At 62.4% G+C, this 56,181-nt stretch carries 60 protein-coding genes (2 of these 60 only partly in view); 47 read left to right on the forward strand and 13 right to left on the reverse strand.

Annotated elements, in window-relative coordinates; translation table 11 throughout:
• The 8 genes from rpoB to ACSVIE_RS03305 form a co-directional block, all read left to right on the forward strand.
• On the forward strand, positions 1-2,689 hold the 3' portion of the coding sequence (gene rpoB / locus ACSVIE_RS03270) for a DNA-directed RNA polymerase subunit beta (RefSeq protein ID WP_442423003.1). Its footprint begins 818 nt before the window's first position; only the last 2,689 of its 3,507 coding nucleotides appear in the window; its start codon lies beyond the left edge, outside the window; its stop codon occupies positions 2,687-2,689.
• 104 nt (positions 2,690-2,793) lie between these two features.
• Positions 2,794-6,693, forward strand: a complete 3,900-nt coding sequence (locus tag ACSVIE_RS03275) for a DNA-directed RNA polymerase subunit beta' (RefSeq protein WP_442423004.1) — start codon at positions 2,794-2,796, stop codon at positions 6,691-6,693.
• Between the two features lie 424 nt (positions 6,694-7,117).
• The gene (gene rpsL, locus ACSVIE_RS03280; RefSeq protein ID WP_009358312.1) at positions 7,118-7,492 is read left to right on the forward strand and encodes a 30S ribosomal protein S12; all 375 of its coding nucleotides are present in this window, start codon (positions 7,118-7,120) and stop codon (positions 7,490-7,492) included.
• A 1-nt stretch (position 7,493) separates the two neighbouring features.
• On the forward strand, positions 7,494-7,964 hold the full coding sequence (gene rpsG, locus ACSVIE_RS03285) for a 30S ribosomal protein S7 (protein ID WP_021472399.1): 471 nt from the start codon (positions 7,494-7,496) through the stop codon (positions 7,962-7,964).
• 69 nt (positions 7,965-8,033) lie between these two features.
• Positions 8,034-10,148 (forward strand): elongation factor G, encoded by a 2,115-nt coding sequence (gene fusA / locus ACSVIE_RS03290; protein ID WP_166183604.1) that lies wholly within the window; start codon positions 8,034-8,036, stop codon positions 10,146-10,148.
• A 231-nt stretch (positions 10,149-10,379) separates the two neighbouring features.
• On the forward strand, positions 10,380-11,570 hold the full coding sequence (tuf, locus tag ACSVIE_RS03295; RefSeq protein WP_021472401.1) for an elongation factor Tu: 1,191 nt from the start codon (positions 10,380-10,382) through the stop codon (positions 11,568-11,570).
• Positions 11,571-11,726: 156 nt separating this feature from the next.
• The gene (locus ACSVIE_RS03300; protein ID WP_442423005.1) at positions 11,727-15,998 is read left to right on the forward strand and encodes a hypothetical protein; all 4,272 of its coding nucleotides are present in this window, start codon (positions 11,727-11,729) and stop codon (positions 15,996-15,998) included.
• A 24-nt stretch (positions 15,999-16,022) separates the two neighbouring features.
• On the forward strand, positions 16,023-16,148 hold the full coding sequence (locus tag ACSVIE_RS03305) for a hypothetical protein (RefSeq protein ID WP_426003644.1): 126 nt from the start codon (positions 16,023-16,025) through the stop codon (positions 16,146-16,148).
• A 24-nt stretch (positions 16,149-16,172) separates the two neighbouring features.
• Here the strand turns inward: ACSVIE_RS03305 and ACSVIE_RS03310 are convergent, their stop codons facing one another.
• On the reverse strand, positions 16,173-17,606 hold the full coding sequence (locus ACSVIE_RS03310; protein ID WP_442423006.1) for a GH1 family beta-glucosidase: 1,434 nt from the start codon (positions 17,604-17,606) through the stop codon (positions 16,173-16,175).
• Between the two features lie 383 nt (positions 17,607-17,989).
• On the opposite strand from ACSVIE_RS03310, the gene rpsJ reads away from it, so the two are divergent.
• The 28 genes from rpsJ to map all read left to right on the forward strand — a co-directional run bounded on the left by rpsJ (position 17,990) and on the right by map (position 36,532).
• Positions 17,990-18,298 carry a 30S ribosomal protein S10 gene (gene rpsJ / locus ACSVIE_RS03315; protein ID WP_003803825.1) on the forward strand — a complete coding sequence of 103 codons (309 nt, stop codon included), beginning with the start codon at positions 17,990-17,992 and terminating at the stop codon, positions 18,296-18,298.
• Between the two features lie 17 nt (positions 18,299-18,315).
• On the forward strand, positions 18,316-18,966 hold the full coding sequence (rplC, locus tag ACSVIE_RS03320) for a 50S ribosomal protein L3 (protein ID WP_426003641.1): 651 nt from the start codon (positions 18,316-18,318) through the stop codon (positions 18,964-18,966).
• Positions 18,967-18,970: 4 nt separating this feature from the next.
• A complete protein-coding gene (gene rplD / locus ACSVIE_RS03325) occupies positions 18,971-19,588 on the forward strand; it encodes a 50S ribosomal protein L4 (RefSeq protein ID WP_426003640.1) in 618 nt (205 codons plus the stop codon).
• A complete protein-coding gene (gene rplW, locus ACSVIE_RS03330) occupies positions 19,585-19,890 on the forward strand; it encodes a 50S ribosomal protein L23 (protein WP_021472408.1) in 306 nt (101 codons plus the stop codon). The genes rplD and rplW overlap by 4 nt, the downstream gene beginning before the upstream one ends.
• 29 nt (positions 19,891-19,919) lie before the next feature.
• Positions 19,920-20,759, forward strand: coding sequence for a 50S ribosomal protein L2 (rplB, locus tag ACSVIE_RS03335; RefSeq protein WP_021472409.1), 840 nt, complete (start codon positions 19,920-19,922; stop codon positions 20,757-20,759).
• A 12-nt stretch (positions 20,760-20,771) separates the two neighbouring features.
• Positions 20,772-21,053, forward strand: a complete 282-nt coding sequence (gene rpsS / locus ACSVIE_RS03340) for a 30S ribosomal protein S19 (RefSeq protein ID WP_003803803.1) — start codon at positions 20,772-20,774, stop codon at positions 21,051-21,053.
• A gap of 38 nt (positions 21,054-21,091) precedes the next feature.
• A complete protein-coding gene (gene rplV, locus ACSVIE_RS03345) occupies positions 21,092-21,457 on the forward strand; it encodes a 50S ribosomal protein L22 (protein ID WP_426003639.1) in 366 nt (121 codons plus the stop codon).
• On the forward strand, positions 21,458-22,279 hold the full coding sequence (gene rpsC, locus ACSVIE_RS03350) for a 30S ribosomal protein S3 (protein WP_387435059.1): 822 nt from the start codon (positions 21,458-21,460) through the stop codon (positions 22,277-22,279).
• Complete coding sequence (rplP, locus tag ACSVIE_RS03355; protein WP_021472412.1) at positions 22,280-22,696, forward strand: 50S ribosomal protein L16; 417 nt, start codon at positions 22,280-22,282, stop codon at positions 22,694-22,696.
• A gap of 2 nt (positions 22,697-22,698) precedes the next feature.
• Complete coding sequence (gene rpmC / locus ACSVIE_RS03360; RefSeq protein WP_021472413.1) at positions 22,699-23,019, forward strand: 50S ribosomal protein L29; 321 nt, start codon at positions 22,699-22,701, stop codon at positions 23,017-23,019.
• A complete protein-coding gene (gene rpsQ, locus ACSVIE_RS03365; protein ID WP_144659419.1) occupies positions 23,016-23,312 on the forward strand; it encodes a 30S ribosomal protein S17 in 297 nt (98 codons plus the stop codon). Before rpmC ends, rpsQ begins: the two co-directional genes overlap by 4 nt.
• Positions 23,313-23,664: 352 nt before the next feature.
• Positions 23,665-24,033, forward strand: a complete 369-nt coding sequence (gene rplN / locus ACSVIE_RS03370; RefSeq protein WP_003803789.1) for a 50S ribosomal protein L14 — start codon at positions 23,665-23,667, stop codon at positions 24,031-24,033.
• Positions 24,034-24,036: 3 nt separating this feature from the next.
• Positions 24,037-24,396 carry a 50S ribosomal protein L24 gene (gene rplX / locus ACSVIE_RS03375; protein WP_347108073.1) on the forward strand — a complete coding sequence of 120 codons (360 nt, stop codon included), beginning with the start codon at positions 24,037-24,039 and terminating at the stop codon, positions 24,394-24,396.
• Positions 24,396-24,974: a 50S ribosomal protein L5 gene (gene rplE / locus ACSVIE_RS03380; protein WP_426003637.1), complete on the forward strand. Its 579-nt coding sequence runs from the start codon at positions 24,396-24,398 to the stop codon at positions 24,972-24,974. The genes rplX and rplE overlap by 1 nt, the downstream gene beginning before the upstream one ends.
• A gap of 78 nt (positions 24,975-25,052) precedes the next feature.
• Positions 25,053-25,451 (forward strand): 30S ribosomal protein S8, encoded by a 399-nt coding sequence (rpsH, locus tag ACSVIE_RS03385; RefSeq protein WP_426003636.1) that lies wholly within the window; start codon positions 25,053-25,055, stop codon positions 25,449-25,451.
• An 18-nt stretch (positions 25,452-25,469) separates the two neighbouring features.
• On the forward strand, positions 25,470-26,006 hold the full coding sequence (gene rplF, locus ACSVIE_RS03390; RefSeq protein WP_426003635.1) for a 50S ribosomal protein L6: 537 nt from the start codon (positions 25,470-25,472) through the stop codon (positions 26,004-26,006).
• A 3-nt stretch (positions 26,007-26,009) separates the two neighbouring features.
• The gene (rplR, locus tag ACSVIE_RS03395; RefSeq protein ID WP_397325847.1) at positions 26,010-26,393 is read left to right on the forward strand and encodes a 50S ribosomal protein L18; all 384 of its coding nucleotides are present in this window, start codon (positions 26,010-26,012) and stop codon (positions 26,391-26,393) included.
• A 29-nt stretch (positions 26,394-26,422) separates the two neighbouring features.
• Complete coding sequence (gene rpsE, locus ACSVIE_RS03400) at positions 26,423-27,094, forward strand: 30S ribosomal protein S5 (protein WP_426003633.1); 672 nt, start codon at positions 26,423-26,425, stop codon at positions 27,092-27,094.
• Positions 27,095-27,096: 2 nt separating this feature from the next.
• A complete protein-coding gene (rpmD, locus tag ACSVIE_RS03405) occupies positions 27,097-27,303 on the forward strand; it encodes a 50S ribosomal protein L30 (RefSeq protein ID WP_115790334.1) in 207 nt (68 codons plus the stop codon).
• A complete protein-coding gene (gene rplO, locus ACSVIE_RS03410; RefSeq protein ID WP_426003632.1) occupies positions 27,303-27,773 on the forward strand; it encodes a 50S ribosomal protein L15 in 471 nt (156 codons plus the stop codon). The genes rpmD and rplO overlap by 1 nt, the downstream gene beginning before the upstream one ends.
• Positions 27,774-27,959: 186 nt before the next feature.
• Complete coding sequence (gene secY, locus ACSVIE_RS03415; RefSeq protein ID WP_426003631.1) at positions 27,960-29,270, forward strand: preprotein translocase subunit SecY; 1,311 nt, start codon at positions 27,960-27,962, stop codon at positions 29,268-29,270.
• A 5-nt stretch (positions 29,271-29,275) separates the two neighbouring features.
• Entirely contained in the window at positions 29,276-29,845 is a 570-nt protein-coding gene (locus tag ACSVIE_RS03420; RefSeq protein ID WP_426007591.1) for an adenylate kinase, read from the forward strand.
• A 107-nt stretch (positions 29,846-29,952) separates the two neighbouring features.
• Positions 29,953-31,005, forward strand: coding sequence for a 3-oxoacyl-ACP synthase III family protein (locus ACSVIE_RS03425; protein ID WP_442423007.1), 1,053 nt, complete (start codon positions 29,953-29,955; stop codon positions 31,003-31,005).
• The gene (locus ACSVIE_RS03430; RefSeq protein WP_442423008.1) at positions 31,002-31,799 is read left to right on the forward strand and encodes a glycosyltransferase; all 798 of its coding nucleotides are present in this window, start codon (positions 31,002-31,004) and stop codon (positions 31,797-31,799) included. Before ACSVIE_RS03425 ends, ACSVIE_RS03430 begins: the two co-directional genes overlap by 4 nt.
• Positions 31,796-32,971, forward strand: a complete 1,176-nt coding sequence (locus tag ACSVIE_RS03435) for a cytochrome P450 (RefSeq protein WP_442423009.1) — start codon at positions 31,796-31,798, stop codon at positions 32,969-32,971. The genes ACSVIE_RS03430 and ACSVIE_RS03435 overlap by 4 nt, the downstream gene beginning before the upstream one ends.
• A complete protein-coding gene (locus ACSVIE_RS03440) occupies positions 32,961-34,766 on the forward strand; it encodes an AMP-binding protein (RefSeq protein WP_442423010.1) in 1,806 nt (601 codons plus the stop codon). The genes ACSVIE_RS03435 and ACSVIE_RS03440 overlap by 11 nt, the downstream gene beginning before the upstream one ends.
• Positions 34,763-35,674 carry an NAD-dependent epimerase/dehydratase family protein gene (locus tag ACSVIE_RS03445; protein WP_442423011.1) on the forward strand — a complete coding sequence of 304 codons (912 nt, stop codon included), beginning with the start codon at positions 34,763-34,765 and terminating at the stop codon, positions 35,672-35,674. Before ACSVIE_RS03440 ends, ACSVIE_RS03445 begins: the two co-directional genes overlap by 4 nt.
• A gap of 30 nt (positions 35,675-35,704) precedes the next feature.
• A complete protein-coding gene (map, locus tag ACSVIE_RS03450; protein ID WP_442423012.1) occupies positions 35,705-36,532 on the forward strand; it encodes a type I methionyl aminopeptidase in 828 nt (275 codons plus the stop codon).
• A gap of 78 nt (positions 36,533-36,610) precedes the next feature.
• Here map and ACSVIE_RS03455 read toward each other — a convergent pair whose 3' ends face one another.
• Genes ACSVIE_RS03455 through ACSVIE_RS03465 form a run of 3 tightly spaced genes read right to left on the reverse strand, consistent with a single transcriptional unit; the run spans position 36,611 to position 39,894 of the window.
• Complete coding sequence (locus ACSVIE_RS03455) at positions 36,611-37,957, reverse strand: ABC transporter substrate-binding protein (RefSeq protein ID WP_442423013.1); 1,347 nt, start codon at positions 37,955-37,957, stop codon at positions 36,611-36,613.
• A 54-nt stretch (positions 37,958-38,011) separates the two neighbouring features.
• A complete protein-coding gene (locus ACSVIE_RS03460) occupies positions 38,012-38,920 on the reverse strand; it encodes a carbohydrate ABC transporter permease (RefSeq protein ID WP_426003619.1) in 909 nt (302 codons plus the stop codon).
• Positions 38,917-39,894, reverse strand: a complete 978-nt coding sequence (locus tag ACSVIE_RS03465; RefSeq protein WP_442423014.1) for a carbohydrate ABC transporter permease — start codon at positions 39,892-39,894, stop codon at positions 38,917-38,919. The genes ACSVIE_RS03460 and ACSVIE_RS03465 overlap by 4 nt, the downstream gene beginning before the upstream one ends.
• Positions 39,895-40,116: 222 nt before the next feature.
• On the opposite strand from ACSVIE_RS03465, the gene ACSVIE_RS03470 reads away from it, so the two are divergent.
• From ACSVIE_RS03470 to ACSVIE_RS03505, 8 genes are all read left to right on the forward strand, one after another.
• The gene (locus ACSVIE_RS03470) at positions 40,117-41,154 is read left to right on the forward strand and encodes a P1 family peptidase (RefSeq protein WP_442423015.1); all 1,038 of its coding nucleotides are present in this window, start codon (positions 40,117-40,119) and stop codon (positions 41,152-41,154) included.
• A gap of 194 nt (positions 41,155-41,348) precedes the next feature.
• Positions 41,349-41,570, forward strand: a complete 222-nt coding sequence (infA, locus tag ACSVIE_RS03475) for a translation initiation factor IF-1 (RefSeq protein ID WP_009358723.1) — start codon at positions 41,349-41,351, stop codon at positions 41,568-41,570.
• Between the two features lie 69 nt (positions 41,571-41,639).
• Entirely contained in the window at positions 41,640-41,753 is a 114-nt protein-coding gene (gene rpmJ, locus ACSVIE_RS03480) for a 50S ribosomal protein L36 (RefSeq protein ID WP_011775570.1), read from the forward strand.
• Positions 41,754-41,949: 196 nt separating this feature from the next.
• Positions 41,950-42,327: a 30S ribosomal protein S13 gene (rpsM, locus tag ACSVIE_RS03485; protein ID WP_021472434.1), complete on the forward strand. Its 378-nt coding sequence runs from the start codon at positions 41,950-41,952 to the stop codon at positions 42,325-42,327.
• A gap of 52 nt (positions 42,328-42,379) precedes the next feature.
• The gene (rpsK, locus tag ACSVIE_RS03490) at positions 42,380-42,781 is read left to right on the forward strand and encodes a 30S ribosomal protein S11 (RefSeq protein WP_021472435.1); all 402 of its coding nucleotides are present in this window, start codon (positions 42,380-42,382) and stop codon (positions 42,779-42,781) included.
• Positions 42,782-42,928: 147 nt separating this feature from the next.
• Positions 42,929-43,939: a DNA-directed RNA polymerase subunit alpha gene (locus tag ACSVIE_RS03495; protein ID WP_347108054.1), complete on the forward strand. Its 1,011-nt coding sequence runs from the start codon at positions 42,929-42,931 to the stop codon at positions 43,937-43,939.
• A gap of 66 nt (positions 43,940-44,005) precedes the next feature.
• Positions 44,006-44,563: a 50S ribosomal protein L17 gene (gene rplQ / locus ACSVIE_RS03500; protein WP_426003613.1), complete on the forward strand. Its 558-nt coding sequence runs from the start codon at positions 44,006-44,008 to the stop codon at positions 44,561-44,563.
• Between the two features lie 18 nt (positions 44,564-44,581).
• Positions 44,582-45,472: a tRNA pseudouridine synthase A gene (locus ACSVIE_RS03505; RefSeq protein WP_442423016.1), complete on the forward strand. Its 891-nt coding sequence runs from the start codon at positions 44,582-44,584 to the stop codon at positions 45,470-45,472.
• A gap of 142 nt (positions 45,473-45,614) precedes the next feature.
• Here the strand turns inward: ACSVIE_RS03505 and ACSVIE_RS03510 are convergent, their stop codons facing one another.
• The 9 genes from ACSVIE_RS03510 to ACSVIE_RS03550 all read right to left on the reverse strand — a co-directional run bounded on the left by ACSVIE_RS03510 (position 45,615) and on the right by ACSVIE_RS03550 (position 53,614).
• A complete protein-coding gene (locus ACSVIE_RS03510) occupies positions 45,615-46,493 on the reverse strand; it encodes a type II secretion system F family protein (protein WP_426003610.1) in 879 nt (292 codons plus the stop codon).
• Positions 46,494-46,502: 9 nt separating this feature from the next.
• On the reverse strand, positions 46,503-47,444 hold the full coding sequence (locus ACSVIE_RS03515) for a type II secretion system F family protein (RefSeq protein WP_442423017.1): 942 nt from the start codon (positions 47,442-47,444) through the stop codon (positions 46,503-46,505).
• Between the two features lie 2 nt (positions 47,445-47,446).
• Positions 47,447-48,766 (reverse strand): CpaF family protein, encoded by a 1,320-nt coding sequence (locus tag ACSVIE_RS03520; protein WP_442423070.1) that lies wholly within the window; start codon positions 48,764-48,766, stop codon positions 47,447-47,449.
• A 128-nt stretch (positions 48,767-48,894) separates the two neighbouring features.
• Complete coding sequence (locus ACSVIE_RS03525) at positions 48,895-50,094, reverse strand: AAA family ATPase (RefSeq protein ID WP_442423018.1); 1,200 nt, start codon at positions 50,092-50,094, stop codon at positions 48,895-48,897.
• Entirely contained in the window at positions 50,091-50,858 is a 768-nt protein-coding gene (gene cpaB, locus ACSVIE_RS03530) for a Flp pilus assembly protein CpaB (RefSeq protein WP_426003605.1), read from the reverse strand. The genes ACSVIE_RS03525 and cpaB overlap by 4 nt, the downstream gene beginning before the upstream one ends.
• A gap of 49 nt (positions 50,859-50,907) precedes the next feature.
• The gene (locus ACSVIE_RS03535) at positions 50,908-51,948 is read right to left on the reverse strand and encodes a pilus assembly protein TadG-related protein (RefSeq protein WP_426003604.1); all 1,041 of its coding nucleotides are present in this window, start codon (positions 51,946-51,948) and stop codon (positions 50,908-50,910) included.
• The gene (locus tag ACSVIE_RS03540) at positions 51,936-52,343 is read right to left on the reverse strand and encodes a TadE/TadG family type IV pilus assembly protein (RefSeq protein ID WP_426003602.1); all 408 of its coding nucleotides are present in this window, start codon (positions 52,341-52,343) and stop codon (positions 51,936-51,938) included. Before ACSVIE_RS03540 ends, ACSVIE_RS03535 begins: the two co-directional genes overlap by 13 nt.
• Before the next feature lie 104 nt (positions 52,344-52,447).
• The gene (locus ACSVIE_RS03545) at positions 52,448-52,642 is read right to left on the reverse strand and encodes a Flp family type IVb pilin (protein ID WP_426003601.1); all 195 of its coding nucleotides are present in this window, start codon (positions 52,640-52,642) and stop codon (positions 52,448-52,450) included.
• Between the two features lie 327 nt (positions 52,643-52,969).
• Positions 52,970-53,614 (reverse strand): prepilin peptidase, encoded by a 645-nt coding sequence (locus tag ACSVIE_RS03550; RefSeq protein ID WP_442423019.1) that lies wholly within the window; start codon positions 53,612-53,614, stop codon positions 52,970-52,972.
• 284 nt (positions 53,615-53,898) lie between these two features.
• Here ACSVIE_RS03550 and rplM point away from each other — a divergent pair, with 284 nt between their 5' ends.
• The 3 genes from rplM to glmM all read left to right on the forward strand — a co-directional run.
• Positions 53,899-54,342: a 50S ribosomal protein L13 gene (gene rplM, locus ACSVIE_RS03555; protein WP_426003598.1), complete on the forward strand. Its 444-nt coding sequence runs from the start codon at positions 53,899-53,901 to the stop codon at positions 54,340-54,342.
• 37 nt (positions 54,343-54,379) lie between these two features.
• On the forward strand, positions 54,380-54,886 hold the full coding sequence (gene rpsI, locus ACSVIE_RS03560; protein WP_442423020.1) for a 30S ribosomal protein S9: 507 nt from the start codon (positions 54,380-54,382) through the stop codon (positions 54,884-54,886).
• Between the two features lie 126 nt (positions 54,887-55,012).
• Positions 55,013-56,181, forward strand: the 5' portion of a protein-coding gene (gene glmM, locus ACSVIE_RS03565) for a phosphoglucosamine mutase (RefSeq protein ID WP_442423021.1). 196 nt of this gene lie beyond the right edge of the window; 1,169 of the gene's 1,365 nt are visible here — the first part of the coding sequence; the start codon lies at positions 55,013-55,015; the stop codon falls past the right edge of the window.

The raw sequence follows: 56,181 nt of genomic DNA on the forward strand, positions 1-56,181 counted from the left end.
GGGCGAGCCGCCCACAGTCGAGGCTGCCCAGTCCCTGCTGGACAACCTGTACTTCAACCCCAAGCGCTACGATCTGGCCAAGGTTGGCCGCTACAAGATCAACCGCAAGCTGGGCATCGACCGCTCCCTTGGCGACAAGGAAGCCTCGGTCCTGCACGTTGAAGACATCGTTGCCATGATCAAGTTCCTCGTCGCGCTGCACGCCGGCGAGAAGACCATCATGGGCAAGCGCGATGGCGAAGACCACGAGCTCCGCGTCGAGATCGACGACATCGACCACTTCGGCAACCGCCGTATCCGCGCTGTCGGCGAGCTGATCGAGAACCAGGTCCGTACGGGTCTTTCCCGCATGGAGCGTGTGGTCCGCGAACGCATGACCACGCAGGACGTCGAGGCCATCACGCCGCAGACCCTGATCAACATCCGCCCGGTTGTCGCTGCCATCAAGGAGTTCTTCGGAACCTCCCAGCTGTCGCAGTTCATGGACCAGAACAACCCGCTCTCGGGTCTTACCCACAAGCGCCGTCTTTCGGCCCTTGGCCCGGGTGGTCTGTCCCGCGACCGCGCCGGCATGGAAGTTCGAGACGTCCACCCGTCCCACTACGGACGTATGTGCCCGATCGAAACCCCTGAAGGCCCGAACATCGGTCTGATTGGTTCGCTGGCTTCCTACGGCCGCATCAACCCCTTCGGCTTCATCGAGACCCCGTACCGCAAGGTGTCCAACGGTGTTGTTTCCGACGACGTCGAGTACCTCACCGCTGATGACGAGGCCGAGGTCCTGATTGCCCAGGCCAACGCGCCGCTGGACTCCGACAAGCGCTTCTCCGAAGAGACTGTCCTTGTCCGTGCCCGTGGTGGTGGAGGCGAGCCCGTCCTGGTTCCCGCCGAGGACGTCCAGTACATGGACGTTTCCCCGCGCCAGATGGTGTCCGTGGCAACGGCCCTGATCCCGTTCCTCGAGCACGACGACGCCAACCGTGCACTCATGGGTGCCAACATGCAGCGCCAGGCTGTGCCGCTGGTCCGTTCCGAGGCCCCGTTCGTGGGTACCGGCATGGAGCGCGCTGCAGCAGTCGACGCCGGTGACGTTGTCATCGCCAAGAAGGCCGGTGTGGTCACCGAGGTTTCCGCCGAGCTGGTTGTCATGCTCAATGACGACGGCACGGAGACCAACTACCGCATCAACAAGTTCGCCCGCTCCAACCAGGGCAACTGCTACAACCACCGTGTCCTGGTGAACGAAGGCCAGCGCCTGGAAGTTGGCGGCATCATCGCCGACGGCCCGGCAACGGACCAGGGTGAGCTCGCCCTCGGCAAGAACCTCCTCGTGGCATTCATGTCCTGGGAAGGCCACAACTTCGAGGACGCCATCATCCTGTCCCAGCGCATCGTCGCCGAGGACGTCCTTTCCTCCATCCACATCGAGGAGCACGAGATCGATGCCCGCGACACCAAGCTTGGTGCCGAGGAAATCACCCGTGACATCCCGAACGTGTCCGAGGAAGTCCTCGCAGGACTGGACGAGCGTGGCATCATCCACATCGGTGCCGAGGTTGAAGCCGGCGACATCCTGGTCGGAAAGGTCACCCCGAAGGGTGAAACCGAACTGACCCCGGAGGAGCGCCTGCTCCGCGCCATCTTCGGTGAGAAGTCCCGCGAAGTCCGCGACACCTCCCTGAAGGTGCCCCACGGCGAGTCGGGCACGGTCATCGGCGTGCGCGTCTTCGACCGCGACAACGACGACGAACTGCCCCCGGGCGTGAACCAGCTGGTCCGCGTCTACGTGGCAGCCAAGCGCAAGATCACCGACGGCGACAAGCTCGCCGGCCGCCACGGCAACAAGGGTGTTATCTCCAAGATCCTTCCGGTCGAGGACATGCCCTTCCTTGCAGACGGCACCCCGGTGGACATCGTCCTGAACCCGCTTGGTGTTCCGGGTCGTATGAACGTTGGCCAGGTCCTGGAAACCCACCTCGGCTGGGTTGCCAAGACCGGTTGGAAGATCGAAGGCGAGCCGGAGTGGGTCAAGAACCTCCCGAACCTGCCTCGTGAAACCGGCCAGACCACCGTTGCCACCCCGGTGTTCGACGGCGCCCGCGAAGAAGAAATCACGGGCCTGCTTGACTCCACCAACATGACCCGCGACGGCGACCGCCTGATCGACTCCTCCGGCAAGACCCGTCTGTTCGACGGCCGCTCCGGCGAGCCGTTCCCGGACCCGATCTCCGTCGGGTACATGTACATCCTGAAGCTCCACCACCTGGTGGACGACAAGATCCACGCACGCTCCACCGGTCCGTACTCCATGATCACGCAGCAGCCGCTGGGTGGTAAGGCACAGTTCGGTGGCCAGCGCTTCGGTGAAATGGAAGTGTGGGCGCTCGAAGCTTACGGCGCCGCCTACACCCTTCAGGAACTGCTCACGATCAAGTCCGATGACATCCATGGTCGTGTGAAGGTCTACGAAGCAATCGTCAAGGGCGAGAACATCCCCGAACCTGGCGTTCCGGAGTCCTTCAAGGTCTTGATCAAGGAAATGCAGTCGCTGTGCCTGAACGTGGAAGTTCTTTCCACGGACGGAACCACCATCGAGATGCGTGACTCTGATGACGCAGTCTTCACGGCTGCGGAAGAACTGGGAATCGATCTGTCCCGCGCAGAGCCCAGTTCCGTAGAAGAGGTCTAGCAGCCGTTCCGGCGGGCCGCAGTTGAACGCTGCCCGCCGGAGCAGCTCCCTCTTTCCGTAACCAAGACTTCAGAATTTAGAGAACAAGAGAGAACAGGGACCACATGTCCAGCGAATCCTCCTTCGGCCTCATGCAGATCGGCCTCGCCACCGCGGAAGACATCCGTGGCTGGTCATACGGTGAGGTCAAGAAGCCGGAAACCATCAACTACCGCACTCTCAAGCCCGAGAAGGACGGTCTTTTCTGCGAGAAGATCTTCGGACCTTCCCGTGACTGGGAATGCTACTGCGGCAAGTACAAGCGCGTCCGCTTCAAGGGCATCATCTGTGAGCGCTGTGGCGTCGAAGTCACCCGCGCCAAGGTACGCCGTGAGCGCATGGGCCACATCGAACTCGCCGCTCCCGTTACCCACATCTGGTACTTCAAGGGTGTTCCGTCGCGCCTTGGCTACCTCCTGGACCTGGCACCGAAGGACCTCGAAAAGGTCATCTACTTCGCTGCCTACATGATCACCAGCGTTGACGAGGAAAACCGCCACGCTGAGCTGCCCAACCTCCAGGTCGAGCACGATCTCGAGAAGAAGCAGCTCGTGGACAACCGCGACAGCGACATCGCCCAGATCGCCCGCGACCTTGAAGACGAGCTTGCCCGTCTTGAAGGCGAAGGTGCCAAGGGTGCCGACAAGAAGAAGGCCCGCGACTCCGCCGACCGCCAGATGGCGAACGTCCGCAAGCGTGCCGACGCCGACATCGAGCGCCTGGAGCAGGTCTGGGACCGCTTCAAGAACCTCAAGGTCGCAGACCTCGAAGGTGACGAAGGCCTGTACCGCGAACTGCGTGACCGCTACGGCATGTACTTCGAAGGTTCCATGGGTGCCGAGGCCATCAAGAAGCGCCTTGAGACCTTCGACATGCAGGCTGAAGCCGAGGCACTGCGCGATGTCATCCAGAACGGCAAGGGCCAGCGCAAGACCCGTGCCCTCAAGCGCCTCAAGGTCGTCAACGCGTTCCTGACCACCAACAACAGCCCGCTCGGCATGGTTCTCGACGCCGTCCCGGTGATCCCGCCGGAACTGCGCCCGATGGTCCAGCTGGACGGTGGCCGCTTCGCGACCTCCGACCTCAACGACCTCTACCGCCGTGTGATCAACCGCAACAACCGACTCAAGCGCCTGCTTGACCTTGGTGCTCCGGAGATCATCGTCAACAACGAGAAGCGCATGCTTCAGGAAGCTGTTGACAGCCTCTTCGACAACGGCCGCCGTGGCCGTCCGGTCACCGGTCCGGGCAACCGTCCGCTGAAGTCCCTGAGTGACATGCTCAAGGGCAAGCAGGGCCGTTTCCGCCAGAACCTGCTCGGCAAGCGCGTCGACTACTCCGGCCGTTCGGTGATTGTTGTCGGCCCGCAGCTGAAGCTGCACCAGTGTGGCCTGCCCAAGCAGATGGCACTGGAGCTCTTCAAGCCGTTCGTGATGAAGCGCCTGGTTGACCTCAACCACGCGCAGAACATCAAGTCGGCAAAGCGCATGGTCGAGCGTTACCGTCCGCAGGTCTGGGATGTGCTCGAAGAGATCATCACCGAACACCCGGTGCTGCTCAACCGTGCACCTACCCTGCACCGCCTCGGCATCCAGGCCTTCGAACCGCAGCTTGTTGAAGGCAAGGCAATCCAGCTTCACCCGCTGGTTTGTGGCGCCTTCAACGCTGACTTCGACGGCGACCAGATGGCAGTCCACCTGCCGCTGAGCCCGGAAGCCCAGGCCGAAGCCCGCATCCTGATGCTGTCCTCGAACAACATCCTGAAGCCCTCCGATGGCCGTCCGGTGACCCTGCCTTCGCAGGATATGATCATCGGCCTGTACCACCTGACCACCAAGCGCGTCGGCTCCGCCGGCGAAGGCCGCGTGTTCTCCTCTGTGTCGGAAGCCATCATGGCCTTCGACGCCCGCGAACTGCACCTGAACTCCCAGGTGAAGATCCGCTTGGAGAACTTCGTTCCTTACGCAGGTTGGGAAGCTCCGGAAGGTTGGGAGCCCGGCCAGCCGGCGCTCGTTGAAACCTCCCTGGGCCAGGTCATCTTCAACCAGACCCTGCCCGAGGACTACCCGTGGGTTGAGGCTGTTGCGGACAAGGGCGAGCTGTCCCGGATCGTCAACGACCTCGCCGAGCGTTACCCGAAGGTCGTCACGGCTGCAACGCTGGACAACCTGAAGGATGCCGGCTTCTATTGGGCAACCCGTTCGGGTGTCACTGTGGCAATCTCCGACATCGAGGTTCCGGACACCAAGCCGGGCATCCTCGCCGGTTACGAGAACATGGCTGCCAAGATCCAGGGCCAGTACGACAAGGGCCTGATCGACGACGACGAGCGTCGCCAGGAACTGATCGAGATCTGGAACAAGGCAACCAACGAGATCGCCCAGGCAATGCGTGACAGCCTGTCCCCGATGAACACCATCAACCGCATGGTGTCCTCCGGTGCCCGTGGTAACTGGATGCAGGTCCGCCAGATTGCGGGTATCCGTGGTCTTGTGGCCAACCCGAAGGGTGAGATCATCCCGCGTCCGATCAAGTCCTCCTACCGTGAGGGCCTGTCGGTGCTGGAATACTTCATCGCCACGCACGGTGCCCGTAAGGGTCTTGCCGATACCGCTCTGCGTACCGCCAACTCGGGTTACCTGACCCGTCGTCTGGTGGACGTTTCGCAGGACGTCATCGTCCGCGAAGAGGACTGCGGTACCGAGCGTGGCCTGGTCACCCCGATCGCGGTGCCGGATTCCAACGGTGAACTCGTCCTGGACGAGAACGTCGAGAACAGCGCCTACGCACGTACGCTGGCTGTCGACGTCGTGGATGCCCAGGGCAACGTCCTGGCACCTGCCGGCACCGACTGCGGCGACGTCGTGATCGGCCAGCTGCTGGCTGCAGGCATCACCGAGGTCAAGGTCCGCTCCGTACTCACCTGTGAGTCCAAGGTTGGTACCTGTGCACTCTGCTACGGCCGTTCGCTGGCCACCGGCAAGACCGTGGACATCGGCGAGGCCGTGGGCATCATTGCCGCACAGTCCATCGGTGAGCCCGGTACCCAGCTGACCATGCGTACGTTCCACACCGGTGGTGCTGTTTCCGCCGGTGGTGGCGATGACATCACCCAGGGTCTGCCCCGTATCCAGGAACTGTTCGAAGCCCGTACTCCGAAGGGTGTGGCCCCGATTGCGGAAGCAGCCGGCCGTATCACCATCGAAGAGTCCGAGCGCCAGATGCGCCTGGTGATCACTCCGGACGATGGCTCCGAAGAGATTGCCTACCCGGTACTGCGCCGTTCCCGCCTCCTCATCGAGGACGGCGAGCACGTCAGTGTTGGCCAGAAGCTGATCAACGGTCCGGTGGACCCGAAGCAGGTTCTGCGCATCATGGGTCCGCGTGCGGCACAGAAGTTCCTCGTGGACGAAGTGCAGGGCGTTTACCGCAGCCAGGGTATTGGTATCCACGACAAGCACGTCGAGGTCATCGTCCGCCAGATGCTGCGCCGCGTGACCGTCATCGAGTCCGGCGACTCCGAGCTGCTCCCCGGTGAGCTGGCAGAGCGCGCCCGCTTCGAGGACGAGAACCGCCGCGTTGTGTCCGAGGGCAAGGCACCGGCTTCCGGCCGTCCGGAACTCATGGGTATCACCAAGGCCTCCTTGGCGACCGAGTCCTGGCTGTCCGCAGCATCGTTCCAGGAGACCACCCGCGTCCTGACGCAGGCGGCCATGGAAGGCAAGAGCGACCCGTTGCTCGGCCTCAAGGAGAACGTCATCATCGGTAAGCTCATCCCGGCCGGTACGGGTCTGCCCCGCTACACCCAGGTCACGGTGGAGCCGACGGAGGAAGCAAAGGCAAGCCTGTTCACGGGCCCCAGCGCTTTCACCGACTTCTCCTATGACGCCCTGGGCGGCGACGGTGCTCCCGAGTTCCACGCCATCCCGCTGGATGACTACGATCTCGGCAACGACTTCCGCTGACACCGGCGGCAGTAGCCAATGATTGAAGGCCGGGCCCCGCACTCTTCGGAGTGCGGGGCCCGGTCCGTTAAGCGTGCCGTTGCGGCCGGTGACCCGGGGGAGTGGAGGCCCGACGGCGGTACCTGGCTGCCGCCGTCGGGCCTCCATACACCCGATTAAGGCGGCAGATCAAGCCGTGCTAGACTATTCGTAATTGTTCTGTGTGGCAGTGGATGAAGGCCGCCGCAACATCATTTTGGTTTTGTTCTCATGGTGTTGGGTGTGGAGCCTGTTTCCGGGTTGCGGGCAACTTGCGCAACGAATGCCGCACTTTTGCACGCCTACCGGTAGATTCGCTGGCTGCATGAGCAACGCCAAAGTTCCCACTGAGCACCGGCTGGCGCCTGTGTGTGGGGGCAGAGATCAAACAACGGAGAACACGAAAGTGCCTACGATTAACCAGCTGGTCCGCAAGGGCCGCACGCCGAAGGTCTCCAAGACCAAGGCTCCCGCGCTGAAGGGCAGCCCGATGCGCCGCGGTGTTTGCACCCGCGTTTACACCACCACTCCGAAGAAGCCGAACTCGGCTCTTCGTAAGGTTGCACGTGTGCGCCTTAACGGTGGCGTTGAAGTTACCGCCTACATCCCCGGTGTTGGCCACAACCTGCAGGAGCACTCCATCGTGCTCGTCCGTGGTGGTCGTGTGAAGGACCTCCCGGGTGTCCGCTACAAGATCGTCCGCGGTGCCCTCGACACCCAGGGTGTCAAGAACCGCAAGCAGGCCCGCAGCCGCTACGGCGCAAAGATGGAGAAGAAGTAATATGCCTCGCAAGGGTCCGGCCCCCAAGCGGCCGCTCGTTTCAGATCCCGTCTACGGCTCCCCGTTGGTCACGCAGCTGATCAACAAGGTCCTGATCGACGGCAAGAAGTCCACCGCAGAGCGCATCGTTTACGGTGCCCTCGAAGGTGCCCGTGCCAAGACGGGCGGCGACCCCGTCGCAGCCCTGAAGAAGGCCATGGACAACGTCAAGCCTTCCCTCGAGGTGCGTTCCCGCCGTGTTGGTGGCGCCACCTACCAGGTTCCGGTTGAGGTCAAGCCGGGTCGCTCCACCGCCCTCGCACTGCGTTGGCTCGTGGGCTACTCCAAGGCCCGCCGTGAAAAGACGATGACCGAGCGTCTCCAGAACGAAATCCTGGATGCATCGAACGGTCTCGGTGCCGCTGTGAAGCGTCGCGAAGACACCCACAAGATGGCCGAGTCCAACAAGGCCTTCGCACACTACCGCTGGTAAAAACTTCCCGGACGCCGCCGGCTCAATGAGCCGGCGGCGAACGTGTAGCCCATCCGAAAGGGAGACCCCGTGGCACAGGACGTGCTTACCGACCTTAACAAGGTCCGCAACATCGGCATCATGGCCCACATCGATGCCGGCAAGACCACTACTACCGAGCGCATTCTGTTCTACACAGGCGTGAACCACAAGATCGGCGAGACACACGACGGTGCTTCGACGACCGACTGGATGGAACAGGAAAAGGAACGCGGCATCACCATCACGTCCGCGGCCGTGACCTGCTTCTGGAACAAGAACCAGATCAACATCATCGACACCCCGGGCCACGTGGACTTCACGGTTGAGGTTGAGCGCTCCCTGCGCGTCCTCGACGGTGCAGTTGCAGTGTTCGACGGCAAGGAAGGCGTGGAGCCGCAGTCCGAGACTGTTTGGCGCCAGGCTGACAAGTACAACGTCCCGCGTATCTGCTTCGTCAACAAGATGGACAAGCTGGGCGCTGACTTCTACTTCACCGTGGACACCATCATCTCCCGCCTCGGCGCCAAGCCGCTGGTCATGCAGCTGCCGATCGGTGCCGAGAACGACTTCGTGGGCGTCGTCGACCTCCTTGAAATGCGCGCGCTGGTTTGGCCTGGCGACGCCAAGGGCGACGTCACCATGGGTGCTTCCTACGAGGTCCAGGAAATTCCTGCCGACCTCAAGGAAAAGGCCGAGGAATACCGCGCACAGCTCGTTGAGACTGTTGCCGAGGCATCCGAGGAACTCATGGAGAAGTACCTCGAAGGTGAAGAACTCACCCTCGAAGAGCTCAAGGCCGGCATCCGCAAGATGACCATCAACTCCGAGCTCTACCCGGTCTTCTGTGGTTCTGCCTTCAAGAACCGCGGTGTCCAGCCGATGCTTGACGCTGTTGTGGACTTCCTGCCGAACCCGCTGGACGTTCCCGCGATGATCGGCCACGATCCCCGCGACGAAGAGAAGGAACTGACCCGTAAGCCCTCCGCTGACGAGCCGTTCTCCGCTCTTGCGTTCAAGATCGCCGCACACCCCTTCTTCGGCCAGCTCACCTTCATCCGCGTGTACTCCGGTCACGTTGATTCCGGTGCGCAGGTGGTCAACTCCACCAAGGGCAAGAAGGAGCGCATCGGCAAGCTCTTCCAGATGCACGCCAACAAGGAAATGCCTGTCGAGGGCGCTACCGCCGGCCACATCTACGCTGCGATCGGCCTGAAGGACACCACCACCGGTGACACCCTGTGCGATCCCGCCAACCAGATCGTCCTCGAGTCCATGAGCTTCCCGGAGCCTGTGATCTCGGTTGCGATCGAGCCGAACACCAAGGGTGACCAGGAGAAGCTCTCCACGGCTATCCAGAAGCTCTCCGCCGAGGACCCCACCTTCCAGGTGTCCCTCAACGAAGAGACCGGCCAGACCGTTATCGCAGGTATGGGTGAACTTCACCTGGACATCCTCGTTGACCGTATGCGCCGCGAATTCAAGGTCGAGGCAAACGTCGGCAAGCCGCAGGTTGCCTACCGCGAAACCATCAAGCGCGCTGTGGAGAAGGTCGACTTCACCCACAAGAAGCAGACCGGTGGCTCGGGCCAGTTCGCAAAGGTCCAGGTCTCCTTCGAGCCGCTGGAAACCACGGACGGCACGTTCTACGAGTTCGAGAACAAGGTCACCGGTGGCCGTATTCCGCGTGAATACATCCCCTCCGTTGACGCTGGTATCCAGGACGCCATGCAGTTCGGTATCCTGGCCGGTTACCCGATGGTGGGCGTCAAGGCGATCCTGCTCGACGGTGCCTACCACGATGTCGACTCCTCCGAAATGGCGTTCAAGATCGCCGGTTCCCAGGTGTTCAAGGAAGGCGCCCGCAAGGCGAACCCTGTCCTGCTCGAACCCCTGATGGCCGTCGAGGTCCGTACCCCTGAGGAATACATGGGTGACGTGATCGGTGACCTCAACTCCCGCCGTGGCATGATCCAGTCCATGGAAGATGCTGCCGGCGTGAAGGTGGTCCGTGCGAACGTGCCGCTGTCCGAAATGTTCGGCTACATCGGTGACCTGCGGTCCAAGACCCAGGGTCGCGCTGTGTACTCGATGACGTTCGACAGCTACGCGGAGGTCCCGAAGGCTGTTGCCGACGAGATCATCCAGAAGACCCGCGGCGAGTAATCACCCGGATCGGATGCAGTTCCGGTTCCGGGAAGGCATCACAGCGCAGTAGGCGGGGCCGCGGTGGAAACCGTGGCCCGGCCCCCTGCGCGAACAGGCTCTAGGAACTACCATTGGTTCCTGAATCTGCAATTTCACCAAAACCAAGCCCCCAAGTAGACTTGCTAGAGTTTCTGCCGCGAAAAGCGCGGCCGAGGAGCACGTCACTTGAAATCGTTCTAGGAGGAACCTGTGGCAAAGGCAAAGTTCGAGCGGACTAAGCCGCACGTCAACATCGGCACCATTGGTCACGTTGACCACGGTAAGACGACGCTGACTGCCGCCATTTCCAAGGTGCTGTACGACCAGTACCCGGATCTCAACGAGCAGCGCGACTTCGCGTCCATCGACTCTGCTCCGGAAGAGCGCCAGCGCGGTATTACCATCAACATCTCCCACGTGGAGTACCAGACCGAGAAGCGTCACTACGCACACGTTGACGCCCCCGGTCACGCTGACTACATCAAGAACATGATCACCGGTGCTGCCCAGATGGACGGCGCAATCCTCGTGGTTGCCGCTACCGATGGTCCGATGGCCCAGACCCGTGAGCACGTTCTGCTCGCCCGCCAGGTTGGTGTTCCCTACCTGCTGGTCGCACTGAACAAGTCCGACATGGTTGAGGACGAGGAACTCCTCGACCTCGTTGAAATGGAAGTTCGTGAGCTCCTGAGCTCGCAGGGCTTCGACGGTGACGACGCTCCCGTCGTTCGCGTTTCCGGTCTGAAGGCACTGGAAGGCGACCCGGTTTGGGTCAAGTCCGTCCAGGACCTGATGGCAGCTGTCGACGAGTCTGTTCCGGACCCCGTTCGTGACCGCGACAAGCCGTTCCTGATGCCGATCGAAGACGTCTTCACCATCACCGGCCGTGGCACCGTTGTTACGGGCCGCGCCGAGCGTGGTACCCTCGCCATCAACTCCGAGGTCGAGATCGTCGGCATCCGCCCGATCCAGAAGACCACGGTTACCGGTATCGAGATGTTCCACAAGCAGCTCGACGAAGCATGGGCCGGCGAAAACTGTGGCCTCCTGCTCCGTGGCCTCAAGCGCGACGATGTCGAGCGTGGCCAGGTTGTCGTCAAGCCGGGTTCCATCACCCCGCACACCGACTTCGAGGCCAACGTCTACATCCTTTCCAAGGACGAAGGCGGACGTCACAACCCGTTCTACTCGAACTACCGCCCGCAGTTCTACTTCCGTACGACGGACGTTACCGGCGTTATCACCCTGCCCGAGGGCACGGAAATGGTTATGCCCGGCGACAACACTGAGATGACCGTTGAGCTCATCCAGCCGATCGCAATGGAAGAGGGCCTCGGCTTCGCTATCCGTGAAGGTGGCCGCACCGTTGGTTCGGGACGTGTTACCAAGATCATCAAGTAGTTTCTGCTTGTAGATCGGGAAGGTTCCGGTCAGCCGGAAGTTACCCACAGAAGAACCCCACCGCATCGCCGGTGGGGTTCTTCTTTGTTATGATTTATCTATCGATTGGATAAACGCCGGTTCCTTGTTGTGTCCGGTGCTTCGAAAGGGTCTGCCATGACTGCACTGCTGGTTCTGATGCTGGTTGCCGTAGTGGGCTCCATTGGATTCGCCTGGGGGTCCCATGTGGGCCGCACGGCCAAGCTGCGGAGCGCCCCGGCAACGAAAGTGGAGCAGGAATCCGCGTATCAGGCGGGATACCTGGCTGGACACCTCGCGGGCTGGCGTGATGCAGTGACGGCCGCAGGCCGCCACCAGGCAGGGGGAGTGGACCAGGTCCAGTCAGCCGCTCCAGCCGACCTTCCGGCATTGCCGCTCCCTGGCAGCGGTGGGTTGCCGCTGCCGGCTCCACAGTCACCGCTCCCCATGCAGACCGCGGCAGCTCCTGCCGGGCAATTGCCGCCTCTGGCGACGCCTGTGCCGCAGCCGGCCCACGGCCTCGCACCCGCCCCGAAGCTTGCTCCGTTCACGCCGGCTGTTGTGAGTCCCGCACCGGCCCATCCCGCGCCACCCCGTCCCGCGCCAGCCCAACCCGTGCCACCCCGTCCCGCTCCGTTCACGCCCGTGCAGGAAACACCGGAGGAGGCTGCCGCCCGCAAGGCGCGGCGCGACCAGCAAAACATCAATGTCACCCTGTATGTTGCCAGCCTGCTGCTGGTTGCCGCAGGCGCGTTGTTCGTCGGCACCAGCCTCCCTGTGCCGCTTCGCTTCGCCGGCATTTGCGGCATCACAGCTCTCTTCTACGGAGCCGGTCTGGTCATCCACCGCCGGGTTCCCAGACTGAAACCCGCGGCAGTGGCCTTCGTGGGCACGGGCCTTGCGTTGGTGCCCATCCTGGGGCTTGCCATGTACAACTTTGCCTTCCACCATGGCCCGGCTGCCTGGCTGATCACCTCTTTGGTTGGCACGGGAGCGTATGTCTATGCCGCGCTCCGGTTGGACAGCAAGGTGCTGGCGTTCCTGTCGCTCACCTTCATGGTTTCCACCGCCTGGTCGGGTGTCTCGATCCTGGGCGGGGCACTCGTGTGGTACTTCACCGCACTCATTGGTGTCGCCATCATCTCCACGGTCGTGGCACTGGTTCAGCCTCGCTGGATACCTCCGCTCTTCCTGCAGCCGTTGGCACAGTTGCACCCTTTCGTGGTGCCGCTTGCCGCGGTTGCCGTAACGTGCATGCCGCATTTGCTGGGCAAGGGGGAGTACCCGCTGGTGATGGCAATGTGCGGGGCCTACTTCGCCGTGATGGTGGCCGTCCCAGGCGTTCGATACCGCATCCAGCATTTCCATGCTGCGCGTATCGCCTTGACCTTGGCGCTTCTCGGCCTGGTGTGGGATCTCTCGGAGGACGCCACCTATGTCATGCTGGCGGCCGTCATCACGCTGGGTGGACAGGCCGTAGGTGTCAGCTTGGCTGGGCGCCGGATCATCCCGGGGTCTTGGTGGAACGACGCCGTCTCCTGCCTGGGCCTGCAGAGCGTCATCGCTGCCGTCCTTGCGGTGGTTCTTGCCCTTCAAGGTTCCGGTATCCCCACCTATCTTCCCTTCGTCGTCTGCATGGTGACTGCCATGGCCTGTGGTTGGAAGCTGGGCCACGGTGCAGAGTTTGCTCCCGGCGGTGTCCTCGCAGTCATCGTGCCCTTTGTCCCCGTGCTGGATGCCTGGTCCGTGGCGGCCTTTGCAGGGTCGGCTGCCGTTTACTGGTTTGCCCGCGCCGCCATATCGGCACCGTACCGGAAGCCCTTGGTCCTTGCGGCGCGGGTGGCCTTGACCTTCTCGGTTCCCGCCATCGTCGCGGGTGCCCTGGACGGTTCTCCCGACAGGAGTGCATACGTCGTCCTGGCCGCGGTGCTCGCCTCCGCAGCGCAGCAGATGGTGGGTGCCGTCCTGGAACACCGCGGGGTCAGGTTGGCCGGGCCGCAGGCCTCTGCTGCCTCCTTCGGTGGTGCCGCACTGGTCGGGTTGCCGGTTCTTTCCTGGCTGGACGGGGCTGCCGGGAAGCCCTTGGTGGTTGCGGGCGTTTCCACCGTGGTAGCAGCGGGATTGCTGGCCGGGTTGTGCCTCGTTCTGCGGCCTCGGATTTCCGGGGAGGAGCCAGCTGGAAGCAGGCCTTCACCCCCTCGGCCAACCATTGCGGAGTTGCTCGGACCTGTCACGGCGGCAGTGGGTGGTGTCATTGGCTTCGTGACGGTCTCGCTCACGCTGGGCAACGCCGTCCTCCTGGCGTTGACCGGATACCTGGTCCTGTTGGCGCTTCGCCTCCCCGACTCCAGCCGACGCCGGAACTACTGGTGGTTTGCCCGAGGGGCAGCCACTGTCCTCGCGGTGTCGGCGTACGCTGATGCCGTCCGGCATGGATGGAGCCCCCGGATCGCGGGCGAAATTCCTTCGGCGGCCTTGGTGCTGGTGCTGCTTGCGGCGGGCCAGCTCCTTCTGCCACTCCTTCCAGCCACCCGCCGCCGGTCACCGGACGCCGCCCGTCTCGACGCCGGATTGCTCCTGCTGGTCATGGGTGCGGCGGCATCGTTCCTCACGGCAGCCGGTGTTTGGAGCGCACCCCTGTTCCGACACAGCTGGCAGCCGGGGGTTGCGGCCCTGGTAACAGCCGCGGCTGCGCTGACTACGGGATTCTTTCTGCGGAGGGTGCCCGCCACGTGGGTCATGGCACCCGCTGCCCTGGCACTTCTCCTGCTGCTCAGGTCCGGCGACGTCGGGGATGTCGAGGCCCTGCTGGGCGTGTTCTCCCTCTACGGCATCGTCATGGTGTTTGCTGTGCAGCCCGGGAGGGTACAGGGGGCGTACCTTGTTGCTGCGCGCGTCCTGACCGCTGCTTTGGTCACCGTCCTGGCCGCGGATCTGACGGATTCTCCGGCAGCGGCTTCCCTTGCTTTGGCAACCGTACTGGTGCTGCAACCGACTTTGGTCCTGCTCTTCCGTGGCCGCCTTCGGGACCTCCCTTACCAGCGTGGGGCTGCGTGGGCTGTCCTGGCTGCCCAGCTTGCCGTGCCGCTGGCGTACCTTGCGATAGGGAATCACGACGCCGGTGGCCGTTGGGTGGTCCTCCTCGAGTTGGCACTGGTCCCGGCTTCAGCAGCGATCATGCGGCGTGTCCAGGAGTTGGGCGGTGCCATGTACTTCGGCGTGGCCTCCGTAGCAGCCCTGGTTGTGGCCGCCGGTCCTGCTGTGGCCTTCCCGGCAAATACGTGGCTGTCCGAACCCATCCTTGACCGATACCAAGGGCCTCTGGTCTTCCTGGGACTGGCAGTGGCCGTTGCGGGGGCCCAGGTCCTTCTGCAACGCCGCAAGCGGACCGCCTCGCGTTCGGTGGTCCCGGCAGAACGGTGGTTGTGGTTGGTTGCCGCTCTCTTGTTCACGCTCCTGGGCGGACTCCTGACCCTTGATGTGTCCTACTCATTGACCGGTCTGGCGGTTTTGGTGCTGGCCCTCGTGCTGTTCGTTGCATCCCACCTTTTGGATATGCCGTCGCTTTATGCTGCGGCAGCGCCGTCGGCGCTGGTGGGTGCAGTACCTGCAGCCGAAGGTTTGCTGGGTCCCGGGAATGGAGCCTGGGCTGTTTTCATGCCTTGGCTCGTGGGCGGTGTTGGCCTTGCCGCACTCCTGTATCCGGTTCGCTGGTTCGGAGGAGCAGGCATCACGGATCAACCCTGGCGCCGGAATGGGCTTGCCGGTACTGCGGTGGGCGCATTGGCAGCTTCTGCCGCCATTGGGCTTGCGAGCGATCCCACTGCCCTCACGGCCGCTGGCCTCGTTATGGTTGCGGGGGTCATCGTGGTCATCGAAGTGCCACACGGCAGGTGGCTTGCCGGAGAGGTCGCGGGATTGGTCTCGCTCGCCGCCGTGCAACGGGCGGTCCTCTTTGTGGGAGTTGGTTCCCCGGAGTGGTTCTGGGCCGCGCAATGGTATGTGGTGGCCGGAGCTGTTCTGGCAGGACTGCGCTATTTCAAGGGCCAGCGGCACGAAGCGCGCTGGCGTTTGGGTGTGACGGCGGGCGTTTTGGCACTGACCTCTTTGGGAACTGTCCTGGGTGGCACGCCGTCACAACAGGTGTATGTCCTCGCGGCCCATGTGCTCCTGCTGGTGGCGGGCCTTCTGCTGGCCGAACGGATGTTTGTGTGGTGGGGTGCCGCAGGGGTGGCTCTCAGCATCATGTGGGCCTTGCGGTCCTACGCGTTCGCCATGCTGGCACTGGTTGCGCTGGCCCTGATCGTTGTAGCTGTGTGGCGGTTGAACCGGAAGCCACCCGCTGCGCCGGACGGGGCCCAGGAGTCCCCGGGCTATCACGTGGAGTCGCGCCCCGACCGCATCCGCTAAGGTTGCTGACAGGAGAGGAGCATCATGGAATTCCTGATCGTCTTGGCAGTCATTGCCGGAATTGGCGCAGCCGTGCTGTGGGGCCGGAAGTATTTCCGCAACGAGATCGACCGCGCAAAACGGATCAATCGAGCCAACAAGAACAGATAGAACGCCTGTTTTAACCCGGCCGGGCTAGGGCTGGTGCCGGCGTGCGCGTCCCAAGGATCTATACCAGTAATAAGACTCCTTGGGCGTGCGCTCCAGGGTTTCGAAGTCAACATGGACAAGCCCGAACCGTTGGGAGTACCCGGCGGCCCACTCAAAGTTGTCCATGAGCGTCCATACGTAATAACCCCGAAGATCCATGCCCTCGGCGGGACCGCCCGGCCCCGTTGCCGTCAATGCATGGCCAAGGTGCTCTGCCAGGTAGCTGATCCGATCGGTGTCCTGCACCGGGCCGTCCACATGCGAAGGCTCCGGGAAGCTTGCGCCGCCCTCCGTGATGTACACGGGAGGCAAGGCATCGCCGTACCGCTCGGTCATTTCCTGCAGCAGTATCGCCAGCTGTTCCGGTGCCTCCGGCCAGCCGAAACCTGTGGTCTCATATTCCTGGTAGGCCGCCAGGTGGAAGGGGACGTTGACCATCTCCTCGGCCTGGCCGGTGGGAATCTCCGCGGGACCGCGGCCGGAAGCAACCTTGATGGGGTAGTAATAGTTCAAGCCGTAGAAGTCCAAGGGCTGGCTGATGGTTTCCAGGTCGCCGTCCAGCACCGGGCCCAGTGATCGGAACCAGGGCCACAGCGGAAGCGACGGTTTGGGGTATTGCCCAAGGAGTACCGCATCGGCATAGATCCGGTTCAGGATCAGGTCCAGGGCTTCGGCCATGAGGCGGTCCGAAAGCCGGTTGCCGGCCGGGCGGACGGGGGAGTGCATATTGGACAGTCCGATCCGGCCCTTGACCCCGGCAGCCCTGAGGGCCTGCACTGCCAGGCCGTGCCCCAGGAGTTGGTGGTGGGCGGCGGGAAGGCAGTCGAAGAGCAACCGGAGCCCGGGGGCATGGGCACCCAACGCGTAGCCCTGCAGGGTGACCGAGACCGGCTCGTTGACCGTGACCCAGGAATCCACCCGGTCGCCGAAGTGTTCCGCTGCCACGGCGGCGTAGGCGGCAAGTCGCTCAGCTGTATCCCGGTTCATCCACCCGCCCGCATGTTCCAGCGGCAAGGGAGTATCCCAGTGGTAGAGCGTCACCATGGGGGAGATGCCGGCGGCAAGGAGTTTATCCAGCAGGCGGTCGTAGAACTCCAGCCCGCGTTGATTGACGGCGCCTTGCCCGTCCGGTTGGATCCGGGGCCAGGATAATGAGAAGCGGTAGGAGTCGACACCGAGTTCCTGCATCAGGGCAATGTCCTCATCGGCCCTGTTGTAGTGGTCGCACGCAATGGCGGGGGATCCGCCGTCGATGATTGTTCCGGGCTTTTCCGCGAACGCGTCCCAACCCGAAGGGCCCCGTCCGTCGGCCGTCAGTGCACCTTCGATCTGAAACGCGGCCGAAGCGACGCCAAGGGTGAATCCCGGGCGGAGCCTGGCGGCCAGATCTTCCACCGAACCCGTATCCTGGACTGTCATGCTCCATCATCCACAGCCGGTGGCGGGGCTGGCAATGGCTCCGGCAGCCCCGATTGGCCTTTGCTTGATAATTCCGGCATACTGGATGAGTTGTTCAAGCGCTTCTTCGCGTCCCGATCCGGATAATGCCGGGTGCCAGGGTCCAGGCTGAAGCCCAAACATAACCCTGAACCCCATGGATTGCGGTCGAGTTTGCGTGAAAATCGCGACACGCCCGACCGCGGGGGTCGGTGCGCCGGCAGGTTGAGGAACCCGGAGTATTCCGGATTCAGCTTGTGCGGCGAGTGGTGGTATTACCTCAAACGCTTCGGCGGCCACACAACAGGTAAGTAAACAGAGCAGCCCTAACTAGAGCAGCACTAGCTGAAAGAGAGTCAGGCGACATGGCGGGACAAAAAATCCGCATCCGGCTGAAGTCATATGACCACGAGGTCATTGATGTTTCAGCGCGGAAGATCGTTGAGACGGTCACGCGCGCAGGCGCAACGGTAGTCGGCCCGGTGCCGCTGCCCACGGAGAAGAACGTTTACTGCGTTATCCGCTCTCCGCACAAGTACAAGGACAGCCGTGAGCACTTCGAAATGCGTACTCACAAGCGTCTGATCGACATCATCGACCCCACGCCGAAGGCTGTTGACTCGCTCATGCGTCTCGACCTGCCGGCTGACGTGAACATCGAAATCAAGCTCTAGGGAGGTGCTGAGAGACTATGACCGCAACCCGTAACGTAAAGGGCCTGTTGGGCACGAAGCTCGGCATGACCCAGGTCTGGGACGAGAACAACAAGCTCATCCCGGTAACTGTCGTCCAGGCTGACTCCAACGTCATCACCCAGCTCCGCAATGCGGAGTCCGATGGCTACGTCGCCGTCCAGATCGGCTACGGCCAGATCGACCCCCGCAAGGTCACCAAGCCGCTGGCTGGTCACTTCGAGAAGGCCGGCGTAACTCCTCGCCGCCACGTGGTCGAACTGCGTACCGCAGACGCCGCATCCTACGAGCTGGGCCAGGAGCTCTCTGTTGAGATCTTCGAAGCCGGCCAGAAGATCGACGTCGTTGGCACCACCAAGGGTAAGGGCTTTGCCGGTGTTATGAAGCGTCACGGCTTCTCCGGCGTTGGCGCCTCCCACGGTGCCCACAAGAACCACCGTAAGCCTGGCTCCATCGGTGGCGCATCCACCCCGAGCCGCGTCTTCAAGGGTCTGAAAATGGCCGGCCGCATGGGCGCCGTTCGTCACACCACGCTGAACCTCACGGTTCACGCTGTTGACGTTGAGAAGTCGCTGCTCCTTATCAAGGGTGCCGTCCCCGGTGCCCGCGGCCAGGTCGTACTCGTACGTTCCGCCGTGAAGGGAGCCTAGTTCAATGACTAGCACTGTCAAGGTAGACCTGCCTGCAGAGATCTTCGACGTCCAGACCAACGTGCCGCTGCTGCACCAGGTCGTCGTCGCCCAGCTCGCTGCTGCCCGCCAGGGTACCCACAAGACCAAGACCCGCGCCGAAGTTTCCGGTGCCGGCCGCAAGCCGTTCAAGCAGAAGGGCACGGGCCGCGCCCGCCAGGGTTCCATCCGTGCACCGCACATGACCGGCGGTGGCATTGTCCACGGTCCGACCCCGCGCGACTACACGCAGCGCACCCCCAAGAAGATGAAGGCTGCTGCACTCCGCGGCGCCCTGTCTGACCGCGCCCGCAACGGCCGCATCCACGTCCTCGAGTCCCTGGTTGCCGGCACCAAGCCGTCCTCCAAGGAAGCCCTGGCGTCGCTGCGCGCAGTTTCCGAGCGCAAGAACCTGCTCGTTGTTATCGAGCGCGCCAACGACGTTGCTGCACTGTCCGTGCGCAACCTCGCAGATGTTCACGTTCTGTACGCAGACCAGCTGAACACCTACGACGTGCTGATCTCCGACGACGTGGTCTTCACCAAGGCTGCTTTCGATGCGTTCGTCGCTGACAAGGCAAAGAACGAGGAGGCCTCCAAGTGAGCGTAACCACCATCAAGGATCCGCGCGACGTCGTGCTTGCACCCGTCGTTTCGGAAAAGAGCTACGGTCTGATCGACGAAGGCAAGTACACCTTCCTGGTGGATCCTCGCTCGAACAAGACCGAGATCAAGCTGGCCGTGGAGAAGATCTTCTCCGTCAAGGTCGAATCGATCAACACCATCAACCGTGCCGGTAAGCGCAAGCGCACCAAATTCGGCTGGGGACAGCGCAAGAGCACCAAGCGTGCGATTGTCACCCTCAAAGAAGGCACTATCGACATCTTCGGCGGTCCGCTCGCGTAGCGGAGACCACTTTAACGAGGAAATAAATTATGGGAATCCGTAAATACAAGCCGACTACCCCGGGCCGTCGCGGCTCGAGCGTAGCCGACTTCGCTGAAATCACGCGGTCGACTCCGGAAAAGTCGTTGCTGCGTCCGCTGCACAAGACCGGCGGCCGTAACAACACCGGTAAGATCACCACCCGCCACAAGGGTGGTGGGCACAAGCGCCAGTACCGTCTGATCGACTTCCGTCGTCACGACAAGGACGGCATCAACGCCCGCGTTGCCGAAATCGAGTACGATCCGAACCGTACGGCTCGCATCGCCCTCCTGCACTACGTTGATGGCACCAAGCGTTACATCATCGCTCCGAACAAGCTGTCCCAGGGTGACTTCGTCGAGGCCGGTCCCGACGCTGACATCAAGCCGGGCAACAACCTGCCGCTGCGCAACATCCCCGTCGGTACCGTGATCCACGCAGTTGAACTGCGTCCGGGTGGCGGCGCCAAGATGGCCCGCTCCGCAGGTGCTTCGGTCCAGCTCGTCGCCAAGGAAGGCCGCTTTGCACAGCTGCGCCTGCCCTCCGGCGAAATCCGCAACGTTGACGTGCGCTGCCGCGCAACCGTCGGCGAGGTCGGCAACGCCGAGCAGTCGAACATCAACTGGGGCAAGGCCGGCCGTATGCGCTGGAAGGGCGTCCGCCCGACCGTCCGTGGTGTAGCCATGAACCCGGTTGACCACCCGCACGGTGGTGGTGAAGGCAAGACCTCCGGTGGCCGTCACCCCGTCAACCCCAACGGCAAGCCCGAGGGCCGCACCCGCCGTCCGAACAAAGAGAGCGACAAGCTTATTGTTCGTCGCCGCCGTACTGGCAAGAACAAGCGATAGGAGCCTGGACACATGCCACGCAGCCTGAAAAAAGGTCCTTTCGTTGACCAGCACCTCTTTGTGAAGGTCGCACGGGAAAACGAGAAGGGCACCAAGAACGTCATCAAGACCTGGTCCCGCCGTTCGATGATCATCCCCGACATGCTCGGACACACGATCGCCGTACACGACGGACGCAAGCACATTCCGGTGTTTGTCACTGAGTCGATGGTCGGGCACAAGCTCGGCGAATTCGCTCCGACGCGGACATTCCGCGGCCATGTTAAGGACGACCGTAAGGGCAAGCGCCGCTAGGCGCCTGGCTTTACGTCTTAGACGAGAGAAGGAAAGCAATGGAAGCCAAGGCAATTGCGCGTCACATCCGCGTAACGCCTATGAAGGCCCGGCGCGTCGTCAACCTTGTTCGTGGCAAGCAAGCGAATGAGGCTCTGGCAATTCTGAAGTTTGCCCCGCAGGCAGCTTCGGAGCCGGTCTTCAAGGTACTTCAGTCGGCAATGGCCAACGCACGTGTCCTCGCGGACCGCGACGGCGTTGCATTCGACGAGACCGACCTCTTCATCAGCGAAGCATTCGTTGATGAGGGCCCCACCATGAAGCGGTTCCAGCCGCGTGCCCAGGGCCGCGCATACCGCATCAAGAAGCGGACCAGCCACATCACCGTGGTCGTCGCAACCCCGGAGAAAGAGGAGGCTCGCTAAGTGGGACAGAAAGTAAACCCGCACGGGTTCCGACTCGGCATCACCAGCGACCACGTTTCGCACTGGTTCGCTGACAGCAACAAGCCGGGCCAGCGCTACAAGGACTTTGTCCGCGAGGACATCAAGATCCGTCAGCTCATGTCCACGGGCATGGAGCGTGCAGGCATCGCCAAGGTTGAGATCGAGCGCACCCGCGACCGCGTCCGCGTGGACATCCACACGGCACGTCCGGGCATCGTTATCGGCCGCCGCGGCGCCGAGGCAGACCGCATCCGCGGCGAGCTCGAAAAGCTCACCGGCAAGCAGGTACAGCTGAACATCCTCGAGGTCAAGAACCCCGAGATCGAAGCACAGCTGGTTGCCCAGGGCATCGCTGAGCAGCTGACTTCCCGCGTGGCTTTCCGCCGTGCGATGAAGAAGGCCATGCAGTCCGCACAGCGTGCGGGTGCCAAGGGTATCCGTGTTGCTTGCTCGGGCCGTCTGGGCGGGGCAGAAATGTCCCGTTCGGAGTTCTACCGCGAAGGCCGTGTGCCCCTGCACACCCTCCGCGCGAACATCGATTACGGCTTCTACGAAGCCAAGACCACCTTCGGCCGCATCGGTGTGAAGGTTTGGATCTACAAGGGTGACGTCACCGCCAAGGAACTGGCCCAGCAGGCAGCTGCTGCCCCGTCCCGTGGCCGTGGTGGAGACCGTCCGGGCCGCCCGGGTGGCGACCGCCGTCGTCGTAACGACCGTCCGGCAGCTGAGGCAGCACCTGCTGCCGTTGAAGCACCGGCCGCTGAAGCTGCTGCTCCTGCAGCAGAAGGAGGACAGGCTTAAATGCTTATCCCACGTCGAGTCAAGCACCGTAAGCAGCACCACCCGGGTCGTTCCGGCGCTGCTACGGGCGGCACCAAGGTCACCTTCGGTGAGTACGGTATCCAGGCACTGAGCCCGGCATACGTTACCAACCGTCAGATCGAATCCGCCCGTATCGCGATGACCCGCCACATCAAGCGTGGCGGTAAGGTCTGGATCAACATCTACCCGGACCGTCCGCTGACCAAGAAGCCTGCTGAAACCCGTATGGGTTCCGGTAAGGGTTCCCCGGAGTGGTGGGTCGCAAACGTCAAGCCGGGCCGGGTTCTGTTCGAACTCTCCGGTGTCAATGAAGAGGTAGCTCGCGAGGCACTGCGCCTGGCAATCCACAAGCTCCCGTTGAAGGCACGCATTGTGCGTCGCGAAGGTGGTGAATAGAAATGGCAGTAGGGTCGAAGGATCTCGCACCCGCACAGCTGGACGGTTTCGACAACGAGCGTCTCGTTGAAGAACTCCGCAAGTCCAAGGAAGAGCTGTTCAACCTGCGTTTCCAGTCCGCCACCGGCCAGCTGGAGAACCACGGTCGTCTGCGCGCGGTAAAGAAGGACATCGCACGCATCTACACCGTGCTTCGTGAGCGCGAGCTGGGCATTCGTGCCGAGGTTGCCGCACCGGTTGTGGAAGCCAAGGAAGAAAAGAAGTCCAAGAAGGCTGCCAAGGCTGAAACTGCCGAGGTTGAAGCTGGAGAGGACGCCAAGTGAGCGAGAAGGAAAACGTGACGGAAGCAGCAGCCAGCGCTGAACAGCGCGGTTACCGTAAGACGCGTCGCGGCTACGTAGTCTCCGACAAGATGGAAAAGACCATCGTTGTCGAGGTTGAAGACCGCGTGAAGCACGCTCTGTACGGCAAGGTTATTCGCCGCACTTCGAAGATCAAGGCTCACGACGAGCAGAACACCGCCGGCATTGGCGACCTCGTTCTGATCGCCGAGACCCGCCCGCTGTCCGCTACCAAGCGGTTCCGCCTGGTGGAGATCCTCGAAAAGGCCAAGTAAATCCCGCGCCGGGCATGCCCGGCAGGTTTACTGGAAGGGTCCGCGTTCCGTATGGAGCGCGGGCCCTTCCGCTTTCCCGGCCGGTTATGGTATGGCCCGAAAGCATGCTAAGATTTTGAGTTTGTATGGCGCCATTTGTGTGCCATCGACTACCTCGTAAACAATCGTGCCACTGCATACTGCCCCGCGCAGGGTTTTCCTGCAAGGGAAGCTGATGCTCGTGGCACGGGCGTTTAGGCCTGTTCTGGCAAAATCCAGGCAGGTCCAGAGACACCCCGATCAACCGTTCCGCAAGGCTCATTCCGTAGGCATGTTTTCGGTCTGAGAACCAGCGCGACGCAAGGAGTAAAAATTGATTCAGCAGGAGTCGCGACTGAAGGTCGCCGACAACACGGGTGCTAAGGAAATCCTTACCATTCGCGTTCTCGGTGGATCCGGCCGTCGCTACGCAGGCATTGGCGACGTCATCGTCGCAACCGTCAAGGACGCTATCCCTGGCGGCAACGTAAAGAAGGGTGACGTCGTCAAGGCCGTCATCGTTCGTACCAAGAAGGAACGCCGCCGTGCGGATGGTTCCTACATCAAGTTTGACGAGAACGCAGCTGTGATCCTGAAGAACGACGGTGACCCCCGCGGTACCCGTATCTTCGGCCCGGTTGGTCGTGAACTTCGCGACAAGAAGTTCATGAAGATCGTTTCGCTGGCCCCGGAGGTGCTCTAGTCCATGGCTAAGATCAAGAAGGGTGACCTCGTTCAGGTCATCACCGGCGCCAAGCAGGAACGCGGCGGCGACCGCGGCAAGCAGGGCAAGGTCCTGCGCGTATTCCCCGCCACCAATCGCGTGCTGGTAGAAGGAATCAACCGCGTCACCAAGCACACCAAGGTTGGTCAGTCCCAGCGCGGCACCAAGACCGGCGGCATCGAGGTTGTTGAAGCCCCGATCCACGTGTCCAACGTTGCCCTGGTTGACCCGTCGACCAAGAAGCCGACCCGCGTTGGTTTCCGTCTCGACACCGTTGAGAAGGACGGCCGCACCAAGACCGTTCGTATCCGCGTGTCCAAGGCCACCGGGAAGGACATCTGATGACTGAGACTCTCGAGACTCCAGTGAAGATCGTTCCTCGTCTGAAGACGAAGTACGCAGAGACCATCAAGAAGTCCCTGCAGGACGAGTTCAACTACGCGAACGTGAACCAGGTTCCCCGCCTGGTGAAGGTCGTTGTGAACATGGGTGTTGGAGATGCCGCCAAGGACTCCAAGCTGATCGACGGCGCTGTCCGCGACCTCACCCTGATCACCGGCCAGAAGCCGCAGGTAACCAAGGCCCGCAAGTCGATCGCACAGTTCAAGCTGCGCGAAGGCATGCCGATCGGTGCACACGCAACCCTGCGTGGAGACCGCATGTGGGAATTCGTGGACCGTCTGGTATCGCTGGCCCTGCCGCGTATCCGTGACTTCCGCGGCCTCAACGGCAAGCAGTTCGATGGCAACGGCAACTACACCTTCGGTCTGACCGAGCAGGTTATGTTCCACGAAATCGACCAGGACTCCATCGACCGCGTCCGCGGTATGGACATCACGGTCGTCACCACTGCCAAGACCGACGACGAAGGCCGCGCGCTGCTCAAGGCGCTTGGTTTCCCGTTCAAGACTGAAGACTAACTACGTAAAAGGTCCGGCCGTGCCAGCTCCTAAGAGCCGGCACCGCGGAAACCGTTACGAGGAAGGGCTATAGCCCAAATGACTATGACAGATCCTGTCGCAGACATGCTTACGCGTCTGCGCAACGCAAACTCGGCATACCACGACTCCGTCACCATGCCGTACAGCAAGCTGAAGGCACGCGTCGCCGACATCCTGAAGGCAGAAGGCTTCATCGCCGACTGGAAGGAAGAGGACGCAGAGGTTGGCAAGAAGCTGACCATCAGCCTGAAGTTCGGTCCGAACCGCGAGCGTTCGATCGCTGGTGTCCGCCGCATCTCCAAGCCCGGTCTCCGCGTTTACGCGAAGTCCACCAACCTGCCTCACGTGCTGGGTGGCCTGGGTATCGCAATCCTGTCCACCTCTTCCGGCCTCCTGACTGACAAGCAGGCCGGCAAGAAGGGCGTGGGCGGCGAAGTCCTCGCGTACGTCTGGTAACGGGAGAGGAAGAGAATAATGTCACGTATTGGACGTCTCCCCATCACCGTTCCCGCCGGCGTTGAAGTCAAGCTTGATGGCTCCGTCATCAGCGTCAAGGGCGCCAAGGGCGAGCTGAGCCACACTGTGGCCAGCCCGATCGAGGTTTCCCTGGAAGAGAACACCCTGACGGTCACCCGCCCGAACGACGAGCGCAACTCGCGTTCGCTGCACGGCCTGACCCGCACCCTGATCTCCAACATGATCGTGGGTGTCACCGAGGGCTACGAGAAGAAGCTTGAAATCGTCGGTACCGGTTACCGTGTTCAGGCCAAGGGTGCTGACCTGGAGTTCGCTCTGGGCTACAGCCACCCGGTGAACGTCTCTGCTCCGGAAGGCATCACTTTCGCGGTAGAGGGCCCCACCAAGCTCTCCGTTTCGGGTATCAACAAGCAGCAGGTTGGCGAAGTTGCTGCCAACATCCGCAAGCTGCGCAAGCCCGATCCCTACAAGGGCAAGGGTGTCCGTTACGCCGGCGAGGTCATCCGCCGCAAGGTCGGAAAGGCTGGTAAGTAAACCATGGCCATCGCAATTAACAAGAAGCGTTCGAACAAGAGCAAGTCTGCTGCCCGCAGCCGTCGCCAGCTTCGTATCCGCAAGCGCATCACGGGTACCGCTGTTCGTCCCCGCCTGATCGTCAACCGCTCGGCACGTCACGTGTTCGTTCAGGTTGTCGACGACAGCAAGGGCGTTACCGTGGCTTCGGCTTCCACCCTGGAAGCTGACCTGCGCGCATTCGACGGAGACAAGACTGCCAAGGCCAAGCGCGTCGGCGAGCTCGTTGCCGAGCGTGCCAAGGCTGCCGGTATCGAAGCTGTTGTCTTCGACCGTGGCGGTAACAAGTACCACGGCCGCATCGCCGCCGTCGCTGACGGTGCACGTGAAGGTGGGCTGGCACTGTGACCGCTGAAAACAACGAAAAGGACATTCAGGTGACTGAAGCTGTAGCTGCTGAAGCAACTGAGACCGCTGCCGCTACCGAGGACCGCCGCGGCGGCCGTCGTGGCGAGCGCGGCGAGCGTGGCCAGGGCCGCGGCGACCGTGGTGGCCGTGGTGGCCGCGACGGCGGTCGCGAGGCCGAGAAGAGCCAGTTCGTAGAGCGCGTTGTAACCATCAACCGTGTTGCCAAGGTCGTCAAGGGTGGTCGTCGCTTCAGCTTCACCGCCCTGGTGGTCGTCGGTGACGGCAACGGTCTGGTCGGCGTCGGCTACGGCAAGGCCAAGGAAGTTCCCGCTGCCATCGCCAAGGGCGTTGAAGAGGCCAAGAAGTCCTTCTTCCGCGTTCCGCGCGTTGGCAACACCATCCCGCACCGCGTGCAGGGTGAGGCTGCTGCAGGCGTTGTCCTGCTGCGTCCGGCTTCCGCCGGTACCGGTGTTATCGCCGGTGGTCCGGTCCGTGCGGTATTGGAGTGCGTGGGTATCCACGACATCCTCTCCAAGTCGCTCGGTTCCTCCAACGCGATCAACATCGTTCACGCGACCGTTGACGCCCTGAAGCAGCTCGAAGAGCCCGCTTCCGTGGCTGCCCGCCGTGGCCTGCCGCTGGACGAGGTCGCTCCGGTTGCCCTGGTGCGTGCGCTCCAGAACCAGAAGGCAGGTGTCTAGTCATGGCTAAGAACCTGACTCCCTCCGACGCCAAGTTGGAGATCACCCAGATCAAGGGCGTCATTGGCGCCAAGCAGAACCAGCGCGAAACCCTTCGGTCGCTCGGCCTGAAGCGCATCGGACACACCGTTGTCCGTACCGCTGACGCCGTGACTGTTGGCATGCTCAACACGGTTCCGCACCTCGTGAATGTAGAGGAGGCGAAGTAATGGCAGAGAACGAGACCGCTGAGAAGCAGAACGCTCTGAAGGTCCACCACCTGCGTCCCGCCCCGGGTGCCAAGACCGCCAAGACCCGTGTGGGTCGTGGTGAAGGCTCCAAGGGTAAGACCGCTGGTCGCGGTACCAAGGGTACGAAGGCCCGCTACCAGGTAAAGGCTGGCTTTGCCGGCGGCCAGCTGCCGCTGCACATGCGCCTGCCGAAGCTGCGCGGCTTCAAGAACCCGTTCAAGGTTGAATTCCAGGTTGTTAACCTGGACAAGCTGAACGAGCTCTTCCCCGAAGGTGGCGCTGTCACCGTCGAGTCCCTGGTTGAGAAGGGCGCCGTTCGCAAGAACCAGCCCGTCAAGGTGCTGGGCACCGGCGACATCACCGTCAAGGTTGACGTCACCGCCCACGCTTTCTCTTCCAGCGCTGCTGAAAAGATCGCTGCTGCAGGCGGAAGCACCACGGCTCTCTAAGAGTCTGTGGGGCGTTTGCCCACAGTAATAAAGATCCCGGCATGCGGGGCCACAGGCCCTGTATGCCGGGATTTTTTTGCTGGTTGTGGACTCTCGATTATTACGACGGCGTCACAAGCAGCTAGACTCGGTTGTTGGGTTTCAATGAGCCCACTCACATCCTTGTACTTAAACTCAGGAGGACGCTTGCTCAGCGCATTCGGACGGGCGTTTCGGACGCCCGATTTGCGACGCAAGTTGTTGTTCACGCTGGGAATCATCACAATCTTCCGCTTGGGAGCTTTCATCCCCTCGCCTGGTGTGAACTACCAGAATGTCCAGCAATGCTTGATCAACGGTGATACCTCGCAGGGCATCTACCAGCTGGTGAACCTGTTCAGCGGCGGTGCGTTGCTGCAGGTGTCGGTTTTTGCCCTGGGCATCATGCCCTACATCACGGCGAGCATCATCGTGCAGTTGCTCCGCGTGGTCATTCCGCGGTTCCAGCAGCTGTATGAGGAAGGCTCCTCCGGTCAGTCCAAGCTGACGCAGTACACCCGGTACCTGACCATCGCCCTGGGCCTCCTGAATGCAACCACCCTGGTGTCGTTGGCGCGTTCGGGCCAGCTGCTGCCGGGCTGCAACCTGCCGATCATTCCGGATGAAAGCATCATCGCCACCATCCTGATCATCATCACGCTGACGGCCGGTACGGGCCTCATCATGTGGATGGGCGAGCTTGTCACGGAAAAGGGCGTGGGCAACGGCATGTCCCTGCTCATCTTCACGTCCATTGCGGCGAGCTTCCCGGGTTCGCTCGGTTCCATCTGGGAGTCCAAGGGACCGGGTACGTTCTTCACGGTGCTGGCAGTCGGTCTCCTGACAGTCGCCCTGGTGGTCTTCGTGGAGCAGTCGCAGCGTCGTGTTCCCGTTCAATATGCCAAGCGCATGATCGGGCGACGCACCGTTGGCGGCACCAGCACCTACATCCCCATCAAGGTGAACATGGCCGGCGTCGTGCCCGTCATCTTTGCCTCCTCCATGCTGTACCTGCCGGGCCTGATTGCACAGTTCAACCAGCCGCAGGCAGGGGAGCCGATCGCTCCGTGGGTTGAATGGATCAACAACAACCTCACCCGCGGCGACCATCCCATCTACATGGCGCTCTACTTCGCCATGATTGTTTTCTTCACCTACTTCTACGTGGCCATCACCTTCAACCCTGAAGAAGTGTCGGACAACATGAAGAAGTACGGCGGGTTCATTCCGGGCATCCGGGCGGGTAAACCGACCGCGGACTACCTGCAGTACGTGCTTTCCAGGATCACTTTGCCTGGAGCCCTCTACCTGGGCTTCGTGGCGTTGATTCCGCTGGTCGCACTCGTCCTGATCAACGCCAACCAGAACTTCCCGTTCGGTGGCACCTCAATCCTGATCATGGTGGGCGTCGGCCTGGAAACCGTCAAGCAGATTGATGCGCAGCTACAACAACGTCACTACGAAGGGCTTTTGCGATGACGAGAATGCTGATCATTGGACCTCCGGGTTCGGGTAAGGGTACGCAGGCTGAGCGGATTTCCGAGCGGCTGGGCGTGGTGGCCATCTCCACCGGCGACATCTTCCGTGCCAACGTCAAGGGCGAGACCCCGCTGGGTATCGAAGCCAAGAAGTACATGGACGCCGGGGACTTTGTTCCGGACAGCGTGACCAACAAGATGGTCCGGGACCGCCTCAGCGAAAGCGATGTGGAGAACGGCTTCCTTTTGGACGGATACCCCCGTACCACCGCCCAAGTGGACTACCTGGACCAGATCCTCGCCGAGGGCCAGCAGGAGCTCGACGTCGTGCTCCAGCTGACCGCCGACGACGAAGAACTGGTAAGCCGCCTCCTTGGCCGTGCCAAGGAAACCGGACGCTCAGACGACAACGAGGCCGTCATCCGCCACCGGTTGGACCTTTACCACGAGCAGACCGAGGCCGTTGTTGCCAAGTATGCCGAGCGTGGCATCCTCACGCAGGTGGACGGTATCGGCGGGATCGACGAGGTCACGGACCGCGTCCTGACCGCAATCGAATCCGCCAAGGCCGTCTAGGCAGCTTTTCCACATAGCCGGTCAGCCGACGCTGGAGCAGAGGGTGTGTCCCGTACCATGGGTGCGGGACACACCCTTTTCGTTGGCGGCATACAGTGGGGGACCGCATGCAGGAAGCTCTTTCCGGACGCAGCAGGATGGCAGGTTTGGAGGTTTATCTTCCTCCAGCGCGCCTGGACACTTCCGCCGTCGAACAACGCATCGCGGAGTCGAGTCCAGGGTTCCGCGTTCCCAGGGGCCTGATCCACCGGGTCACCGGGATCAGGACCCGCAGTGTCATGGCGGACACAGAGCAGGCCTCGGACCTGGCGGCGCATGCCGCTGCCAAGCTGCTGGCCCAATGCGGGCTGCAGGCTACGGACATCGGGCTCCTCATTTTCGCCTCCGCCAGCCAGGACATGGTGGAACCGGCCACGGCCCATATGGCGGCAGCCAAGCTGGGGTTGTCCTGCCCGGTGATGGACGTCAAGAATGCCTGCAACAGCTTCCTCAACGGACTGGAAGTGGCAGACGCCCTGATTGCATCGGGCCGCTACAGCCGGATCATGGTGGTTACGGGGGAAGCCCCGTCACGGGCTGTCCGGTGGGCGGTTCCTGACTTCGCGACTTTTACGTCGAGCTTCCCCGGCTACACCATGAGCGACGGCGGAGCTGCTTTGCTGCTGGAAGCCGTACCACCCGCCGGGGAGCAGGGTGATGCTGCAGCAGGTCCGGAGGGTGTCCTCGCCACCGCTTTCACGGCCAAGAGCAGCCATTGGTCCGTGGGGACCCTCGCCGCAGGTGGCTCGGCATATCCCAGGGATCCTGAGGCCAGCTACTTCAGCATGGATGGGGAAAAGCTCAAGGATGCGTTCCTTGACCTGGGATGCGGGATCCTCGATGACACCCTGGACCGGATGGGTTTGCAGTGGAGCGACTTCGCGGTGGTGTGTGTGCATCAGGTGAGCGCCCCCTACCGTGAGATTTTCGCAGCGCGTGCCGGGGTCGCCCCCGAACTCCTGGTGCCCACCGTGGAAGAGTTCGGCAACCTGGCCTCGGCCAGTCTTCCCCTGCAGTTGAAAGTGGCCATGGACACAGGCCGTTGCGCACCCGGTGATCTGGTGGCCCTGGTTGGTCTTGCCGGCGGCGTGAGCCTGGGCATGGCCGTGGTGCGGCTGTGACACTATCGGCACGGAACCCGCAGTTGGACAGCACGGCACCAGTCCAGCGTCTGTGCATTGCAGTTCCCATGCTTAACGAGGAGAAACTGGTCCTGCAGACGCTGGAAGCTTTGGCGGCCCAGGAGTACCGGGACTTCAGCGTTGTGGTGGTGGACAACGGATCCACCGACGACAGTTGTGGGATTGTGGCCCGTTTTGCCGCGGCGCATCCGTGGCTCGATGTGCGGCTGGTTCACGATCCCGAGAAAGGCACCGGCGCGGCAGCAGACACCGGCATGCGTTTCGGTGTGGATCACGGAGCGCAATGGCTGGCGCGCACCGATGCGGATTGCCTGCCCGAGCCCACGTGGACGGCACGGATCGTCCAGGCCTTTGGCGACGGACTGGAACTGATTGCGGGCCAACTGATTCCGCGTGACGATGAGGGCATCACCGCGTGGGAGCGCCGCATGATGCTCCTGGCCGTGGAGGTGGCATCTTTCTTTGGCCGCATCCGGCCGGGTAACAAGGGGGAGGGCTACCTGGGGCCGTACCAGATGCTGCCGGGTTGCAACATGGCAATCACCGCGGAGATGTACACCCGGTCAGGAGGCTTTCCCCGGTCCCGGATCGAGGACCTCCACGAGGACCGGGCCTTATCCAACAGAGTCCGCAAGCTGACCCGCAACTATGCCCTTCGCCGTGACGTGGTGGTCCATGGTTCCTCACGCAGGGTGAAAGCCTGGGGGTTGAAGAACACCCTCGCCTGGTACGCGGACCACAGGTACCGGCCCGACCACGTGGATATCCGATGATCGAGGCCGGGCACTGGGAACAGAAGGTGCACCTTGCTGCCCATCCTGTCCTCTACCCGCTGATTCGCGGTTTGGGCAGTCTCCGGCCGGTGATGCGGCTTCCTGGGCTGGGGGTGTTGGTCAGCGACGCCGCGCTGATCCGCCAGGTGCTGATGGACGGGGAGCGCTTCGTCAAGAACGGCCCGTCAGGATCAGGAGCGCTCTGGACACCCGTGGTTGGACCCCGGGCCCTGGTCAACATGGACGGACCGGAGCATCGCGAACTGCGGCGGAAGCTGGCCGATTTGTTCACTCCGGGGCAGGTGTCCGGGATCGTGGAACCTGCTGGTCAGGCACTGCGCTCCAGGGTCGATCGTGAGTTGGATGCCGATGCCCGGGTGGACCTGGTGGACTGCGTCAAGGAGTTGGCCGGGGGAGTCATCTCCCGTCTCCTCGGGATTCCGGAAGATGCTCCCGGGCGCTTGCCGGACAGGGAACTGTACGACCTCGGCTCGTCCATTTCTTCGCTCGTTCGTCTGGGGCGTCCCACCCTGACCGCACGCCAAGCCGCCAAGGGCAGGGCCGCCGTCGAGGTGCTGGCGGGGCCGGCGAAGGCCGCCTACCGTGACAGCGATCCCGGCAGCTTCCCTGGCCGGCTGCGCAGCCTGGGCATGTCGGAGGAGGAGGCCATGGGGATCATCAGCGCTTTTGTCATGGTGGGCACGGAAACACTGGTGTCCTTTGTGCCGAGGCTGATTGCCTTGCTGGCTGACAGCGGACGGCTGGAGGGCCTGGTGAAAAACCGGGACGGGCTTCCGGCTGCTGTTACGGAAGCGCTGCGCTACACCGTTCCCTCACCCATGATGCTCCGCGACTCAATGGCGGCCTCCAGGCTTGGTGGCATACCCGTCCGCCAGGGCGACAGGATCCTGCTGTCCACCATCCATGCGTCCAAAAGCCTCGGCGGTTTTGATCCCGGACAGCCGGTGCCCGGGGCAGCGCGCCAACTCTGGTTTGGTGCCGGGCCACATTTTTGCATCGGCATGCCGCTGGCCATGGCGGAGATCAACGCGGTGCTGCAGGTTCTGCTGGACCGCCACGCCCAGCGACCTTGGGTGATTGCGTCCCGGCAGGTGAGCAGGCGGGTGTTGATTCCCGGCTACAGCAGCTTGGAGGTGGCCAATGCCCGGTGATGCGACGTCGGCCCCGACGGCGACAACGGCCACCACAACAGGGACGCAGAGCGCCGTGGACCTCATCGCAGCGGTCTATGCCGCCGCGGAAAGGAACCCGGACAGTCCTGCCATCACGGCGCCGGGCAGGGCAGTCCCTCGCCTTGGGCGGAAGCAGGGCAGGACGAGACCGGGGCCCACCATGACCTACAGGGAACTGGTGGACGGGATCGAAGCGACAGCGCGAAGCCTGGCGGCTGACGGTTTCGGCGCTAGGGAGCGGATGCTCTTTTCTGTCCGTCCCAGCCCGGCCGCTTTTACCCTGGCCCTCGGGGCAGTCCGGGCTGGTGGTTCCGTGGTCTTCATTGATCCGGGTATTGGCCCCTCACTGTTCCATGACCGCGCCGAACTGGCGGCGCCGCGCTGGGCAGCGGCAGAGTCGCTCCTGTATACGCTCAGCACCAGGAGCCCGCTCCGTCCGTTGGCCCGCCGAAGGGGCCTGCTGTTGCCGGACTACGGTGCCATGAAAGTCCGGCACTACTACTCGGGCCCGTGGCTGCCGGGGGTTCCGGCAAGGGCGACGCCCGTCAGGCACCTGGCCCGGGAAAACAGCGACCACGGTTCGCTTCAGTGGGATGCGGAGAAGGATGCCGGCCAGGAGGCGGTCATCATCTTCACTTCCGGCACCACGGGCGCTCCGAAAGGTGTGGTGCACACCCGGGGTTCACTGGCGGCGGGTTTCGACCAGCTGTCCCGGAAGTGCACTTTCGGACCTGGTGACCGCATCCACAGCGAACAGTTGATGATGGGATTGCCGGCGCTCATTGCAGGTGCGCACTGGACCATGCCCGGGTACGGGTTCTCGTCCCACATCGACCCCCTTCGCCTGGCCGCGGAGCTTGGTTCCGTGGCCGGGGCGGCAGGCCCTTACGACGCCGCCACTCACCTGTTCCTTGTGCCATCCCAGTTGGCTCCGATCCTGGACGCGGTAGAGGAAGGCACGGTGGTGCTCCCAGGCTCGCTCAAGACCGTGATGCTGGGGGCCGCTCCGGTGTTGGCGCCGTTCCTCAAACGGGCCATGGGACTGCTTCCAGGGGTCGACTTCAAGCTCATTTACGGAATGACCGAGCTCCTTCCCATCGCAATCGCCGACGGGAGGGAGAAGCTGGCCTTCGCCAGCGGAACCGATGCCGGGTTCACGGCCCCCGATGGAAGCGGCGAAGGTGACTTCCTGGGAGAGCCGCTGCCCGCCGTCGTAATCCGCGTGGGAGAAGACCACGAGCTGTACGCGAGCGGTCCCAACATGTGCCGCGGGTACCTTGGCGGGGAACCGATGGTGGAACACGCTACCGGTGACCTGGTGCGGCTCGACTACGGACCCGCCGGAAGCGGCCCGGGAAACACAGCGGGTAACGGGACAGACGACGGCGGCACGAGACCGCCACGGTTGGTGATGATCGGGCGCAAGAAGGACATGATCATCCGGGGAAAGACCAACATCTACCCCGCGCTGTATGAGCCGCTCATCCTCTCGATCCCGGGCGTCCGTGCGGCCGCCATGGTGGGGGTCGCTGACGCCATAGGAGACGAAGCCGTAGTTCTGGCAGTGGTGCCCGCCCCGGAGGTGTCCGCCAAAACGCTGCTCGCAAGGCTTGGGAAGGAACTTCCACGGCTGATCGACGAGTCTGCCCTGCCGGACCGCATCGAACTGGTCAGCTCCATCCCCGTGAGCGGCCGGCACAGGAAACCGGACCGGCAGGCACTGAGGTCGCTCGTCGCGGGAAGACCCGCGGGCGGGGACAGGGGCACGCCATGAGGATCGCCGTGACGGGAGCCACGGGGTTCATAGGGGGAGCGGTCGCTTCAGCCGCCGAAGCCCGGGGCTGGGAGGTGGTGCGCTTTGCGCGTCGTCGCGGACCCTCGCTGAGGTACTGGGACCTCGCCGGGGTACCACCGGCGCACCTGCCTGCGGTAGACGCCGTCGTTCATGCAGCGGCGCATGTGGCCGACTGGGGTGACCCGGGAATCTTTCACCGGGCGAATGTCCATGGCACCCGCGCAGTGGCGGAGGCGTACGCGGGGACCCGCCTGGTCCACGTCTCGAGCTCCAGTGTCTATCCGTGGTGGACGCCGTGTTCCAACCGGGCGGAAGAAGAAGTAGCTTCCCGGCACCTCGGCGCGTATGGACGCAGCAAGGCGCTCGCAGATGTTGAAGCACGCCGCCACGCGAACTCAGTGGTCCTGCGCCCACACGGCGTCTACGGTCCAGGGGACCGGACCCTCCTGCCCCGGCTCGTCGCCAACATCCGCGGAAACCACCTCATGACCGTCGGCCGTGAGGATGTGAGCCACCAGCTGACACACATCGACAACCTGGTCCGCGCCGTGCTGGCAGCGTGCTGCGCCGGAATCCGCGGGGCAGTCAATGTGGCTGACGCAGCCCCGGTGGAGCTGGGGGGCGTGCTGCGCCAGGTCCTCGACGCCACCGGCCACCAGCACGTGGGTATCCGGTACGTTCCCTACTCCGTGGCCATGGCTCTTGCTGTTGGCTCAGAAGCTGCAGCCGCCGCCACGGGCAAGGCTCCCCGCCTGACCCGCTATGCCGTGAGCCAGCTCGGGATGGAGCGGACCTACCGTCTTGACCGGCTGCGCGGGGACCTGGGAATCGAGCCAATTTCGACCACGCTCCTTGATGCGGGAAAATGGTTGGAGCGTGGGGCCTGACCGGCTCCACAGGAATCTTTAGAGGAGAACATGGCGTTCGGTCAGCCCCGCATCGAATACAAGACCAACGAGCAAATGCGGAAAATGCAGGAAGCCGGGTTGGTCCTCAGCCGGGCACTCGATGCTGCTGTCGCAGCTGCCAAGGCAGGAGTCACCACCAAGGACCTGGACGACGTCTTTGCGGCGGTCCTCAATGATGCCGGAGCAAAGTCCAATTTCCTGGGCTATCACGGCTTCCCTGCCACCATCTGCACCTCCGTGAACGAGGAAGTGGTGCATGGGATCCCCGGAGGCCGGGTCCTCGAAGACGGTGACATCATTTCCATCGACGGTGGCTGCATCGTTGACGGGTGGCACTCGGACTCCGCCCGCACCGTGATCGTGGGCACGGCGGACCCCGAAGACCAGCGTCTTTCCGACGTGACGGAAGCTGCCCTGTGGAGGGGCATCGCGGCCCTGGCCAAGGGCAAGTTCGTGGGCGACATCGGCAATGCCGTTGATGACTACGTTTCCTCGGTGCCGGGCAAGCCGCTGGGAATCCTGGAGGACTACGTCGGCCACGGCATCGGCTCCGAAATGCACATGGCGCCCGACGTCCTGAACTACCGGACAAACCATCGGGGACCGAAGATCCGCCCGGGACTGTGCCTGGCGATCGAGCCGATGCTTGTACGCGGAGGCATTGAGACCGCCACCCTGGAGGACGACTGGACCGTGGTGACTACCGACGGCAAGCGCTCCTGCCAGTGGGAGCATTCCGTAGCCGTCCATGAGAAGGGTATCTGGGTCCTGTCCGCACCTGATGGCGGGGCAGAAAAGTTGGCGCCGCTCGGCGTCGTGCCCGTTCCGATCCCTTAGCAACAACAGGACAGGCGAGGGGCTGCCGTGGTTATTGGACCACTGGCAGCCCCGCGCTTCCTTGCTTTGTCAGAAGGGCTACGCCTTCAACTTCGGCTTCACATCCTTGGTGTAGATGCCCTCAAGGGTTTTCTTGAGCTCCGTCATGGTCGCCTTGACGTCGCCCTGTTGGGTGAGGATCTTTGCGGCGGCCTTGGCCATCTCCTGGTCGGCGCCGGGCAGGAACACGCGGGCGTTGTCCTGGACGCGGGTGACGGCCAGCTGGTCCATCGCGGTCTTGATCTGCGGCGTGGCAGCCAGCACGGCGGACATGTCGGCCGACAGACGCGTGGGCATGTACCCGGTAGCGGCCGAGAAAGCCGCCGTGTTGTCCGGTTCCGTCATGAACTTCAGGAACGTGGCGGCCGCAAGTTGCTCCTCCTTGCTGATGCCGCTCGGAATTCCCAGTCCTGCACCGCCGGTGGGGCAGACGCCCGAGGTGACCTCAGGGCCACCGGGGAGGAAGCCGACGCCAACGTTGAACTTGGCCGCCTTGAGCACGCCCAGCAGAGAGCCCGTAGACGAAATGGTGGCGGAGGTGATGCCGGCGGCGAAGTCGTCGGCAGCCTCCTTGGAAGAAACGCCGGCCCAACCATCCTTGTAGATGGAGTCCTGCGCCCACTGCAGCGCGGCGACGGCCTTCTCCGAATCGCAGGTGATGTCCCAGTCCTTGGACCAGCTGCCGCCCCAGCCCCACAGGTTGTTCTGCAGCGTCCACCCGGCGTAACCGGCCAGTGCAGGGTAGATGTAGGCGTACTGGGCGCCCGAGGTTGCCTTGAGCTTTGGCGCCCATTCGGCGAATTCCTGCCACGTTGCCGGCGCCCGGTCCGGCAGGCCTGCCGCCTTGAAGTGGTCCTTGTTGTAGTAGAACAAAGGGGTGGACCGGCCATACGGAAGGGCCCACTGCTGGTTGTCGTACTGGTAGTCGTCAACCAGGGACTTCTGGAAGTCGTCCAGCTTGATGTCGAGCTGCTTCACCAACCCGTCAAGGGGAATGATGCTGCCATTGGAGAAGTACCGGAACCACCAAACGTCGGAGAGGACCACCAGGCCGGGCAGTCCGGTCTTTGCCGCCTGGGAGGTCTGGAACTTCTGGGCGATCTCCTCGTAGTTGGCACCTGCGGTGACAAGGTTCACCTTGATGTCCGGGAACTTCGCGTGGAATTTATCGATGATGGACTTCTCCACGTCCTGGGACTTGCCGGGGTGGTTGGTCCAGAAATCGATGGAGGCGGCGGGCTTGACGCCGCTGAAGTCGATGGCAGCCGTTTCGACGGCGGTTCCGGGACCCGCCGTCGACGGCCCACCGCAGGCTGCCAGGGCTGCTGCTCCGGCGCCCAGGCCTGCAAGGCCAAGGAAATGCCGACGGTCAAGATTCGTGCGCATGGTGCTTCCTCTCAAATGACGTGCATAGATGCGAAATAGTGCGGGTGGAGACTGTTAGCCGGTGACGCTGCCTTGCGTCAGTCCGGCGACGATGTAGCGCTGCAGCGCGGCGAAGACCAACAGGATGGGCACGATCACCAGGACAGCACCCGCCATGAGGATGCCCCAGCCTGCCCCGTTGCCCTCGGAGTTCTGGAGCAGGGTCAGGCCGACCGGCAGCGTCATGGTTTCGGGTCGGTCGGTGATGATGAGCGGCCAGATGTAGTCGTTCCATTCGCTGACCACCGTCACCAAGGCCACGGTGGCTACCGATGGCAGGGAGACGGGGACAATGATCTGCCACAATCGCCGCCAATGCCCGGCGCCGTCGATCTCGGCGGCTTCCAGGATGGAGGGCGGCAGGGTCAGGAAATGCTGCCGGAGCAGGAAGGTGCCGAATGCCGTGCCAAGACCGGGGAGGATGATGCCCCACAGCGTGTTCTTCCCGCCCATGCCCGCGATCAGGATGTAGTTGGGCAGGATGGAGACCTGCGCCGGCACCATGAGCGCCACCAGGATCAGCACGAAAATCACGTTCTTGAAGGGGAACCGGACGAACACCAGCGCGTAGGCGGTGAGGATTGCCAGGACCACCTTGATGGATGACCCAACCGCCGTGACGATCAGACTGTTGGTGAAAAACTGCGCGAACGGCACCGTGGTCATGGCCGTGGCGTAGTTCTCAAGGTTGAGCGACTCCGGCAGGATCTTCAGGTCCGTGGTCACGATCTCGCCGGGCTGTTTGAAGGAACTGAGCACCATCCAGAGCAGGGGGAGGAATACCACCAACGTGGCAATGATGAGCGGGATGTAGCCGGTTGCCAGGGTTTTGACCAGGTTGGCTGCGGACAGCGGCCTGGCGCGCGGCGGCTCTTGGTGTGGTTCGAGGGGAGGAACGACGGCGGCGGGAGACTGCGCGCTCATGAGTAGTGGACCTTTCGCTCAACAAAGCGCAGTTGGAGGACAGTGATGACCAGCAGGATTGCGAAGAGGGTCACCGAGATGGCGGCCGAGTAGCCTGCCCTGTTGTAGGCGCCGAACGCCTGGAGGTAGGCCTCGTAGATCAGTGTGCTGGTACCGTTCCCGAGCGGCGTCATGATGCGGATGAGGTCGAATGCCTGCAGGGAACTGAGCATGGTGGTGATCAGCAGGAAGAACGTGGTGGGGGAGAGCAGCGGCACCGAGATGTTGAAGAAGCGCCGGATGCTGTTGGCCCCGTCCAGTGCTGCGGCCTCCATGACGTCGCGCGGCAGCGACTGCAGGCCGGCGAGGTACACCACGGCGCAGTACCCGAGGTTCTTCCAGACGTAGACAATGATGACCATCGCCAGTGAAAGCTGGGGGTCGTTGATCCACTGGGGGCTCTGCTGTCCGAGCCCACGGAGGATCCATGCGAGCACGCCGTAACCGGGATCGAAGATGAACAGCCACACCAGGCCGACGCCCACCCCGGACAGGACATAGGGTGCGAATACCGCCGAACGGGCAAACGTGGTACCACGAACCTTTGAATTGAGGGCCAGCGCAACCAGGAGCCCCAGCACCATGGACCCGCCCACCGTCACCACGGTGAACACGGCGGTGGTGCCGAGAACCTTTGACGCGTCATCGCTGGTGAAGAAGGTGACGTAATTCTGCAGGCCGACGACTGTTGCCGAGGCCGAACCCAACGTCCAGTCCAACGTGGAGTAGTAGATGTTGTTGACCAACGGCCAATACGTGAACGTGCCGATCAGGGCCAGATTCGGCAGGGCCATCATCAGGAAAACCAGGAAGTCCTTGCGGCTGCGTCCGGTCCACCGTTTCCTGGGCGGGGACACCGGGCCGGATGCCGCCGGCTGCTGCGGGCTGGTCTCGTCCGCAGGCACGGTGCTGCTGCTTATCAGTGGGGTAGTCATGGGTCACTTACGTTTCGGGCGAAAATGCGGGCCGGCACCCGGAGCGGGGCGGCGGAGACAGCCCTAGCTCACCACAACGACCCGCGGGGATTGCGGCAAACCGGGCTCCTGAAGCGATAGTTGGCTTACCTTTCCGGGGCCGTTTACGGAGCGTTCCCCGGGTGTTCGTCTGTGAGTCCGGGCTCCCGCTTGGCGGCGGCGGTTGAGGTGCAGAATGGAGCCATGGGTCAGATCACAGACGTTGCGGGTATTCGCGTGGGCCATGTCCAGAGGATTGGTGAGGGGTGGATTAGCGGGGTGACCGTGGTCCTGCCGCCGCCAGGGACTGTCGGGTCCGTGGATGTCCGCGGCGGCGGGCCGGGGACGCACGAGACCGATGCGCTGGATCCAACGACGCTCGTATCCACAGTGGATGCCGTGGTCCTCACCGGTGGGAGCGCCTTCGGCCTGGTAACCGCCCATGGGGCCCAGCGATGGTGCGAGGAGCAAGGGAGGGGTTTCGCCGTTCCCGGGACCGTGGTTCCGATAGTCCCGGCGGCGGCCATCTTCGACCTCGGACGCGGTGGCGACGTGCGCGCCCGACCCGACGAGGACATGGGCTACCAGGCAGCCGCCGCAGCCTTTGCCTCAGGCGACCATGCCGCCGTCGTGCGTGGAAACGTTGGTGCGGGAACCGGTGCCGTTGTTGCCCGAGGGCAGTTCAAGGGCGGAATAGGTACATCCTCGATCACGCTTGACCGTGGCGTCATTGTAGGTGCGCTGGCGGTGGTTAACGCGCTCGGGATGCCAGTGGGGCTGGGACCCGGCAGCGCGCGTCTAAGGTGGGGCCACGACGGCGGGGTTCCCTGGCCGAGCTTGCGAGGCGAGGGGGCCGTTGGGGAGGAACGACCGAGCGCGCAGAGGGTCGCAGACCCGCTGGCCCCACCTCAGGGACTCAACACCACGCTTGTCGTCATCGCTACGAATGCAATTCTGGATGTAGCGGAGTGCAGGCGGACTGCTTCGTCGGGCCACGCGGGGCTGGCCCGGGCGCTTGATCCTTCCCACACCCTCGCCGACGGTGACACCGTGTTCGCGTTGGCGACTGGCGCCGTCGGGCTTGACCGCAGCAGTGAGCAGGCGCGGCAGGTCTCGCTCATCACGCTCCAAAGCGCCGCGGCAGAAGCGGTCCGCCTGGCGATTCTGGACGGCGTCACGTCGGCTGAAAGCATCACGACGGCGGCCGGCAGCTTCCCTGCCTACCGGGACGACGGGGAGTGACGGGGCGGAAAAGGTGCGCTACCATGAACGGATTTAACTTTCACGCCCCAGTGGCGTAAAGTTGTCTGTTGGTTGTCTGTACAGCCACGCCCTTTTTGGTGTGGTGGTTCCAAGAGGGCCAAGCAAACAAAAAACGTCCGCTGGATCGCCGGTGCCTACCGGAGGACTGCGGCAAACAACAGTTAGCGGAGGATATGGCCAAGAAGGACGGGGTCATTGAGATCGAGGGCGTTGTGACTGAGGCGCTGCCCAACGCGATGTTTCGTGTTGAGCTGACCAACAAGCACATCGTGCTCGCACACATCTCTGGGAAGATGCGTCAGCACTACATTCGAATCCTCCCCGAGGACCGCGTAGTGGTGGAGCTGAGCCCATACGACCTCACACGTGGTCGTATCGTCTACCGCTACAAGTAAATTGCTGGGCGGCAGGGCATGTCCCGCGCCGCTCCAGCAGATCAACTGCAAAACACGCAAAGGAACGCCATGAAGGTCAAGCCGAGCGTCAAGCAGATCTGCGACAAGTGCAAAGTGATCCGCCGTAACGGCCGGGTCATGGTGATCTGCGAGAACCCGCGCCACAAGCAGCGCCAGGGCTAATTCCCCGCAAGGGAATCAGCGCCCGCAAGGGCAAACCTGGGTTGCTAACCCACGCAAGTAAATAAAGGCAGCACAAGCTGAGCTGGGACAGAAGTACAGAGCCCGGACAGCGTACCCCCGGTCGGAGGCTGGGGCCGCACTGACAGTGCGGGTGTACTGCCTACGACCTCCGGTTTATTCAAGGAGTACCGCCACTATGGCTCGTCTCGCTGGCGTAGACATTCCCCGCGAAAAGCGGTTGGAAATTGCGCTTACTTACATCTACGGCGTGGGCAAGACCCGTGCACACGAAACCCTGGCTGCCACCGGCATCAGCCCTGACGTTCGCGTCAAGGACCTGACTGACGCCGAGCTGGTCCAGCTGCGTGACTACATTGAAGGCAACTACAAGGTTGAGGGTGACCTTCGCCGCGAGGTAGCCGCTGACATCCGCCGCAAGGTTGAGATCGGCAGCTACGAAGGCCTGCGCCACCGCAAGGGCCTGCCCGTACGCGGTCAGCGTACGAAGACCAACGCTCGTACCCGCAAGGGCCCGAAGCGCACCGTCGCCGGCAAGAAGAAGGCCGGACGTTAATCCCAAAGGGATTGACCTGGTTTTCCCCCGATAACTTTCTGTAGGAGAAACAATGCCCCCGAAGACTCGTGGAGCGGTTCGTAAGCCGCGTCGCAAGGATAAGAAGAATATTGCGCTTGGACAGGCGCACATCAAGAGCACCTTTAACAACACCATCGTGTCCATCACGGACCCGACTGGCGCTGTGATCTCCTGGGCTTCCGCCGGTGAGGTTGGCTTCAAGGGCTCCCGTAAGTCCACCCCGTTCGCTGCCCAGATGGCTGCTGAGGCTGCTGCAAAGCGTGCCCAGGAGCACGGTCTGCGCAAGGTTGACGTTTTCGTCAAGGGCCCGGGTTCGGGACGCGAAACCGCAATCCGTTCGCTTCAGGCTGCTGGCCTCGAGGTTGGCTCCATCCAGGACGTCACCCCCAGCGCCCACAACGGTTGCCGCCCGCCGAAGCGCCGCCGCGTCTAATTAGGTTCTACCTGCCTGACGGCCGGGCCTGCTTGTGAAGGGATGTCCTTTCGCAAGCATGGTCCGGCTGGTCAGGCTGGAAACCGAAGCCGATTTCCACCACCTGTGTTGCGTCATATAGCGGATGCTCGCTGAAAGGAAACCTAAGTGCTCATTGCACAGCGCCCCACCCTGTCTGAAGAAGTTGTAGCCGAGAACCGCTCCCGTTTCATCATTGAACCGCTGGAGCCGGGCTTCGGTTACACCCTCGGAAACTCCCTCCGCCGTACCCTGCTCTCCTCCATCCCCGGTGCCGCTGTTACCAGCATCCGGATCGATGGCGTGCTGCACGAGTTCACCACGGTTCCGGGTGTCAAGGAAGATGTCACCGAGATCATCCTGAACATCAAGAACCTTTCGGTTTCCTCCGAGCACGATGAGCCGGTTGTTGCGTACCTGCGCAAGCAGGGCCCCGGAGTCGTCACCGCCGCGGACATCGCTCCGCCGGCCGGCGTCGAATTCCACAACCCGGATCTGCACATTGCCACCCTGAACTCGAAGGGCAAGTTCGAACTCGAACTGACCATCGAGCGCGGCCGTGGCTACGTTTCGGCAGCTCAGAACAAGTCCGGCGACTCCGAGATCGGCCGTATCCCGGTCGACTCGATCTACTCGCCGGTCATGAAGGTAACTTTCCGCGTGGAAGCTACCCGTGTTGAGCAGCGCACCGACTTCGACAAGCTCATTGTCGACGTCGAGACCAAGCAGGCTATCGCTCCGCGCGACGCTGTTGCTTCTGCAGGCACCACCCTGGTGGAACTGTTCGGTCTGGCCCGTGAGCTGAACACCGCAGCTGAAGGTATCGAGATCGGCCCGTCGCCCACAGACGCTGCCCTGGCAGCTGACATGGCTCTGCCGATCGAGGATCTGGACCTGACGGTCCGTTCCTACAACTGCCTCAAGCGTGAGGGCATCCACACCGTGGGTGAACTCGTTGCCCGCTCCGAGGCTGACCTGATGGACATCCGCAACTTCGGTGCGAAGTCCATCGACGAGGTCAAGGCAAAGCTCGTGGAACTGGGTCTGTCCCTGAAGGACTCCCCTCCCGGTTTCGACCTCGCAGCCCGCGCCGCAGCCATCGAAGAGGACGACGCCGCGTTCAGCGACGACGAGCTCTAACAAGCAGATCTTGGTCGACGGGTCCAGTGATGGATCCGGCCGGCTTACACAACAGGAGAAATAACTATGCCTACCCCCACTAAGGGTCCGCGCCTCGGAGGCGGCCCGGCTCACGAGCGCCTGATGCTCGCGAACCTGGCAGCTTCGCTCTTCGAGCACAAGCGCATCACCACTACGGTTACCAAGGCCAAGCGCCTCAAGCCGTACGCAGAGCGTCTGGTCACCTTCGCCAAGCGTGGCGACCTCGCTTCCCGCCGCCGCGTTCTCGGCCTGATCAGCAACAAGGGCATCGTCCACGAGCTGTTCACCGACATCGCCAGCGCCGTTGAGAACCGCGATGGTGGCTACACCCGTATCACCAAGATCGGCAACCGCAAGGGCGACAACGCTCCCATGGCTGTCATCGAACTCGTTCTCGAGCCCGTTTCCCCCAAGCAGGCTGTAGTTGCTGAAGCTTCTGCCGCTGCTGCCCAGGCTGCTCCGGCAGCCGAAGCTCCTGCTGAGGAAGAGGTTGTAGAGACCGAAGCTGCTGAGGCTCCCGAAGCTGAAGCTGCCGAGGCCCCCGAAGCCGAGACTGAAGAAGCTCAGACCGAAGAGGCTCCGGCCGAAGAGGACAAGAAGTAATTCAGTAGACTTGGGTCTATGAATCAACAAAAACCCGCTGCCCCCGTTTCTGAGGGCGGCGGGTTTTTGCGTATCCGGATGGACCTCTCTTACGACGGTGGTCCGTTCAATGGCTGGGCCGTGCAACCGGGACTTCTGACTGTCCAGGGTGCGCTCGAGGACGCACTTGAGTTGTTGGTGCGGCGGCCCGTGCGGGTCACGGTCGCGGGGCGCACGGACGCTGGCGTCCACGCCCGCGGGCAGGTTGTCCACGTCGACTTCACTTCCGCGGAGTGGTTCGGCCTGACGCGGGGGCACGACGTCGATCCTTCCGTTTCGCTGCTGCGTCGCCTTCGCGGCGCGTTGAGCCGGGTTCTTGGCGACCTCACTGGTTCCATCGAAGTGCACGACGCCGGTCTGGCGCCTGCCGGATTCGACGCCCGCTTCTCAGCCCTGTGGCGTCGTTACAGCTACCGGATTGCCGACGGCACCGAGCGTTGGGACCCGGTGCTTCGTGGGATCACGCTGTGGCATAAGGTCCCATTGGACGTGGCCTTGATGAACGCCGGGGCATCACTGCTGCTTGGCCTGCAGGACTTCCGTTCCTACTGCAAGCCCCGCGAAGGTGCGACCACCATCCGCGAGTTGCAGCGCTTCTCCTTTGACCGCGGTCCGGACGGAATCATCGTTGCCACGGTGCAGGCCGATGCCTTCTGCCACAACATGGTGCGCTCCCTTGTGGGCTCCACCTTGCGGGTGGGGGAGGGCCTGGAACCTCCGGCCTGGTTGCACGAGCGGTTGCTGGCCCGCGCCCGGGATCCGAAGTCCTTGCTGGCGGCCCCGCACCCGTTGGTCCTGGAAGAAGTGGCCTACCCATCCAATGACGAGTTGCTGGCCCGGGCGGAGTTGACGCGGGCCAAGCGGGAGTAGTCCGCTGTCTACGGTCGGGTCCGGGTGGCTGGGCCCGGACATTGGAGGACCCCCTCCCGGCTCTGGGTACCGGAAGGGGGCCGTTGTGGCCGTCCGCGGTCTGGGATCCGCGGAGGGCCGGTCTATTTCCCGCTGGCCAGGCTCAGCTGAAAGCCTCGAAGATTTTGATGACAGCCGGTCCGAGAAGGACGATGAAGAGCACCGGAAAGATGGAGAAGAGAAGCGGGAAAAGTACCTTGACGGGCAGTTTCATGGCTTTCTCTTCCGCAACTTGTCGCCGTTTAACGCGAGCCTGCTTGGCTTGGGCCCTAAGCACGTTGGCAATGCCGATGCCGTATTTGTCTGCCTGGATGACAGCCAGCACAAAGCTACGGATATCGGCTGCCACACAGCGCTCTGCTAAAGCTTCGTAGGCCTCCTGTCTGGGCCGGCCCACCTGAATGTCCTGCAGGGTGCGCATCAGTTCATGCGCCAACGGTCCTGCCCCGTAGGTTGAGGCCCGTTCAATTGCCGCTTCGAAGCCGAGGCCGGCTTCGACGGAGATCAGCATCTGGTCGAGGGTATTGGCGAATTCCAGTTGGATTGCTTCCTGACGCTTAATGCCCGTGTTGTAGACCAGCAGGTCCGGCAAAAAATACAGCAACGCCGTCAGGAACAGCGTAAATCCGATGCTCAGGGGGCTTGGCCCGGCGAGAATCAGCAAAATGCCGAACACAGCGCCGGCAAGAGCCAGGGTGGGCTTAAGCGCTATGACCTTTGTCAATGGCATGGATTTTGGTCGTCCGGCCAGAGCAAGCCAGTGATCGATCTTGGCTTCGTAACTGCCCGGGGTTAGTTTGCGGGCCACCCCGAGCATTAGCGGTGTGCGCTGAATACTGACTCCGGCACCTTGGGCGAAGCCCGACCCCAGATTCGTGTGAATGGCTACGACGCCCTTGCGGTCTATGGCCGACAAGGACCACACGAAGTAGGCGACAGGAAGAACGATGGTAGCGATGATCAGCCATGCGATGGGACTCATGACGTACTCCTAGAATTTGATCTTCACAGTGCGGCTCATCCAGAAGCCGCCAATGACGAACAAGATGGCGCTGACGACGAGCATCCCGATGCCCCAAATATTCGTGACGAAGATGGACATGTACTTTGGATTCATAACCGTCAGGATCAGGCCAACGCCGACCGGCAGGGCCATGAGGATGTAGGCAGAGATTTTGCCTTCAGCGCTGAGCGCTTTGACATGCGCCTTGATTTCACTTCGTTCACGAATCGTGCCACTGACTTGGTCGAGAACTTCTGCCAAGTCACCGCCCACTTCCCTGTTGATCTGGATGGCTTGCCCAATCCAGCGGAAGTCGTCACTGTCCATGCGATCGGCACAGTCCTCAAGGGCTTGGCGGGGATCTTTTCCGATCCGCACTTCGTTGACGATCCTGCTGAGTTCCTCGGATGTGGGGGCCTGGGCCTCTTGGGCCGCAGCTTCAAGGGAGCGCATGATGCTGTGCCCGACTCGAAGGCCACCGATCAACATCTGGATGGTGTCGGTCATTTGGGAATCAAAGACGCTGCGTCGTTTCCCGGTCTTGAGGGCCAGGACCAACTTGGCAATGAAGGGCGTTGCGATGGCAAGCAGGATTCCCACCAACAGGTTCAGCAGCAGGGAAGCCAAGACCCCGACGATGACCGTAGCTAAAGCGACCATGACAGTGAAATCGGCAGGGGCCTGCTTGACGCCCGCCATGTACAGAACCTCCCTGTTGAAGGGCCCGCCGGACCGTCCCATTGCTGTGTCGACGAACTGAACAGCTGATTGGGAAACCCGGCCAACGGTAGAACTGTCCGGAACGACACCGTCACGCCGCCGTTCCAGGGGTATCCGTCCATTGCGGGGTTTCAGTACAAAGATGAACACCACAAGCAGGGCCGCAAAGCACAAAGCAATCGACGAGACAAAAAGGATTGGCGAGTCCATTCTCATCGCCTCCCGACCGGGACGGGACCTACGCCAAAGACAGACGGAGACACGTGGATGCCCAACTCAGAAAACCTGTCGAGAAACCGTGGGCGTATACCGGTTGGAAGAGCACGCCCAAGGAAACGCCCTTGAGCATCAAGTCCGGCCGAATAGTCGAATAAGAAGGAGTCCTGAAGCGTTACGACATCTCCTTCCATGCCCTGGACCTCAGTAACGTGTGTCACCCGCCGCGTGCCGTCACGAAGCCTCGTCACCTGCACGATGAGATCCACGGCAGAAGACACTTGCTCTCTGATGGCACGCAGGGGCAGGTCCATCCCAGCCATCAAGACCAGCGTCTCCAGACGCGCTATGGCATCCCGGGGCGAGTTGGCATGGACAGTGGACAGCGAGCCATCGTGACCGGTGTTCATGGCTTGGAGCATGTCCAACGACTCCCCGCCACGGACTTCGCCGACAATGATCCGGTCGGGCCGCATGCGCAGCGAGTTGCGAACCAGATCGCGAATGGTGACAGCGCCTTTGCCTTCGATGTTTGGCGGTCGGCTCTCCAGTCGTACAATATGCCGTTGTTGCAATTGGAGTTCAACGGCATCCTCGATGGTCACAATCCTGTCCGACTCCGGGATGAAGGAGGAGAGAACATTGAGGAGTGTGGTCTTACCGGTGCCCGTACCTCCGGACACTATGATGTTCAGCCGTGCGAGCACACAGGCACTGAGCAACTCCGCCATTTCGTGACTCATGGAACCCCACTCGATGAGATTGCGCACTGTGAGCGGAACATGGCTGAACTTCCTGATGGTGAGCGACGGACCGTTCACAGCCAGCGGAGGGATGATCGCGTTGACGCGCGAGCCATCCTCCAGCCGGGCATCCACCAGCGGAGAAGACTCATCGATTCGACGGCCGACTTTGGAGACGATTCTCTCGATGACTTTGCGCAGGTGTTCGTCGGAACTGAACTGTAGATCGGTCAAGGCCAAGTGTCCGTGGCGTTCAACGTAGATCTGATCGAAGCGGTTGACCATGACTTCCGTGACAGAAGGATCCTCCAGCAATCGTTGGAGTGGGCCATAGCCCATTACCTCGTCCGAGATTTCCCGTATCAGCCGTCGACGTTCCTCGGGTGACAGGGGCACCTGCTCATCGTCGATGAACGCCGAAAGTTCATCAACAGCAAAGGACCTGAGCTCCTCTTCGGATGCTGATGCGTCGCTGCTTCGTGTGCCCATTCGTTCAAACAGCGCCGACGCAGCCCGCTGCTTCAGGCCTGCCAGGGCATCAACGGCCGGTGCCGAGAGTTGCCCGCCGAGCATCGGTGCCGCCGGGGTCGAGAGCGGCAAAGCGGAGGCTGCTTCCATGCTCGCGTTACCCGGCTCAGGCGACCCCGAAGCGACCTCCACTGCGGTCAATGGATTGTTCTTGGTCAGTCTCTCTGAGAGTTTCATGACACCACTACCCTTCGGTGCAGCTTGTTCTGAGGGGTTGCCGCCAATCGGGGATCGAACCGCTCCACGAGCTTCTTCAGGCCCTTGAAGGCGGCGTCCCTTGTGGTTCCTTGAAGGACGGGCACCCCGCGGTTCGTTGAGAAGGGAAGATTTCTGGACCGAGGGATCACGGTGTCAATCGGAACACCGATAGTAGCCTCGACATCCTGGACGGAAATGCCGCTCTTCCTGTCGGCGAAATTGAGGACGGTATGGCGTCCCTGCGGTAGAAGCTGCAGCTCTTTGAGCACGCTGAAGGACTTCCGCAGTCCACGGATGCTTGGAACGTCCATCCCACATACCCAGACACCGTCTGTTGCCAATTCCAACGTGGCCAGACAGTGTTCACCGAGGCCAGGAGCGGTATCAACCACCACGTATTTGAACTCAGTAGCCAGCTGGTTGAGCAGCCGTGAGACATGTTCGGCGGTGATGTAATCCGATTCGGACGGCTTGCGGGGTGCACAGAGCGCATAGATCCCGGCCGGATGGACGGTAAGGAAGGCCTTGAGCACCATCGAGTCCTGCGCGGCAGGGCCATGCACGGCCTCGGTGATGGAGTGTTCAGGCTCGAGCAAAAGACCAGACGCTACATCTCCAAACTGAAGGTCCAGATCGACGATGACTACTCCCATCGGGGCCACAGCACCAAGACCAACGGCAAGGTTGGTGGCCACGGTAGTCTTACCCACGCCTCCCTTGGGCGACATGACTGCGATGACCCTGCCGCGATCCTGGCCGGGCTCAGCCGCGGGTTGCATGCCGCGCCGGCGGCTGGCAGCAGCCAGACAGGCCCGTTCAAGCAGCACACGTAGCTCGTGAACCTCGATTTCCGGAGAAACAATATCGCGGACTCCGGCATGCATCGCCCGCAGGACAAGGTCAGGTTCGGGGACAGACACCAGTAGCAGACTGATCTCCGGGTACTGGAGATCGAACACAGTGGCGAGTTTGAGGGCATCAGTTGGGTTCACGCCTGGACCAAGGATCATGACCTCAGGCGGGGCCCCTGTCAGCTGTTTGAAGACATCGTCGGTTCCACCCTGGAGTACGTCAGGGGACAGCGTTTGAAGGTCGCCATGCATTGCGCCGGAGATGGCTTGACGCACCCGCCCTTCAAAATCGCGGACGGCGGTGATAGCTACGAAGCGGCTCATTGGACCAGCCCTCCGAAGGTAGTTGTCGGGGGATCGCTCTTAACCGTCTTGTCTGTCTGCTTGGACAGCCAGAGTGAGCCGAATTCGGCACCAAAGACCATCTTGGCGGCGTTTGCGTCACTGACAGCAACAGTCACGTAGGCAGAGCCGTTCGGAAGCGCAACGCCCTTGTCTGTGCCGGCAGATTTCTCAGCCTCCGGAGCAGCCTGCTGAACAGCAGTGACGACCACGTCGTGGTAAAGCAGTTCGGTGAAGTCCTTCCACCCGGTCAGCTGGGCGGGCAGGCCGGAACCGGCAGGTACAGCCTCATCCAGCTTGAACGACGCATAGACCGTGACGGTGTCACCGGCTTCAATGCGGCCACCCAGGATGCGCTCCGGTGCGAGGACGAAGGTCGTTTCCTGTAGCCCTTCGGGGACGGGGACGGTCCCAGGGACGAGCTCGTTGGGGTTGACCAGCTTTACGCCGAGCAATTGCTCACCCGGTTGCAGATCGACGCTCGTCACCTTCCCTTTTTGATCGCTGAGGGCGCTGACTGTCCCTTGCGCGACTGCCGACTGCGGCAGGGTTTCAGATTTGACCTTGTTTCCGAGATCCTCGACCTTGGTGCCGGCGGGGACCTTTTCCTTGATAACGAGAACACTGACGGGTTCCAGCCCTTGCTGCGCCCGCTTGTCGGCTCCCTGAACATAGGTAACCAGCAAGACGGTACCGATGACTGCCAACAGCAGTGCTGCAATGCCTCCCAGTAGGCGTGCTTTCACTTTCGACTCCTTCGAGTTTTTTTGTGTAGAGGAGTAGCCCTTCCAGCGGCTACTCGGTGAGCGAGACGACCGAGGCGCCGTAATTCGGAACGCCTGTGGTTGCCTGCATGCCCTCTTCGAGGGACACGAAACGGGTGAAGTACCCCTGGAGCCCACGGCAATTTCCGTTGCAACTGGGAGCAAGGGGATCGACAACGGCCCCAGAGCCGCTGAACTTGTAGCCGGTTACCTGGAATGCTGCGAAGCCGATCAAGGTGTATTTCGCGTTGCTTCCATTGCCGGTAGCTGTGCTGAAAAGGGGGATGAGTTTCGGTTCATCCAGGAGGCTGGTGAGAACCGAATTGCAGGCGGCGTTGTTTGGGTAGTGATTGCCCGTTTGGCCGTTGACTGTAGAGTCCAGCGAGATATCCGTGGAACATCCTGTGTCCGTCACCAGCCAACCGAAGCCTCCAGGCTGGTAACCGTTCTGCGCGGCACACCCGGGGACGGTTGGTGCATTTTCGTCGTAACGGAGCAACAGGTGTGTAGGCGTGGGGTCACCCGTAAAGGTGCCAGTGGAGTTCAGCGACGCGAGCTGGGTTGGAGAAAGATACTTCTTGAAGACACACTCGCTCACCGTCCAAGGTAAGGTGGTCGCGGACGAAGGAGCACCCCAGGATGCTTCAGCCTCAGCGTCCACCTGCGTGGTCTCGAACCCCAGAACGCGTGCAAAGAATAGCGAGAAGCTGTTTTCCCCTGCCGAGTCCCGCGCGTTGGTGACGACGCGAACCGTCGTTGCGGCCGGGAAGCTGACCGTCGCCCCGCTGGTGTTGTCGTTGGAGTTGTTGTTGGCGAACTGGTTTCCGGTAGCGGTGCTGTCGCCGCAACTTCCGCCGGCGCAGTCCGTAGCGATCGCCAAGGCTGCGGCGTCAGCTCCGTTCTGGAGCTGAGCCTTTTCTGCGTAAAGAGCACCGACATCGACGGCCAAGGCTGCGAATCCCAGCAAAGCAACCATCATGGCAGCGACGAGCACGGTGGCTGCGCCACGCTCCTTGGAGTCCTGGTCCGACGTCTCTGGATTTGGAGCCGCCACCCTTTTCAGCCACCGCATCGCATTACTCCTACGCCTGTCATGTTGAGTGGAAAAATTCCCGGAGCGCCAAAGAAGCCAGCGTCCAGGAACCCTGACATCGATGGCAGAGAGACGCTGGTTGTTACCGTGACGTTTGACCCGGGAGCGCAACTGGATGCGTTGTCGCTGACGGACACGCCGAGACCGTCGAGAGATGGCGCGGAACCAAGCGCGGTGCCAGTGACATCCAAAGTGCCATCCTGATAGTGGACCGCGGCGTGACGGGCGCCTTCCCGGGCTGCCTGTGTCAGTGACACCTGGACGTTGAGCGCGCGTCCAAACTCAACAATTCCAACCAGAATCAGCAGTAGAACAGGTAAAAGAATTGCCATTTCCACGGCTACTGCGCCGCGCTCGTTGCTTTTCGGTTTCATGACCGTCTCCCAGACCCAGAATGACGAGCAGCAATGTGCCCTTAAAGAAAAGGTTGGCCGCGGCGGCGACGGGAGTCGCCATCGCAGCCAACCGTCCGTGCGCTTTACAGGTTGCCGGCGACGCCGATGAAGAGGTCGCGGATTGCCGGGCCAAGGATGATCAAACCGGCGATGACGACAATGGCGATCAGGGAGACCATCAGGCCGTATTCCACCATCGTCGCGCCCTTCTCTTCCTTGGTGAAACGGTCCTTGACGCCGGCGATGTACGAGGTAATGGTGAACATGAGAGCAGACATTGGAAAATCCTTCCCAGAATGAATTTTGGTGAGTTGGTTTGTTCAGATATAGGTCCGCAAATTATATGAATTTGCTACGTCCTCCGAACTACCCCCGTGTTGTCTTAGCGGTTCGGATTTCGATAAATCAAGAATTCACCCTGGGCCTGCAGCTGAACAATGCGTAGCCGTACTCGAATTGCCGAAACGGGCATTACCCGGCCACCCGGAAGCGGGCAGGGGAGTACTCAGTTTTCGCGGGAATGAAGCCGTCGGACTACTTGGTTTTGACAGTAGCCTTACGGAAAAGGGCCCAAAAGGAGTCCGGTCCGGGTACCTGCCAACTGTCTACTGGAGTACCAAAATGACGCCCAGGGTGGCCAGGAACATGGCCGGTCCGTGGGCGGTTTCCACCGCTTTTTCCTTGCGGCCAAGGCGTAACATCAGCACCGTGAGCACCCCGCCCACCACGAATCCCAGTAGTCCGCCGTAGAGTACTTGCTGCCAACCCAAGTACCCCAAGTACAGTCCAACGGGTGCTGCGAGCTTCACATCGCCCATTCCAAGGCTCCCCGGCGAAATAAGTCCCAGAATCAGGTAGCCGGCGAACAGGATTGCGCTCCCCGCGAGGGCGCGCAGAAGGTCCGGCCAACCCGGAGCGAGTGCCGCGGATCCCGCAAGCAGCAGCAAACCGCCTCCTAAAAGGAGCAGCACCAGGGGATTGGGCAGCAAATGCAGGCTGAAATCAATGCGGGAAAGCTGCACGCCCAGGACTGCCAGTAAAAGAAATGCCGGCAGTTCGGCGGAAAATCCAAAACGCCACGTCAGTAAAGCGAACAGCAGTGAGGTGACGGCCGCCGTCGTGATCCGTACCTTCAGTGAGGGAAGTCCGCCGAGCCGCGGCAGCCACAGTGCAATGAGCCACTCGGCAACGGGACTCAAGGCGAGTCCGGCGAGGGTGGCGAGGAGCAGGAGGGCGGGCCCGTTGGTCATCTTGTCTCCATCACGCGGCGAACGTCCCCGGGGGGCGGATACCCCATTTTGACCCGGGGTGCCGCCTGACGGTATTGTTTATAGTCGTTGTGCGTGTCCTATCTCGATCACACATGCCCATTGGGGATCCAGTTGCAGGGTCAGTAACTCAAGAAGCATTTCGAGGTTCCGGGATGACTGGTCTAAAGAGCCCTCACCTCTGCTCCGGTAACGCATACATAGTAGGTGCGCGCTGATGCGTGACGCCTAAAACATGAACGCCAGAACAAGAACGAGGCAAAACCGTGCGTACGTACACCCCGAAGCCCGGCGATATCAACCGCCAGTGGCACGTCATTGACGCCACCGATGTTGTCCTTGGTCGTCTTGCCAGCCAGACCGCAACACTGCTGCGCGGAAAGCACAAGCCGACCTATGCGTCCCACATGGACATGGGCGACTTCGTCATCATCATCAACGCTGAAAAGGTCGCCCTTACCGGTGCCAAGCTGGAGCAGAAGCGCGCATACCGCCACTCCGGCTACCCGGGCGGTCTGACCTCCGTCAACTACGCAGAACTGCTGGAAAAGAACCCGGTTCGCGCTGTTGAGAAGGCCATCAAGGGCATGCTCCCCAAGAACTCCCTGGCCGCACAGCAGCTGGGCAAGCTCAAGGTCTACGCAGGCCCGGAGCACCCGCACGCTGCACAGCAGCCGAAGACTTTCGAAATCACCCAGGTCGCCCAGTAGTCCTGGCCACCAAACAACTTTTTATTCAAGGAGAATCGTGGCTCAGAACGAAGAACTGACCGCCGAAGCCGTCGAGGCTGAGGAAAACCTCACCAGCTACACCTCTGAAAGCGCTCCCGCCGAGGAAGCGCCCAAGAAGGAGCGCCCGGCACTGACCGTTGCCGGTGCAGCTGTTGGCCGCCGCAAGGAAGCCGTTGCACGCGTTCGCGTTGTTCCGGGTTCCGGCAAGTGGACCATCAACGGCCGCGAGCTGGCCAACTACTTCCCGAACAAGCTGCACCAGCAGGATGTCAACGAGCCGTTCCGCGTTCTTGACCTCGAAGGTGCATACGACGTCATCGCCCGCATCCACGGCGGTGGCCCCTCCGGCCAGGCTGGCGCACTGCGTCTCGGCATCGCTCGTTCCCTGAACGAGATCGACGTCGAGAACAACCGCCCCACCCTCAAGAAGGCTGGTTTCCTCACCCGTGACGCCCGCGTCATCGAGCGTAAGAAGGCCGGTCTCAAGAAGGCACGCAAGGCCCAGCAGTACTCCAAGCGTTAATCCCGCTTCACCGGAAGCCCGTCCCGCCATATGGTGGGGCGGGCTTCCGCCGTTTAAGCGACGCTTGTGACGCTCCCGGACGTGCCGTGGCCGGGCGCTGCGCCGCCGTCGTCTAAACTTGAGCCGATGTCTAGATTATTTGGAACAGATGGCGTGCGCGGTCTCGCGAACGGATTGCTCACCGCGGAGCTGGCTATGCAGCTCGCCCAGGCCGCCGCCGTCGTACTTGGCCATGACCGCACAACCGATGGCAAGCGGCCACGCGCCGTCGTCGCCAGGGACCCCCGCGCCAGTGGGGAGTTCCTCGCCGCTGCCGTTGAGGCGGGGCTGTCCAGCTCCGGCGTCGACGTCTACGACGCCGGCGTGCTGCCAACCCCTGCTGCCGCTTACCTGGTGGCGGACCTCGACGCCGATTTCGGCGTCATGCTGTCGGCCTCCCACAACCCCGCCCCGGATAACGGGATCAAGTTCTTTGCCCGTGGCGGCCAAAAGCTTCCCGACGACGTCGAAGACGCCATCGAAGCGCAGCTTGGCAAGGAACCGCAGCGGCCGGTGGGCGGTGACGTTGGACGCATCCAGCGCTTCTCCGACGCCGAAGACCGCTACATCGTGCACCTGCTCCAGACGCTCCCCAAGCGGCTCGACGGCCTCAAGGTTGTCCTGGACTGCGCCCATGGCGCTGCAAGTGGTTGTTCACCGCAGGTGTTCAAGGACGCCGGCGCCGATGTCGTGGTGATCGGCGCGGAGCCGGACGGCCTCAACATCAACGAAGGCGTTGGCTCCACCCATTTGGGACCGCTGAAGGAAGCCGTGGTCAAGCACGGCGCGGACCTCGGGATCGCCCACGACGGCGACGCCGACCGCTGCCTGGCCGTGGACCATGAAGGCAACGAGGTAGACGGCGACCAGATCATGGCGATCCTGGCGCTGGCCCTCAACAAGGCCGGCAAACTCAAGGACAACATCCTGGTGGCCACGGTCATGAGCAACCTCGGCCTGAAGATCGCCCTGCGCGAGGCCGGCATCACCATCCGCGAAACCGCGGTGGGTGACCGCTACGTGTTGGAGGAAATGCGCGACGGCGGGTACAACCTTGGCGGGGAGCAGTCCGGCCACGTGATCTTCTCCGACTACGCCACCACGGGCGACGGCGTCCTCACCGGCCTGCAGTTGGCATCCCAGGTGGCGCTCACCGGCCGCAGCCTCCAGGAACTGGCCACGGCCATGCATAAACTGCCGCAGCTCATGATCAACGTCAAGGGCGTGGACAAGGCCCGTGCTGCCACGGACGAAGG

Origin of the sequence: Paenarthrobacter sp. NCHU4564, from assembly GCF_052156435.1 — a bacterium.
Taxonomy (GTDB): domain Bacteria; phylum Actinomycetota; class Actinomycetes; order Actinomycetales; family Micrococcaceae; genus Arthrobacter.

Bases quoted from the DNA above. Each gene is read 5' to 3' on its own strand.
- ACSVIE_RS03275 (WP_442423004.1), top strand. From the start codon at position 2,794: ATGTCCAGCGAATCCTCCTTCGGCCTCATGCAGATCGGCCTCGCCACC.
- ACSVIE_RS03305 (WP_426003644.1), top strand. From the start codon at position 16,023: ATGGAATTCCTGATCGTCTTGGCAGTCATTGCCGGAATTGGCGCAGCC.
- rplO (WP_426003632.1), top strand. From the start codon at position 27,303: ATGGCAGAGAACGAGACCGCTGAGAAGCAGAACGCTCTGAAGGTCCAC.
- rplF (WP_426003635.1), top strand. From the start codon at position 25,470: ATGTCACGTATTGGACGTCTCCCCATCACCGTTCCCGCCGGCGTTGAA.
- ACSVIE_RS03540 (WP_426003602.1), bottom strand. From the start codon at position 52,343: ATGAAACCGAAAAGCAACGAGCGCGGCGCAGTAGCCGTGGAAATGGCA.
- ACSVIE_RS03550 (WP_442423019.1), bottom strand. From the start codon at position 53,614: ATGACCAACGGGCCCGCCCTCCTGCTCCTCGCCACCCTCGCCGGACTC.
- rpmC (WP_021472413.1), top strand. From the start codon at position 22,699: ATGGCAGTAGGGTCGAAGGATCTCGCACCCGCACAGCTGGACGGTTTC.
- ACSVIE_RS03525 (WP_442423018.1), bottom strand. From the start codon at position 50,094: ATGAGCCGCTTCGTAGCTATCACCGCCGTCCGCGATTTTGAAGGGCGG.
- rplC (WP_426003641.1), top strand. From the start codon at position 18,316: ATGACCGCAACCCGTAACGTAAAGGGCCTGTTGGGCACGAAGCTCGGC.
- rplB (WP_021472409.1), top strand. From the start codon at position 19,920: ATGGGAATCCGTAAATACAAGCCGACTACCCCGGGCCGTCGCGGCTCG.
- ACSVIE_RS03300 (WP_442423005.1), top strand. From the start codon at position 11,727: ATGACTGCACTGCTGGTTCTGATGCTGGTTGCCGTAGTGGGCTCCATT.
- rpmJ (WP_011775570.1), top strand. From the start codon at position 41,640: ATGAAGGTCAAGCCGAGCGTCAAGCAGATCTGCGACAAGTGCAAAGTG.
- ACSVIE_RS03420 (WP_426007591.1), top strand. From the start codon at position 29,276: ATGCTGATCATTGGACCTCCGGGTTCGGGTAAGGGTACGCAGGCTGAG.
- rpmD (WP_115790334.1), top strand. From the start codon at position 27,097: ATGGCTAAGAACCTGACTCCCTCCGACGCCAAGTTGGAGATCACCCAG.
- ACSVIE_RS03425 (WP_442423007.1), top strand. From the start codon at position 29,953: ATGCAGGAAGCTCTTTCCGGACGCAGCAGGATGGCAGGTTTGGAGGTT.
- rpsH (WP_426003636.1), top strand. From the start codon at position 25,053: ATGACTATGACAGATCCTGTCGCAGACATGCTTACGCGTCTGCGCAAC.
- ACSVIE_RS03535 (WP_426003604.1), bottom strand. From the start codon at position 51,948: ATGCGGTGGCTGAAAAGGGTGGCGGCTCCAAATCCAGAGACGTCGGAC.
- map (WP_442423012.1), top strand. From the start codon at position 35,705: ATGGCGTTCGGTCAGCCCCGCATCGAATACAAGACCAACGAGCAAATG.
- ACSVIE_RS03545 (WP_426003601.1), bottom strand. From the start codon at position 52,642: ATGTCTGCTCTCATGTTCACCATTACCTCGTACATCGCCGGCGTCAAG.
- ACSVIE_RS03310 (WP_442423006.1), bottom strand. From the start codon at position 17,606: ATGACAGTCCAGGATACGGGTTCGGTGGAAGATCTGGCCGCCAGGCTC.
- ACSVIE_RS03505 (WP_442423016.1), top strand. From the start codon at position 44,582: ATGAATCAACAAAAACCCGCTGCCCCCGTTTCTGAGGGCGGCGGGTTT.
- ACSVIE_RS03440 (WP_442423010.1), top strand. From the start codon at position 32,961: ATGCCCGGTGATGCGACGTCGGCCCCGACGGCGACAACGGCCACCACA.
- rpsM (WP_021472434.1), top strand. From the start codon at position 41,950: ATGGCTCGTCTCGCTGGCGTAGACATTCCCCGCGAAAAGCGGTTGGAA.
- rpsG (WP_021472399.1), top strand. From the start codon at position 7,494: ATGCCTCGCAAGGGTCCGGCCCCCAAGCGGCCGCTCGTTTCAGATCCC.
- rpsJ (WP_003803825.1), top strand. From the start codon at position 17,990: ATGGCGGGACAAAAAATCCGCATCCGGCTGAAGTCATATGACCACGAG.
- ACSVIE_RS03515 (WP_442423017.1), bottom strand. From the start codon at position 47,444: ATGGACTCGCCAATCCTTTTTGTCTCGTCGATTGCTTTGTGCTTTGCG.
- rplE (WP_426003637.1), top strand. From the start codon at position 24,396: ATGACTGAGACTCTCGAGACTCCAGTGAAGATCGTTCCTCGTCTGAAG.
- ACSVIE_RS03470 (WP_442423015.1), top strand. From the start codon at position 40,117: ATGGGTCAGATCACAGACGTTGCGGGTATTCGCGTGGGCCATGTCCAG.
- rpsS (WP_003803803.1), top strand. From the start codon at position 20,772: ATGCCACGCAGCCTGAAAAAAGGTCCTTTCGTTGACCAGCACCTCTTT.
- ACSVIE_RS03465 (WP_442423014.1), bottom strand. From the start codon at position 39,894: ATGACTACCCCACTGATAAGCAGCAGCACCGTGCCTGCGGACGAGACC.
- ACSVIE_RS03435 (WP_442423009.1), top strand. From the start codon at position 31,796: ATGATCGAGGCCGGGCACTGGGAACAGAAGGTGCACCTTGCTGCCCAT.
- ACSVIE_RS03510 (WP_426003610.1), bottom strand. From the start codon at position 46,493: ATGAGTCCCATCGCATGGCTGATCATCGCTACCATCGTTCTTCCTGTC.
- ACSVIE_RS03455 (WP_442423013.1), bottom strand. From the start codon at position 37,957: ATGCGCACGAATCTTGACCGTCGGCATTTCCTTGGCCTTGCAGGCCTG.
- rplR (WP_397325847.1), top strand. From the start codon at position 26,010: ATGGCCATCGCAATTAACAAGAAGCGTTCGAACAAGAGCAAGTCTGCT.
- ACSVIE_RS03460 (WP_426003619.1), bottom strand. From the start codon at position 38,920: ATGAGCGCGCAGTCTCCCGCCGCCGTCGTTCCTCCCCTCGAACCACAC.
- rplX (WP_347108073.1), top strand. From the start codon at position 24,037: ATGGCTAAGATCAAGAAGGGTGACCTCGTTCAGGTCATCACCGGCGCC.
- rplQ (WP_426003613.1), top strand. From the start codon at position 44,006: ATGCCTACCCCCACTAAGGGTCCGCGCCTCGGAGGCGGCCCGGCTCAC.
- ACSVIE_RS03520 (WP_442423070.1), bottom strand. From the start codon at position 48,766: ATGCTCGGCGGGCAACTCTCGGCACCGGCCGTTGATGCCCTGGCAGGC.
- rplP (WP_021472412.1), top strand. From the start codon at position 22,280: ATGCTTATCCCACGTCGAGTCAAGCACCGTAAGCAGCACCACCCGGGT.
- rplD (WP_426003640.1), top strand. From the start codon at position 18,971: ATGACTAGCACTGTCAAGGTAGACCTGCCTGCAGAGATCTTCGACGTC.
- ACSVIE_RS03445 (WP_442423011.1), top strand. From the start codon at position 34,763: ATGAGGATCGCCGTGACGGGAGCCACGGGGTTCATAGGGGGAGCGGTC.
- rplV (WP_426003639.1), top strand. From the start codon at position 21,092: ATGGAAGCCAAGGCAATTGCGCGTCACATCCGCGTAACGCCTATGAAG.
- rpsK (WP_021472435.1), top strand. From the start codon at position 42,380: ATGCCCCCGAAGACTCGTGGAGCGGTTCGTAAGCCGCGTCGCAAGGAT.
- infA (WP_009358723.1), top strand. From the start codon at position 41,349: ATGGCCAAGAAGGACGGGGTCATTGAGATCGAGGGCGTTGTGACTGAG.